The organism is Streptomyces sp. NPDC051636 (genome assembly GCF_044453765.1).
Classification (GTDB): Bacteria; Actinomycetota; Actinomycetes; order Streptomycetales; family Streptomycetaceae; genus Streptomyces.
In genome coordinates, this window is sequence record NZ_JBITDA010000039.1 from 11,867 (window position 1) to 54,801 (window position 42,935).

Consider the following 42,935-nt stretch of genomic DNA (forward strand, 5'->3'; position numbering starts at 1 on the left):
GTAAGGGTTTGGGGGTGGTCTTCGCCCAGGACTCGGATGCGGTCCTCGAGTAGTTGGGCGGTTGCTTCGGCGGCTCCTGCTGCGTCTCCGGCTTCCCCTCGCCAGCGGGCGAGGTTGCTGCGGGTGGTGAGGGTTTGGGGGTGGTCTTCGCCCAGGACTCGGATGCGGTCCTCGAGTAGTTGGGCGGTTGCTTCGGCGGCTCCTGCTGCGTCTCCGGCTTCCCCTTGCCAGCGGGCGAGGTTGCTGCGGGTGGTGAGGGTGTGCGGGTGGTCTTGGCCGAGTACTTGGACAAAGCGTTCCAGAAGGTCGGTGTAGGCGTCGGCGGCCTCAGGCGCGTTGCCTGCCTGTCCCAGCCAGTAGGCGTGGTTGCTGCGGGTGGTGAGGGTTTGGGGGTGGTCTTCGCCCAGGACTCGGATGCGGTCGTCGACTAGTTGGGCGGTTGCTTCGGCGGCTCCTGCTGCGTCTCCGGCTTCCCCTTGCCAGCGGGCGAGGTTGCTGCGGGTGGTGAGGGTGTGCGGGTGGTCTTGGCCGAGTACTTGGACAATGCGTTCCAGCAGGTCGGTGGTTGCTTTGGCAGCTCCTGCCGCATCGCCGGCCTCGCCTTGCCAGCGGGCAAGATTGCCTCGGGCAGTGAGGGTGTCGAGGTGGTCGGAGCCGAGGAGTGTGGCGCTGGTCTTGGCGACGTGCCGGAAGTGGTTTCGGGCGGCGCTGAGCTGGCCGGCCTCGCCGAGGCTACTTCCGGTTCGGTACAGCACCGCGTGCGCGTCCGGCTGGTACAGAGCGTCTCCCGCCAGGTTGGCGAGGGCGGTGGCGTTAACACGCAGCGCCTGGGCCAGAGCCACATCGCTCTCGACGTCGGGCCAGGCAGCGGTTAAAGCGTCCGCGGCGGCGCGTGCGGCGTCATCTCGCTGATCGGGGGTAAGAGCGTCACGCACCGAGCGCTGGACAAGCTGGTGGACCCGGACCGCGAGGTGCGGGACGTTGGGAGTGTGCTCGACAAGGCTGAGCCGGCGCAAGGCGCTCAGGGCTGTTCGCGCCTCCCGGTGTGTCACCTCTTCATAGTCCTCCAGCATGCCAACAGATGAGCCAGTCAATGGCTGGGAGTCGGGGGCCGAACGTTGGCGGGCCAGGAAGGCACGGGCTGGGGGGCTTGTCAGGACCGCTTCCGGAATGCCGTTCGGGTTAAGAAAGGCGGCTAGCTGCAGCATGGGGCGGGCTAGTCCGGTCGGCCGCAGAGTGTTGGCGTGTTCAATGGACAGAGACCAAGTAGCGGCTACGGCCAGCGGTTGTCCATCGGGCAGGGTGTCAGGTGTCGCATCACGCAGCCTGGTGGCGTGGTCGGCTAGCAGCTGACGGAAGCCAGCCACGCTGGTGCCAGTGTCGGTGAGATAGGCCGCGGCTTGCGACAGCGCCAGGGGCAGGTCCCCGAGATCCTCCGCCAGGTCGGCGAGATGCTCGGTCGTTTGCGGGTTGGTGACAAGGGCACCACTGAGGTAAGCGAGCGACTCCGCAGGGGTGAAGACGCCGATCGGGATGAGACGGCGGCCGGTGATGAGAGCTGCCTCCTGACGGCGGGTCGTGACGAGGGTTCGGCCTGTGGGGCCAACTGAGGGCCACAGCGTGTTCAGATCTACTGGGTCGGTCACGTCGTCCAGCACTACCAGCCAGCGGCAAGTGCGCTGTCCGGCCTTGGGTTCTAACCAGGCCAAGAACGTGGCGGCAGCCAGTTCAGGATCGTCGGATGCAGCGGCACCGAGTAGTTCGGCAGCTGCCTTTGCGTAGCCGTTGATGATGCCGGCGGCGGTGGTGGCGGTGATCCATACCAGCACGTCCAGCTCCCCCGCCTGCCAGGCCATGCGGGCGTAGTGAGCGGCAAGCTGGGTCTTGCCCACCCCGCCCAGGCCCACCACCACGCCTGCAGGTGCGCTCTGGGCAACGACCGCAGCTCCGCCGTCAGTGAGCGCCGCGGTGAGGAGATCCAGCTCTGGGCGACCCTGGAAGCAGCCGGCTTGCGGGGGGATAGTTCCGACCTGATGTGGCCACGAAGCGGGTCGGCGAGATGTCGCGTAGAAGTTGTTCTGAACGCCCTTGCCTTAGGCTGGGCCGTGAAAGTCCGCGCGCCGGAAGTCAACCCAGTCACCCTCCATGGTGTCCCCGTCCGTGCTGCCGACCCGAGGCTGCCGAAGCCCCACCGTCCGATCCGGCTACCGCCGAATCGGCACCCCGACCGTACCCACGCCGCAGCCGCTTAATTGGGACTTATGACTAACCCGTTACACCAATAGTCCTCGTCGACGGTCGACGTGACCCTAACGATTGCTCCTTCCCCTGGCTGTTGTCTTGGCCCATCCTTGCCGGGTGTATGCCATAGGACACCAGTCTCTTCAAAGCCGCGTGCTGGATGACTTCGTTCATTGCGCGCGTTGATCTGAGTCGGTCCCGTTCGACTCGTTGTCCACGGATAGCAGCTTGCCTCCCATGCGGCTTCAGCGTGGGAGGCGTCTCCAAGATTCCAGTTGTCCAGCTCGATGCCGTCGACCGTGACCTCCTGAGCATCAAATGGACAGCAAGGCGGCTGTCTCGACTGGGAAGCGAGACGTGCCCACGCGGCAGCGACAGACCTTCTAGCTCACTGATTCGAGCGCGGAACGGCGCTGCCGAGCGACCACTCCCCCATCCCAGCCGTAGCCCCCGTCGACGCGGAGGCCGCCTGTGAGCGGCGCATTCGGCGCCCGACGCGCTGGCTGTTCACCAGAGCAGTCACGAGCGCTGAAGGCTTGGTTCTCATACTGACGGCCTTGTCGCTCGGCTGAGTGGGACAAGGCCATCGGTGTTTAGGTGATGCAGGTGATTGCCTCGCAATCAGGCTGACCTTCGGCTGAACCCCAGAGCCTGTGTCACAAGGTAGTAGTCGTCGGTGGCGGACAGGGCGGTCTCCTGCTTGAGCTTCGACGGGTTCTCCGTCACCGGGTCGTAGAAGCGCAGCACCTTCTGAGCTGCGTAGGCCTCAGGGATTCGCGGGCTCCTGCGGACCGTGGGGAGAACGAGCTCCTCGTATGCTTCCTTGGCCTGCTGCTGGCTATCGTCGTAAACGGCACCCTGGTTGCGGGTGGTCGGGCAGTCGACGATGAGGATGTTTGCCAGCTCTGCGCGCGCCCCCATCGCGGAGAACGTCTCACTGATCTCTTCGATCTTCGCTTCCATGCGGGTCAGGGCGCGCAGTTCCTTCCATCCCGGCTTGACGCACGCCACCACGTCATCTGCTGCGACGATTGCGTTGACGACAATCAGACCGAGGTTGCCCGGGCAGTCGATCAAAATCAGGTCGTAGGTGTCGCGGATGCGGTCGAGTTGTGCTTTGAGCCAGAACTCTCGGCCGGTCTTCGGCGCAAGCAGTTGCTCTGCCTCTTCGAGCGAGCTGGAGCCGAGTACGACGAAGAGATTAGGGATGGGCTTCGTGCCGTCCTCACCGTAGGGGCCGGCCATTGCCTGCGCGACGGCTTCCTCGAGCTTGGCGGCTCCGGTGAGGACGTCGTAGAGATTGGCCTGGTTGGGGATGTCATCGGGGGTGTCGTAGCCGAGGGCAGCGGATGCGTCGCACTGTGCGTCGGCGTCGATCACGAGTGTGGTGAAGCCGAGGTCGGCTGCGCAGGCTCCGATGTTGACTGCGGATGTTGTCTTTCCGGCGCCGCCGCTCTGGTTTGTGAGGGCAAGGACGCGGGCGATTCGATTCGCTGTCTCAGCGGTGGTGCGGTTACGGGACGAAGTCATGAGTGAGCCTCCACGAATGATTGCGGCGCAATCACTTGGCCAGTGAAAGTTCGCGCGCGATATGTCACCGGGCCCGCAAACGCAGATGGGCTTGGCCCAACGCTGTGCGGTGGTCCAGCCTCTGACGTTGCTGCCCGAGGTAGTGGTCTCGATGGCGGGAGTTGATTGCGCCGCAATCAGGGGACCTTCCAAGGTCGACGCCATGCTTCGGCGGTAGACCCCGAAGACGATGCGATACCGGGGCGCAGGTTACAGGGCGAGGTACCGCAAAAACTAGTCGCCCCACCGTTCTAAGCCGGTGGGGCGACTAGGGGAGAGGTGTCAGGGCGCGAGCAGTGCCTTCAACTCCTCGATCTCTGACTCGTCCAGGAGGTCCATGATGCTGAGAGCCAGCTCCTCAATACTCCGCACGACGATCACCCCGCGCGGTTCCTCTGCAGTCGCTACAGAAGTATCTGCAGCCTCGGCCTGTGAGGCGGGCGCAGAACTCGTTGGCGTCTCCGCTGTGCGCTGAGGTGCTGGGCGCTTTGGTGAGGTCGGTCGGGAGTCGGGCTCCGCCGCCGCTGCTGTGTCCTGCACAGGCTCGCTGGCCCGCGGCTCTGGCAGGGCTGCAGGCGTCAGTTCCGTTGCGGTGATTGCGGCGCAATCATCAGCAGGCTCGTCCGTAGGGATGGCCTGTTGCCCGGTCGGAAGCTTGCTGACTGCCGCAGCCTGCGCCGTGCTCAGCTGTCCACGCACGAAGGCTTCCTGCAGGTCGGTTCGCAGACGAGCATAGACAGTTGCTGCCTCACGAACGGGCAGCATCAGACGTGCCCCTGCACTATCCGGGCTCTCTGCGGAGTCCAGGAGCTGCTGCTCCTTGAGCCAGTGGTCGACGACCGCTTGCTGCAGTTCAGGAATAAGGCGGAGCAGAGCGACGCGGTGAGAGACGTAGGTCTGGGAGCAGCCGACGCGCTTGGCGAGTTCGCGCTGAGAAAGCTGCTTTCCTGCCTCATCCTTCTCGTCAAGGGCTTCCTGGAACTCGACGGCCTCCTCGATGGGATTGAGACCCATGCGTTGGAGGTTCTCCTGGATAGCGGCGATGCGCAGGCTCGGTACGTCGCGGCGGACCAGGATCGGCACTTCCGTCAGTCCGGCCTTCAAGGCGGCGGCCAGTCGTCGATGGCCGTGATGGACGACGAAGAGGATCCCTTCCGCGACTCGTGCTTCAACCGCCTCCTTGTGCTGGGGATAGAGCTCAACGTAGACGTCTGGCGGGATGACGGTCATGGCGGTGTTCATGCCGTCTGTCCGTAGGGTGTCGGCCAGTTCGTCGATCTTCAGGAGCTTTTTACGCCCATTCTCGGGGCTGGGCATCAGCTGGTCGGGGCGCACCGTCGGTAGTCCCTGCGGCACGAGACGGGCCTGCTGGGTGGCGGCCTTACGTGCGGCTCTTTCGGCGGCGAGGTCGCGCTTGAGGCCGGGTTTGTGAGGCATGGGCTTCTCCGTATGGTGCTGTGACTGACGCGGGGGCGAGCTTATCGGGCTGACGAAGTGAGTCGATGCTGCTTGGGAGTGATTGCGTCGCAATCACTCCCAAGCAGGCGGCCCGAGGCGACCTAACTTGCGGGGAAGGTGAGGAAAGTTCCATCTGTACGCAGATGACCATATCGCCTATATGATCTTGCAGGTTTCATCCCGACAGCCAATGCCAGGGCAAGCCCATCTGATCACTTTTCGTCGACGATTTGCTGCCAGCACACCTCAAGCCGTCTCAAGGGGGCTCACGACATGCAAGTCTGAGACCTGCTCATACAAGTGACGCGGCATGGGAGTGGCAAGAGACGTGACTGCGGCGGGGAACGGCGCACGGCCCGTACTGACCCGAGCCCACCGGATCCTGATCGGCGTGGTCGTCACCGGTGCAGTGATCATCGCCGGTATCGGCTTCGCCGGTTCGTACGCGGCCGTCCGTGAGCTGGCCCTCAAGAAGGGCTTCGGGAACTTCTCATATGTGTTCCCGGTCGGCATCGACGCGGGCATCTGTGTCCTGCTGGCCCTGGATCTGCTCCTGACCTGGATCCGCATCCCCTTCCCGTTGCTGCGTCAGACGGCGTGGCTGCTGACGGCGGCCACGATCGCGTTCAACGGTGCCGCCGCCTGGCCGGACCCGCTGGGCGTGGGCATGCACGCGGTGATGCCGGTCCTGTTCGTGGTGGCGGTCGAGGCGGCCCGGCACGCGGTCGGCAGAATCGCCGACATCACCGCTGACAAGCACATGGAGGGCGTCCGTCTCACCCGCTGGCTGCTCTCCCCGGTCCCGACCTTCCTGCTGTGGCGCCGTATGAAGCTGTGGGAGCTGCGCTCCTACGAGCAGGTGATCAAACTGGAGCAGGAACGCCTCGTCTACCAGGCCAGCCTCCGCTCTCGCTTCGGCCGAGCCTGGCGACGGAAGGCCCCGGTGGAGTCACTGATGCCGCTTCGCCTGGCCCGATACGGGGTGCCTCTGGCGGAGACGGCCTCGGCCGGCCTTGCCGCAGCCGGCATCGACGAGCCGCCCATCAACCTCACCGTCGAGCGGACGTCGGTACCGGCACAGCGACAGAGCCCTGAACTCGAGACCGCCGCCGAGCGCGAGAAAGATCCTGCGAAGCTGAGCGATGATGAGCCCCAGCCGACGAACCAGGCGCCACCTGTCGATCCTGGCCGGTCGCATGACTTGGAGGTGGAAGGCGATGGCGATGACCGAGCCCTTGCCAACGCCTACCAGGCCTGGCTTACTGCCTTCGGATTCGAGCCCACGAGCGCACAGTTCGCACTTTGGCTCCAGGACCAGTACAGCATCGCCACCGCGTCAGGCGGGCCACTGCCTGACGAGCAACTGGTGCCACTGCTGAAGGTGCTTAAGCAGCGCAGCTCACAGCACTACTCCCCTTCAGCCAGCGTTCAGCATGGAATGGAGGGGGCCCAAACCGCTGACGATGAACTGACCTGGGGCGACTACTTCTACAACGCATGGCTTACATACGCCCACGAGCATGGCTCCTCACCGGATGCGGCCGCCCTCGCCCAATACGTCTACCAGCGCGACCGCATCACGGGCGCCACAGGTCAGCCAGTCACCGCGGCCGAGGTGCAGGAGTACGTCGCCGAATTCCAGGCGCGCGAGTACGGCATTGACAGCTCGAACTCTGCCGTGCCTGCTGAGGACGAAGCGAGCACTGATCCCAGCAAGCATCCGGAGGACGAGCCCCTGCCGGATCAGGAGACTGAGCAATGGGCCGCAGCCGTCGGCGCTCATGCTGCCGAGGGGCAGCGCAGCCCGAGGATCGACGCCAAGGTCGACGAGCAGCCTTCGCCGCAGGACGCTGTCGAAGGAGCCGACCTCACAGTCGTCGACCGCTACTACCTCGCGTGGATGGAATATCAGGCTCAGCACGGCGGCGAACCGGGAGCCGATGCGCTGTCGGCCTTCCTGGCGGAGAAGGGCATGTTCGGCCGCGGACGAAAGCCCGTCAGCCCGTCCACCCTGCGCCGCTACCCTCTCCAGTTCCGCACCTACAACGTATGGGCCGAGCACCGCGTGCGCACCGATGTACCCTCGGCCGACGCAGTTGCGCAGGAATGCGCAGCCCGCGGAATCACAGGCCAGTACAACAAGCCGATCGCACCAGCCCAGATCGCCGAGCAGGCGGAAGAGTTCGAGCGGCGCTGGAATGTGCTCACCCGGCATCACGCCGAGGCCCAGCAGTAGCTGTAGTGGGGCCGGTTGTGGACGGGATCCCCGACAGCCTCCCGCAGGATGCGCCATGTAAAACGCCTGATCAAGCACCCATTGCGCATCCGAAATGATCACTGCGCAGGGTTTGCGCACCCCGCAGGCGGCCTGTGGTACCACGCACCTGTGCAATGCGCACCCCGACCAGACCGATCAGGGGGACTCGTGCGAGCACTGCGCATCGACCCCGGCGCACCCTCACCGCAATCGCCTTACCGGAACTCGATGCTGCACTCCACGACCCTTGAGCATGTCGGAACGAGTGGCGCCGTCGACCGGGTCGTGTATCCCTCCGCTCCTCCACCTTCGCGGCGCGGATCGCGCCATCGAACTTGGTCAGGGCCTGGCCCTCTGGGTCCTGGCTAGTGCCTTGCCCAAATGGTGTTGTTAAGAGTCTCGGATAGGTAGAGGGCACGGGGTTCGGTCCTTACACGAAGGGCCTCTGCTGTGAGTGCTGTCCCGCCCAACATTTCTGAGCCGCTTCTGCACTGGATGTGAGCCAGGTGCTCCTATGTGGAGTGATTGCGGCGCAATCACTCCACATGATTGCGGACAGTGCCCTGGCCGACGTTTTCGCCTACACCACCGCCGAAGGCGCCTGCGTCGGCTCGGGAGCTGCCAGCGGCAGCCGAGTCACCACCCACTCGCGCGGGGAACACGCTCAGGGGCCGGCTCAGTGCCGGATCAGGCCGGGCTCACCCCCGCTGGCGCGGGGAACACGCAGTCCTCGCCCCGGGGCCGCTCACGAAGATCGGCTCACCCCCGCTCGCGCGGGGAACAGATCGAAATGACCACCGCCCTGCGGCAAAGTTTCGGCTCACCCCCGCTCGAGCGGGGGTGAGTCGGTTGTCTGCGTCGAGGTGCGAGCTACCGGCCCGGGACGTCACCCGCAATGGGTAGTGCACACTGCACGCCCGTCCTCTATAGAGCCGTGTGCACTGCCGCGCCCGAGTCGTTGAGGAGCTCGTTGATGAGTTGCGTGGTCTCCGTCTCCAGGGAGCAGTCGAGTGCCCGGTTGACCTGCTGGACGCGGGAGATGGCCGTGTGCAGCCCCTGCCGGTTTCCGGCCGCGTACTCGATGCGGAGCCAGCCCCGATACAGCAGCTCCGCGGTGTCGTCGACGTCGAGACCGGTCGCGACGGCCTGGCGGGCGGCGCTGAGGTCGTGGTGCGGTCCGGCAGGCGTGCGGTAGGTGGCTACTGTGTGCGCTACGTCGATGATGCGTGTGACCATTTCCTGCTGGTAGGGCTCTGCCCAGGGCAGGGCTTTGCCCCCGAACGGCCGGCCGCGTACGAGAGTGAGCGCTTTCTCCAGATCGGTCAGGCCTGAGGGACCCAACGGAAGAGCGCGTTCGACGAGCTGCAGGAAGCGGCTCCAGTCGCAGCGCACCCCGGGTGCGAGTTGGTACGGGTCGTCACCGGAACTGCGGCGCGGCACGTAGGGGTTGCCTGCGGGGTCGTTGCCCAGAGAGCGGCGCAGGCCCTGCAAGCGGGCGTTGAGGGTGCTTGAGGACCAGGGGCTGACGGGATCCATGTCAGAGCAGAGCACGTCCGCGCTCCGGCCGGGCCGGAAGAACAGCAGTGCGGCGAGCTGTGCCATCCGCGGGCCGTGGCCGGTGCTGTCCACGCCGGTCACCTCGAGCGGGCCCAGCACCCTGATTTCCGGCGCGTGCAGGTCATGCGCTTCGCAGTCCTCCGCCTCCGGCACCTTCCCCTCCTCGAGCGAGGCCTCGTGGTCGTCGGCCTCCGCGTCCTCGCCACTGGCGCTGGTCTCCGCGGCGGTTGGCGGTATTGGAGCCGGGGGCGGGGGCACTGCTTCAGTGCTTGTGGCGGGGTCGTCGCCAGCCGGAGATGCGGTCGTGGCGGTGGGCAGGAGTCGAAGTCCGGACGGGTCGGCGCTAGCGGCCAGCAGGGCCGGGAACATCTCGCTGCCCGCATCCGATGGAGCCGGCAGCGAGACGTTCGGGGCTGCGGTGGCCGCGGACGCGATGGGCTCCTTCGGAGCGGTCTGCTCACGCTGCTGCATCTGGTCGAGCTCGTCCGGGACGCCCTGCCAGGGTCCCTCAGCCGGGTGGGACGGCTGCCCGGACACCTTCAGTGCCGTGGTGATCTGCAGGTACGCGGCGTGTTCCAGGCGCTGCACCGTGATGTCGACGCCGGCGTAGTCGAGGTTCTGAGGATCCCTGAGGGAGGCGTTGAGGATCTCCGCCTCGGGGAAGTGCGCGGCTGCCGTACTCGCGGGGGCGATCAGGGTGACGGGGACCGTGCCCGACTTGTCGATGACATCGGCGAACTGCCAGGCCGTGTCCGCGTCCAGAGACGAAGCGCACAGCAGCAGGTACGGCTGATGCTCGGTTTCGGGGATCTGGTGCGCTTCCAGTAGCCGTTCGCTCAGATCGCGCAGGGCGTGCGCGGCTTGGCGCATGTGGGCGATCCGCGCGGTGGGCAGCAGCTGCGGCAGGTCATCGCCGAACCCCACGGTGACGACCTCGACTTCGCTTGCCCACGGGCTCATTCCGAGTTCCAGGGCGAGCGAGGTGCACACCTCGGTGATGTGGACGGGGTTGCCGTCCAGCAGCAGCGCGGGCAGCTGCGCGAGGTTGAGCAGCAGGAGGTCGCCCGTCTCGGTGCTGCCGATCGTGACCAGCCCCGGATACGGTGCCGGTACCTCGCGGGCGTGCTCTTCGTCCAGGAGGACGGCATCGGAGGGCAGGGCCCACCACCCGCCCTGCCCGGCCACGAAGGGCGCCGCAGGGTCCTGGGCGAGATCCTCGGGCAATACCTCCACCGTGCGGGTGCCGATCCGGGCAGCCCGCAGCGGCGGCAGGATGGCGTCCTCCTCCTGGGCCGCCTGGTGGGCGAGCGTTCGCAGTGCCACGTCCAGGCGGTCAGCGCCGCCCGGCTCGGCGGCCGCTGCCAACTGGGCCTCGGCCGTGGACGTCTCCGACGCGATGGCGATCTTCTCGCCGGGCTTGCGGCGGCGGCGCTGCAGCGTACGGCGCAGGGCGAGAGCACCGGTGATGGCGGCCGCCAGCAGCGCGCCGGCACCGAGAACGGTGCGCAGGTTCAGCGGGCTGCTGGCCGGAGCCGTCGCCGGGGTCTGGGACGCCGTGGCGGCGGGGGAGGAGGCAGCAGCGGGGCCGGACGCTTCAGCCGACGCCGGCGGGGAGGCGGCAGAGGGCGACTCGCTGACGCTGGGCTGCGGGGTCGCAGAGGCCGTTGCCGACGGCGATGCCTGATCCTGTCCGGGCTGCTCGGCAGGGCGGCTGGCCGGTGCGCTGGGGGCCGACGACTGGGGTGCGGGCGTGGTGGTCTGGCTCGGCGCGGGCGGCTGGTCGGTGCCCGCGCCCGGCTTCTGGCTGGTCGGGGGAGTGGTCTCCTGGCTGCCCGCATCATCACCCTGGTCACGGTCCTGGGACGGCTGGTCGGGCTGGGCGCCGGGCACGGTGACCTGCTGCCCCGCATAGATGACGTTCGGGTCGGTGATCGCGGGCAGACCGTGGGGCTGCTCCTGGCCCCGGCTGGCCTTGAACAGCTCGGGCCATTCGTCGCCGTCGCCGAGTTCTTTCTCCGCGATCTTCGAAAGGTAGTCACCCGAGTGGACCGTGACGACGTGCTCGCTCTTCTCGCCGGCAGCCGGCGCGGCCTCACCCAACTGGGTGCGGAGGCCTCCCACTCCAGTTGACGTGTCGGGCATCTCCAACTGCCAGCCGGGCTGCAGAAAGCTGTTCGCACGGAAGGTCGTGCCGTCGACCATGGTGTGGCCCTCGTTGAGGGCAGCGATCTCCCGCCACCTCTCACCATCGCCCAACTCCCGTTCAGCGATGCCCCACAGGCTCTCCGCGGGCCGCGTCTCACGCACCGTGTACGACGTGCTGGACGCCGCGGTGCTCGCCGAGGACCTGGAGGCCTGCTCGGTCTCGGCGGCCTGCCGGGCCTGGGGCTTGCCCGAGACGGGGGCCGCCGTGGTGGCTGGGGCGGCCTGGGCGTCGGAAGCCAGAGCCGAACTCGTCGGCAGCAGCACCAGGATGCTGCCGATCAGGAGAGCCGCGGCGCGCTGGGAGGCACCCATCCCTCGCGGGGCGTGCCAGGTCCGGCCCCGCACCTGCGCGATCAGCTCGCGCACGGCGCAGAAAGCGAACTGGGCCCACCCGATCCACCCCACCGCGACGAGCAGCAGCAGGAACGCCGCACCCGTGTCCTGCCGGTCCAGCAGGTGCGTGAAGTCGTCGTGGGTGGCAGCCCAGATGACCGGGGTGGCCCAGGCCAGCAGCAGCGGCAGCCCGGCGACAGCGGCGGTCAGGACCAGCAGACTCAGGACTGCTTTGAGGAGCCGGCCCAGGGTGCGCCAGGCCGCTGCGGCGGGGGAGGGAGTGGTGCTCATCAGTTTCCTTCGGGAGCGGTGACGCCATGCAGGAGGGTGGCCTTGCCATGGCCGGTCACCGACAGAGAGCCGATTCCAACCACCGACAAAAACTTCGTGTCGTACGTGCTGGTGACGACGACGGTGAGGGTCTTGCCGTCGCCGGACACGCTGACCGTGCCGGTGGCGCCGGCGGAGCGCAAGTAGGCCTGGGCTGCGGCCTGTGCGTCCTGCGGATCGACGACGATCGCCCTCCCGCTGATCGCGTCGGCGGGATCGATGGCCTGCCCGCCGGCCCGCGCGGCTTCGCCGGCGACGTAGTCGGCGCGTTCTGTGGCGCGCATTTTGCTGCCGCCGTCGACGGCGACGCCGATGATCCCGATCAGCGCGATGACGCACACGGCGACGAACACGGTGACGCCTCCCCGGTCCTCCCGTAGCGTTCGGCGCAGGCCCCTCTGGCGGAAGATCATCAGTCCCCCCGCTGCCGGTACTGATCCACTACCGAGGTGGCGGTCGACGTGAGTGTCTTGGCTCCCGGCACGCCAGGGAGCAGCAGGTCGGAGAGGTTGACCGTGCAGGTCACGGTCGCGGTGACCGTCCCTACCTGCCCCACCGGCACGCTGAGGCCGCCCGTGTTGATGTTGACGCTGGTGGACGAGCACTTGATGCCCTGGTCGTTCAGGGACTGCGCGGCCGCCGCCTGCGCGGCGCTCTGCGCGGACCCCGCGGTGCGGTGAATGGAGGCCTCCCGTGCCGCGTCCTCGGCTGCCGCGTCGATCTTCGCGCCGGAGGTGACGATGCGTCCGCCGGCGATGGCCATACAGATGAACATGATCAGTGCAGGGAGGACGATGGCAGCCTCAATCGCTGCGCTGCCCTCGTCGCTGCGGAGCCTGCGAGCCCACCGGGCCGTGTTTCGCACGTGGTTCACCCTCCCGGGACGGTCCATCTCTCCACCGGGCCGGACGCGGACTGGGTGACATGAAGGCCCGAAACGCCCGGGATCATCGACATGGCGGTGCCGGACACCTGGACCCGCACACGCTGCCCGGTGCTGCTGGCCGAGACGCTGTAGCCGCTCAGGCTGTCACCCGCGGTGCGGCCCAGCACGTTGCGTGCCTGGGCCGCACCGTCGGCGGGGCTCGACTGGTAGGCGCGGGCCGCGGTGAGGCCCTCGCGGGCAGCGGTCAGGGCGATCTGCCGTGCGTAGTACCACATGGAGGCCTGGATGACGGCAACCGTGGCGAGCAGTACGAACGGGAAGATGATCGCCATCTGGATGGCAGTGTCACCGCGGTCGTCGCGCCATCTTCGGCCCTGCCACCAGTCCTTGAGCCGCTCGGGACGCGACATCACAGTCCAGAGAGCTTGCCGTTGTACTTGCCGATCACGATGGCGATGGTCCCGGCGATCAGGACGGCGCCGGTGACGGCGGCGACCCAGATGATGACGGTGGTGGTGCTGATGTCGCCGCGGTCCGGTCGGCGGGTGGCCTCCTCCAGGGCTTCGTGCAGACGCGTGCTGAGCCGGATCGCTGCACGGTTGGCGCGCTCGATGACGCGGGATCTCCTGCCGCCGTGGGCGGGTCGGCGGGGAGCCTTGTTCGGGCCGGTGTGCGGGCGGCTGGTCAGCCGGATCACAGCACGGCGTGTGCGGGCTGCAGTGTGCTTCATGTTCCTTACCTCTCTGGAGCGTTGAACGAGTCGGAGTGGTCTCAGACGGTCAGCATGCGGATCACCGCGGGGAACGCCATCAAGAGCATGACCAAGACGGCGAGCAGGGCTCCGGGAGCGGTCATCTTCTCGCTGGCCGCGTTCGCCTCTGCGGACTGATCCGCCAGCAGTTCCGCGTTGAGGGCGGCGGTGCGGGCCCGCAGCGCCTTGTACACGGCGGCGCCGTCGGTAGCCGAGCCGCGCATGATGTCGGCGACGTCGTCCAGGACGGGCAGTTCGTACTGGGTAGACAGCTCCGCGAGTGCCTGATACGGCGGGATCTTCTCCAGCCGTGCCCGGCGCAGAGCGCCCTGCAGATAAAGGAACGGCCAGCCCTCGCCGACCTCGGCGGCCTTCTCCAGCGCCTCGGCGGGGCCGGCGTCGGCGGCCCGCTTGAGCGCGACCAGGTCGAGGAAGGCGGACAGCGCGTGCGCGAACTCCTCCCGGGCCCGCTTGGCCTGGTCCCGCACCGCAAGATCGGGCGTGATGAACAGCAGGGCCGCGACAAGAAGTCCGACGCCGGCGGGTACGTAGAACGGCAGGCCCACGCCCGCGATGATCCACGGAATCGTCGCAATCACCGGGCAGAGCAGACCCAGCGCGGCCAGCGCGACCTTCTTCAACATGAACTGGCCCGGCCCCTGGCCGAGCAGGGCCAGGTTCGTGGTGGGCACCCGCACGCCCGGAAGCCGCTCGAGGCGGGCCAGCAGCCACCGGCCCCACACCTCCTCGCGGTCCAGCTCCGGCTCGGGCATCGTGAACGTTCCCGGGGCACTGCGCTTGAGGGCAGGCCCCAGCGCGGGCTGCGGCTGCAGCAGTTCCCGGACCAGCAGCGCAACGCCGGCACCGACCATGCCGCCGGTCACAACAACGGGGAGCAGGTTCACGACGGAGCTCCTTTCGGCTCCCGGGCGACGACCGCCAGGTCCGGCTCCGGCTCAGGCGCCGGTAGGCGAACGGTGCTGGTCGGGTCGGTGACCAGGAAGCGGGGGATGCGGCGGAAGTTGCCCAACTGCCGCATCATGGCAAGCACTCCGACGAATCCGGCCGTCAGGAAGGCGAGCACGAGCTGCCCCAAGAGCGTGGAGTACGGCTTCGTGTAGCTGGGCACGAAGAACCCGGCCACCACGACTCCCACGGTGATGATGGTCATCCACCGCACGGTGGTGCGGGGCTTGGCCCGGTCCGCCTCGATGGCACGCTTGCGGGCGACCTCCTCGCGGACGGTGGCCGAAAGGTCCTCCAGCGCCTGAGCCAGGCCCGGGCCGCGGTCGTTGACCGACAGGATGAGCGCGGCGACCACCTTGTCCGAGGTGACATCGTCCAGTTCATCGGCGAACGAGCGCAGCGCCAACTCCGGCCGCCACCCCAGGCGCAGCCGGTCGGACAGATTGATGATCTGCGGGGCAAGTTCGTCCGGTGCCCCCTGACGGCTGGTGATCATCGCCTGCTCGAGCCCCATGCCCAGCCGCAGCAGACCGGCCAGCCGCTGCGTCCACTCACTTAAGCCCTCCAGCTGACCGATGCGCTCCTGCGCCATCTGCGCCGGGGTGATCAGCCAGGGCACACCGATGACGGCCGCGCCCAGCAGCGCACCGCCGACGAAGTTCCCCGAGACCAGCCACACGGCCACGAACACCACGACGGCCGCGGCCAGGAGGGTTCGCCGCCGCAGGCGGGTGTCCTCACTCTGGTTCTTCCCACCGCGCAGGGCCGCCTGCCAGCGCATGTGCAGGGGGGCCCGGCGCGGCGCCGTGGTGCCCACGAACCCCGCCACGACACCGACCAGCCCGCCGACCACGGCCATCCCACACAGCAGCCCGAACAAAAGCGTCATCGGCTCACCCCCACCTTCAGCGGCAGCGGCGCCTGCCAGGCCCCATACGACTGCTGCAGCAGCGACGAGTCGAAACCAACGCGGCGCAGGTCATCGACGCAGCCCGGGTCCATCCGCGGCACCGCCCGCAGCTCACCGAACTCGCGGCCGGGGGAGAAGATCTCATTGGTGGCAGGCCGGCCGTTCTCGCCGATCCCAGTCAGTTCCAGGACATGGGAGACGTACCGGTGGCGGCGGCCGCCGATCTGCGTCTCGTCCGTCATGTCGACGTAGACGATGAAGTCCAGACCGTTGGCGGTCTGCCGGTAGGCGAGCTGCTCGGACAGGTTCTCCTGGGCGAGCGCGTACAGCTCGGCGATCCGGTCGAAGATGATGTCCGGGCGACGCGCGTGAATGGTGCACAGGTTGCCACCGGAGCCGTTGGTCAGCGCCTGCATCATGGCGACGACCTCAGGGCCGCGAACCTCGCCGACCACGATCCGTTCCAGTGACATCCGCAGCGCCGGATGCATCAGATCCAGGAGCGTGACCTCGCCGGCGCTGCGCCCGGTGACGTCCTTCTCCCCGTTGGACTCACGGCCGACGAGGGAAACAACCTGCTTGTGGTAGCCGTTGGCGTGGGCGAACAGCTCGTCCTCGGTCTGAATGGTCGCGAACCGGCACTCCGGGTCGAACTCCTTGAGCATCGCCCGCAGCAGCGTGGTCTTCCCCGCCTTCTGCTTCCCCGCGATCATGATGTTCTTCTCGGCGCGCACGCACGCCCCGAGGAACTCGCGCAGGATCGGGTCGATGGTGCCCAGCCGGACGAGGTCGTCGAGGTTCGCGTGGGAGACCCGGTGCCGGCGGATGACCGCGTAGGTCATCGGTCCGAGCCCGGTGATGGCCTGCAGGCGGGAGCCGTCCTGCAGGGACAGAGCCAATGTAGGGTTCGCGGTGGAGATGGTGCGCTCGCTGTGCCCGGAACCACGGGCCAACTCACGCAGCAGCTCCAGCAGTTCTTCCTCGGAGTCGGCGATCGGGCCGACCCGGCGGCGTTCGCCGTCGCCGTAGTCGAGCCATACCTCGTGAGGGCCCTGGATGATGATGTCCTCGACCCGGTCATCGTCCAGGTACGGCTGGAGCCGGCCCGCCCGAAACAGCAGGTCGTACACGGCGCGGCGCAGCGCCTCGTCTTCCTGCGGCGTCATCGCCTGGGCGTCCGACCACAGCGCGACAGCCTCAGCGATCCAGTTCAGGCAGCGCTGCTCCTCGCTGGCCCGGTCCATGTCGGGCTTGGTCTTGAGCAGTTCCTCGCGCTGCTTGGCGACCTGGGACGCAATCTCCCGGGCCACCCGGTAGTCGACGGTGATCTGCGGAGCCGCCGTGCCGAGCGCCTGCGGACTCGAGGCGGCACCGGCAGGCAGCGGTGTGCCGTTGGTCTGCTGCGCCCACTGCTGGGGCAGCGGGGCCACCGTGGGGTCGGGGTGCAGGGGCCTAGCGTGCATGGGTCACCTCCCCGCCTGCTGCGCGCAGGCTGCGTGGATCGAGGCGGGCCCGGCGCATGGCGGCCCGCTGAACAAGCAGCGTGCTGCCCGTGCGGGCGGCCTTCATCAGCGGCGACCTGGTGAAGTGGCGGGGCTGTTCGGCGCCGTCGGACAGCACCCGGGCATCCTTCGGCGCGTACGGCAGGGTGGCGATCACCGGCACCTGCAGCACGCGCTGCACCTCACCAGCGGGATACGGGCCTTCGTTGACCATCAGCAGGCTCACACCGCCGACCCGCTCTTCCAGGGCGCGCACCCGGCCCTCCGCTGCCTGCAGGCAGCGCAGGGTGTTGCGGACCACCACGAACACGGCGTCAGCCTGTTCGGCCAGCACTCCGGAGGGCCCGTAGGCTCCTCGACGGCCCAGGTCGATGAGGACGTCGTGGCCGCTCTCGGCCTCGATGCCGCGGAACATCTGCGCGAGCATCTTCCACACCGAGCCCAGGCTCGCCGCCTGTGCGGGGTCGGTGAGGCCAGGCAGCAGCAGCCGGTCGCGCGGGGACTCGGTCTTACCCTCGTCGCTGCTGAGGTCGATCAGCTGCCGCCAAAAAGCGTCGCTGAACTCGCCCTTGCGGGCGGCGACCGAGAGGTTGCGCAGCCCATACCGGTCGCCGAGCGTGCCCTGCAACAACCCGTGCAGCACCGCCCCACCGTCCGGATCGCACTCGGCCAGGACCATCCGCCGGCCCGGCTCCAGCGGCCACGACAGCAGCAGGGCCAGCGCGCTCGTGGTCACACCGGGCGCGCCACTGCAGCCTGCCAGTGCGATGACAGCCATCAGTGACCGTCCGGGGCAGCGAGGACCAGACGCAGGGTGCCCGCCGACACCCATGCGGCGGCCGTGGGCCCGTCCTCTGCAGACGTGGCGACGTCCACGACCACAATTCCTGTGCCGGGGGCGGCTCCGGATGCCTTCACGACCCGCCCGTCGAGGGTCTGCGGCGAGGCGTCGGACGTCTTGCCCGTGTCCGCCTGCCCCTGGGCCGGGACGTGGACCAGTTCCACCTTCTGGCCCGGCACCAGCGCCGTTGCCGGAACCTGTTCGGGCTTGAGCCCGATCGGCACCAGCTGCTCGCCGGCCTTCACCAGGGAGTCCTTCGTCACCTGCGACGGTGCCAAGAGGGAACCGGGCTTGAGTTCCACGGCGGCCCGCTTACCCACCACCGAGTCCAGGTCGTCCGCGCGTACCGCTTTGACGGCCGGGTCCAGGGCGATGGAGGCCTTGCCCAGGTCGTTCTTGGAGAGGACCTGCCCGACCTGGACGTCGCGGACCACGGTCACCACCTGCGTCCGCTGGCTCACCTGCAGCAGCAGGACCGCAACGCCCGCGCCTCCGGCGGCGATCAGCGCCAGCGACAAGGCGATCATGCGTGGACGGCGCCTGCGCGCCGAGACCCGTGGGGGCGCAACGGGGCCGGCTGCCTGTCCCGGTGCGGGCATGCCGGTCGAAGCTGCTGGGCCCGTGCGCTCTGTCGTCTTACTCAACGCTCCATCCTTCCGGCGGCTTCACCTGACGACCTGCAGCTCGCCGATCGCTACCTGCTGTTGGGACTGCCTGGTCGCGGTGAGTTGGCCTGTCTCGCCGCCACCGTTCACGTGCCAGTCCACCGTCCATGTCGATGTGGCGGTCACGGTGAACTTCCCGCCCTTCTGGGCGGCCGAGGTGCTGCTGTACGTGTGGCCGCAGGTCGGAGACTCCTGCTTGCCGTAGGAAGCCTGGTACGCCGTGCCCGGGCCGTTGCACGTGACCGTCGAGCCGTCGCCCATCTTCCAGTCGATGCGGGAGACCTTGGCGACCGCGGTCACCGTCACGCCGCCGGCCGAGGCACTCGCGGTGTTCGGGCCATAGGTGGTGGCGCTCTCGTGGACCCACATCCACATGGGCATGCCAATGAGGTACTTGCCGGCTGCGGACGGGCTGGTGATGTCCGGCCCCAGGAGCGTCATCTTGTCCAGCGCTTGCTGTGCCAGCTGAGCTGGGTCGACGGTGGCAGCGGGAGGAGTTGCGGACCAGAACGTCTCCGGCGGGCCCATCATGCCGGTAGCGTTGCCGGCGGCAACGGCCAGCGGGCAGATCCGCGTGTAGATGGCGCCGTCCCCCGGCTTGTGCCCTTCCCAGACGGAACTCCCGGCAGGAGGCTGAGGGGCCATCTTGGTCACGATGCACGGACCCGGTACCTGCGGCTTCTCGCCGCCCTTTCCCGGCGCAGAAGGCTTGCCGCCCCTGGATCCCGAGGTGCCGCTAGTGCCGGCGCCCACACAGATCTCAAGGAGTGTGCATTCGCCGACACCGGTCGAGGGCTTGGGGTCGGGGTCCGCTGCGGCCGTCGTCGTCGCAGTGGCCGTCAGTAAGAGCGCCGCGCCGACGGCGCCCGCGATACGGGTCAGCATGCGCGGTCTTCCGGTTTGATGTCCAGAATCACCCACTGCTTCCCCCACTTCTCTGCGGTCACCTTGCTCACGTACTTGGTACGACGGTCCTTCGGCAGAGCAACTTCACTGCGCGTCTTGGCGTTCAGGACCTTCCAGGTAGAGACGTCAACACAGTCAGTGATCTTCGCCAGGGGAACCTTCTTCTTAAGGTCCAGGCTCGTGACCTGCGGGTCGATGCGCGGTTTGCCCTCTGTGACCTGCCCCATCGTCTTGAGGTTCTTCAGGTCGCTCTGCGCCAGGCCCAGAGCATCTCCCTTGGCATAGGTAGCCAGCTCAGTGCCCGCCATACTCGCCTTGGAGTACGCGTCGGCCTTCTCGTCCCAGTAGCGCCCGTAGGCGCTCAGAAGGTCCTGCTTGGCGGCATCCTCCGGATCCACAGACGCGGGTGTCGTCGTTGACGGAACAGCCGAGGCGGTCTGGTTCTCCTTGGGCTTGTCCTGCGACGAGCTGTCACCGCCGCCACATCCGGACAGCGCGGCCAGAACACTCAAGCCGAGCAGAGCGGTTGTGTACGTGCGGATGCGAACAGGGACGAGCCCGGTTCGGAGTCGTGATGCTCGTGTCACCTTGTCTCCCCGTATAACGCGGTTCGCAATGGTCGTGTGCAGGGTGCCAGGAGGTGGCAGCCCATGCTCCGTGGCTGGATCAAGCTGCTGTGATGCATCTGTGTAGTCGCCAGATTACGCATATGCCTGTCAACATCCCAGGAGGTTCTTTGAGTTGACCCACGCAACTCGGGGCGTAACCGGTCACTTTCGAAACCAGATGTCGATTTGTAGTTCTGTGTCTTCGCCCGTCGCACCCGCATACCGTCAGGCAGCGTTCGGATCGTCGAACGAACCTTGCCTGCCCGCTGAGTTGTAGAACGAAATCTCGACTCGCCGATTCTGCTGGCGGCCGACCTCGGTGGCATTGGAGGCCACAGGATGCCGCTCGCCGAACCCGTGCGTGTCGAAGGTGACCGCCGTGCCGCGCAGTTCCTGGGCCAGCGCCCTCTGGACGGCAACGGCCCGCTGCTGGGAGAGCGCGTCGCCGTGGGAAGAGGAACCGAGCTCGTCTGTGAAGCCGTACACCCGGACCTCCGTTCCTGGCTGCGGCTCGATCTCCCGGGCGACGGAGGCGATACGGGACCGTGCCGAACTGCCCAGCCGGGCACTGTCCTTGGTGAAGAGCACCTCGGCCTGCAGGCCGAACGTCACCTGCGTTCCTGTGTCCTCGCGGCGTTCGGCTCCTTCCTGGTCCTCGACAACCTCTCCAATGCCGGCAGGCTGCGAACCGAGGTCGAGAATCTTGGGGGGGCGAGCGTGGCGCCGGCGCGGAGCGCAAGGCCGGGGCTGCCCGAGTCGAGGGCGAGCAGTGCGTGCGCGCCCGAGGCGGCCGCGCTCGGGAGGGCAGCAGCGGCAGCCCTCCCGGTCGGCCCGCCTGCCAGGATGCTTGCCGCGAGGGTGAGGGCGAGGAGCGGAGCGGTGATCCGCGATCGGGTGGTGACCATGCAGGCGCTCACCTCACTCGGCGATCTTGATGTTCGCGGTGTCGAACAGCGGCAGCTGGAAGCCGACCGTGTTCGACGGGGGCGTGGGGAACTGCATGAAGACGTGGGCGCTTTCGCCGGCCTCCAGCGTGGACAGGCCGGTCGTGGTGAGGGGGCGCCCCTCCGTATCGCGCAGCACGTAGTAGCGCCTCTTGTGGGCGAAGTCGACGAGGGTCGCCCCGCCCAGCGACGGGCCTGTCCTGAGCTCCTTCAGCTCGTCGCCGCGCAGTTCCGCGGGTACCACGGTCACGGTGGACGCGTCGTTCTTCAGATCGCCGCGCACGGTGATGTAGCCGGCCGGGTCCCGCTTGGCCGACGTGATCGCGAGGGACAGGCCGCCCTGGCCCTGCAGTTCGGCGAGAGGCCTGACCGTCTGCAGCTGCCCGTGCGGGGCGGAGCCACGGTCTGCTTCCGACGCGGCCGCCGCCGGACGGTCCTGGTCCTGGCCTCCGCCCGAGCAGGCGGAGACGCCCAGGCCGAGCCCGACGGCGATCGCCAGTGCAGTGAGGGATCTGCCGAACGCTGTGGTGTCCCGACTGGTCATAGGGCTGCTTTCCTTTCGGCGAGGATCTGGAGGTGGTCGTCGCGGCGCAGGCGGCGCGCCGGCGACAGGAACGGGGGCAGGGGAGAGGAGACGCGCTTCACTGCTGCCGGACCGGCGGCCACACGGCGATCACGTCGCCGTCGAGGGTGACGTGCCGGCCGGGGAAGCGACCGCGCACCGCGCTCAGGTCGGCGAAGTCGAAGTCGCCGCTCCCGTGGACCACGCACGCGTCCCCGACGTACGAGACGTCCTGCGTCAGGTCGGGCCACTCGCCGTCCAAGGCCGGTTCTGTAGTGCGAATCTGACTAGGAGCGTGCGACATGCGGCGTCCCCTAACATCGGTGCACAGCAAGGCGGGTTCAAGGTGAAGCCTCGTTGTGCAGAAGTAAACTACGTGTTCGCGATAGCAAATTTCAAGCTGTTTGAGGGGTAATTGCAAGGCTGCGAGATTCGGCCACGGCGAACGTGGTGTCACAGCTCGGTCCACGGACCGGGCTTGCAGCCATCCAGCGGCACCCACACGTCAGAAGCGGGGCCGTACTCCTCCAGGTCCTCGAGCACGACCGCTCCCAGGGGCACCTCGCGGGCCAGGTCGGCGACGAGCGGATGGTGGGCGACCATGGCCTTGAGGTCGCTGATCCGGTTGTCCATTGTCTGGCGTGAGGCGCCGGTCAGCACGAACAGGACCCGCGGAAACACCGGATACCAGCGCAGCCAGCCGGGCCCGCGCGCCTGCCGGCGGCGGCCGACGGGCTGCGGCTCGTACGCCCACAATCTGGCGTACTCGATCAGCTTCGCCGCCAGGCGCTCGCTGCTCATGGTGGCGCGGTCGACCTCGACGAACGCCCGCAGCTTGCGCCGCTGTTCGCCATTGATGAGCGTGTAGTGCATGACCGCGTCGGCGACGACCCTCTCTCCGTCGCCGATCGAGTGGAACACCTCGGGGGTCCAGTCCAGGTGACCGTGCTCGTCGCCGCGGCGGCGGGCATCCGCGACGAAGGCCAAGTGGGTCCGCAGGACGGTCAGGGTGTGCGGGGTCTTGAGCGAGGCCGCCGTCGCCGAGGTGATCGGATACGGGGGACGTCCCCGCAGCGCGGGCCAGTCACGCGTCAGGCGGGCTCCCTTGGGTGTGAGGTACCAGACCCGGCTGCGATGGGACTGCGGCAGTACGACGAAGCCGACCAGGCGCTCGCTGAGCATGTCGTTCAGCTGCTCCGAGACCGACTGCCGGGACCGGTCGGGCCGCAGCAGGACATGCAGCTGGTGGGTGGAGGCCATGCGGTGCTGAAAGAGCGTGGCGAGCAGCTGATGCTTGAGGGGCTCGACGGGGCTGGGCGTGAAGCCCGCCGCTGTGCGGTCCTTGGGCGGGACGGGGGTCAATTCCATTCGTTCTCCTTCGACAGGCGGACAGCGCTGGCGCCAGCGGGGGCGTGCGCGGTGAGGAAGGCGGTCACGCGGCCAAGCTGCGCGGTGGCGCGGTCAGTGAGCTGGTTCAGCGGGAGCGCCCCAGCGTTGGCCTGAGCGGCCCGCTCCAGTTGGGCGACCTGCTGGGGGCGGGCTTGAGCGGCGAAGACGTCGTCGAGATGGGGCCCACGCAGCTGGATGGGTCCGACGCGGCGGCCGTGCACGTTCATGGACACGTAGTGCTCGAACCGCTCCATGGTGGCGACCCGGTCGGGGCTGGGGTCATCGCCCCATTCCGCGGTGATCGGCGCGATCGCGGACCTGGAACCGGCGGTGGTGGCCAGCGTGGACGCGTTCTGTACCAAGGACAGCCGCACCGCCGCCGGCAGGCGGGCCAGCAGCTGCGTCATGCCGTGGATGTGGCATTTGTACTTGCGTAGGTCCTCGAACATCGACGCGATCGTCTCCGGGGCGGCTCCGGTAAGGGTGATCAGCTCGTCGAAGTACGGGCGAAACGGCACCCGCTTGGCTTCCGGGGTGTCGCGCCGGGAGCGCGCGGCCCGCAGCAGATCCTGAGCGAGCAGTGCGGTAAGCAACCGGTCGGTGGGCCCGTTGCCGCCGGGGCACACCCACACGATCATCTTGGAATCCATCGCAGCGCGAATGTTGTAGACGCCGACCGGCTGGCCGAGAAAGGCACGGGTGACCGGGTTGGCAGCAAGCCGGGCGATCGGGTTGAGGACGACAGCGAACGCGTCGGGCGGCAGGGTCGGGAACACCGACTTCCACCACGCGCGGGTCTCCTCATTCAGATGGCCCGCCACCGCGGCGAGCGCTGTCCTGCGGAATCCGGCATCGGTGATCAAGGCCCATACATGGAAGATCGTTGCCTGGTCCTCGGGCCGGCCGGCCTGGCAGGCCGCCTCGTTCACCGCGACCAGGACCGCCAGCGCAGCGGTGAGGATGGTCAGCGCACGCGGGGCCGTCGCATCGTCCCAGGCCAGCGCGGAGGCGTAGGCGTCGGCGATCGCCTCGACGACCTCGTGCGCCGTCTGGCCCTGGTGCATGGCGAGCGGATTCCACGAACTCACCTGCGGGTTCGTGCCCAGAGCATTGAGATCGACCAGTGCGATCCGCTCCATCAGGTGGTCATGTGCCAGGAACGGCAGGGCGCGCGGCCACGAGTCGCGGTGCGGGTCGACAAAGACCAGCCCGCCACCGGCATGCGCCCAGCCGATTGCCTGCGCCAGTGCCCTTTCCGTTTTGCCGCCGCCCGCCTTGCCGACCCCGACCTCGAACAAGGTCTCCTCGGCGTAGGTGGCCACCAGCCGCTCCCGGCCGTCTGGGCCCCGGTAGATGCCTTGCAGCAGCAAGTCCGGCTCACCCAATTCGAAAGTCGGCAGGTCAGTGGCGAGCACCGGCAGACGGCAGTGCACGGTCGGCGGCTTGAGGAGCCCAGTCAGCTCCTCAAGCCGCACCCAGTTCGCGCGGGGCGGCTGGCAGTGCCCCAGATTCCAGCGGCGCTCGAAACCGGGCCGGGCAGGCCAGTGGTCGGCGCCGGTCCGCCACGGCCCCAACCGCCAGCCACGCATGGTCCACCGTGAGCGCTCACCGAACACATCAAGAGCGGCCTGGAGTTGGGCGAGCCGGGCCTGGGCGCGGCCTTCGGTGTTCGAGGCACACATCACCAGCAACTGCACCCTCACCAGGTGGTCGTCCTCGGCGAGTTTGCCCAGGGCCTCGGTCGGCTCCACCCGGCGGGGCACCGGCGGCATCATCAGCCGCCGGCCGCCACCGGATGCGGGCTTGTCCGTGAGCATCTGCTGCAGCTGCCAGCCCAGGGAGTCTGGGATGCCGCTGGCGTCCTGCCGCAGCCAGCGCGCGGCCCGCTGGGCTTCCCGGAGCTCTGTGCGGCGGGCGGCACCCATCAGTTGCATCCGCCGGGCCTGCAACGCCCACTTCGGGGCACGCTGGATGCCGAGGCGGATCTCGGCGAGGTCACCGAACTCGGCGCGCAGGTCGGCCACGGCATCGACGAGCGGCTGGAGAGGATCGGGGGTGAGCGGCACCTCCCTCAGCGGAGAGGTGAGCTTGCCGCGCAAGATGAACTCGGCTCGCACGGTATGCGCCCGTGGCTCGTCGACGATCGGCTGGGCCCGGCTGACCGCGACATCCGGACCGAACGGGGTGATGGACAACAGCCGCTCACCACCCGCTGGCCCCTCGATGCGGTAGCGCAGCGGCGCACTGCCGTCCGCGCGCAGCCGGATCTGCACGGCCTTCGCCCGGCGCGGCGCCCACCACGGCATGGAGGTGGAGGCCCGGGCGAGCTGAACGCCGCGCCGGAAGATCTCTTCCAGATTCGGGTCGAAGTGCCGGGTGGAGACCAACTCCAGGGCCATCCGCTCGGCAGAGGCCCTGGCCGCGAGCCAGCGCACCACCGATTCGCACACGCCCCAGCACACGGCGATGGCCAGCGCGAGCAGATACCAGTGGTCATGGAGCCAGTCGGCGGCGTCGGCCAGGCCGGTGATCAGGCCGAGTACCTGACCGGTGGCCGTGTCATCGGCCCGGTCCGTCAGGTACGGGGCTGCGGAGTCCACGTCGCTGCTCCCTTCTTCGGAATTGTTCGGGTGAAGTGCCAGTCGGTGATGCGGAGGTCGGTGAAGGTCCCGCCGCGGTCCATGCCGGCCCACACCAGATGGACCACCGCCTTGTTCGGGCTGCCGTCGCGGCGGGCGATCGCGGCCTGGATCCGCAAGCGAGTGGCGGCGAACGCCGGGGCCACCGCTTGGCCTGAGTCGCCGAAGACGTCTGGCCACTTCGCGCGGCCGACTCCGGTGGCGTCCGCGCGCAGCAGCGCGCGACCGGCGGTGAGCAACTCCCGCTCGTCGGCGGCGGGAAGGTCAGCGGGCCAGGCTGCCTCCAGGTTCCGCTGGATGGCCCGGTCGCCGGCCACTCCCTCGCCGTGCAGGGGAAGAGCGGACGCGGCGGCCGACGACGTCGACGCGGCGGGCGTCGGGGAGGCAGCCGTGCCTACGGTCGGCTCGCTGGCGGGGGGCGGAGCAACCGCCGATGGCGAAACCGTGGTCGCATGAGCGGTCGACGCCGTCGCCGGGGCCGACGGCTCCCGATAGTGCGGCACGCCCAGCAGAGCGACGCCAATGACAGCGAAAATGACGGTGCTCAGCACCAGCAGACGCGGTGAGCGCGGAATGGTAGTCACAGCAGTCGCGCTCCCCCCGCAAAGCCGGACATGGCGTTGACCGAGTCCAGTCGGACGACCGTGCCCGGGCGGGCAGCGTTGACCATCTGACCGCTGCCGATGTAGATGCCGACGTGATAGATCGTGGAGTCGCGGCCGGGGGCATAGGCGTAGAAGACGAGATCACCCGGCTTGAGGGCACCGGTCCCGAGACCAGCGGGGATCCGCCGACCGACCCCGGCTTGCGCGGCCGCGGTGCGCGGCAGGCGAATGCCGGCCTTGGCGAACGCATAGGCGGTCAGCCCCGAGCAGTCGAAGCCCTTGGTACGCGCGCCGCTCTTGCCGCTGGGGGAGCAGCAGAACCCGTACGACGGACCCTTGGCGTTGCCGCCGCCCCAGGAGTACGGCACCCCGCGCTGGGAGAGCGCCGCCTCGATGGCGGTGCGGACCTTGCCCGAGACGTTCTTGAGGTCCGGGTCCTTGGCGGCCGCCGTGTACTGGTCGATCCAGCCCAGCACGTCGGCGACGTACTCGCTCGAGTGGTTGTACTGCAGGATCGCGGCCTTGAGCTGGGCACGCTTGGTCAGGTCACGGCCGTTGCCGCATAGGTAGATCGCGGCGCTGAGCGCGGCGTCGTCGGCGTTGTGCGGGTCGGCGATCTTGTCGCCGCCTGCGTCCTTGCCGATCGACTCCCAGGTGGAGGGCATGAACTGGAAGGGGCCGACGGCGCGCTCACCGGTGGCGGTGCCGTCCCACTTGCCGTTGTCGGTGTCGGGAAAGACGGTGGTGTTGCCGCCGGCGCCGGAGCCGTTGAGGAGCACCCCGTAGATCTTCGGGCGGATGTCGCCGTTGTCGGTGATGTTGCGGCCCACCGCGTGGTTGGACTCGACCTTGGCGATGCCGGCGAGGATCGGCCAGCGCATGCCCTGGCACTTGGGCACGTACTTCCCGACCTGCTGGATGGCCTTCTTGTAGGCGGTCAGCATCCGCGGCGGGATGTACGCGGCACTGCCGCCCTCGGCGATCCCGCCGTCGTCCTGCTGACCCGTCTTCAGCGCGACGTAGGCGCTGATTGCGTTCCCGACCGGCGCGGCGCAGCACACGGCGGCGAACAGCAGCAGCGTCACCACACACCCCCACCGCGCCAGACGGCGCCCAGGCGGCCTCACTCGTCCTCACCGTCTTCCGGCTGCCGGGCCCGCTCCTGGCGCCGGCGCTCGGCGTCGGACGCGGTGCGCCGCATCAGGTCCTGGAACCGGCGATGCGCCTCGTCACGGGTGCTGTTGCGAGCGCCGCCTCCGCCGGGGAAGACCGGCCCGGACCGATCTGGGCCCTGGCGGGCCGGACGCCCGGGCCTGCCGAGATCGGACCGAGGCACTGGCGCAGGGCCGTTCCGGCAGGGGAGCGGTGCCGGAGGCGGAGTTGCTGCGGGCCCGCTCGCAGGCGTGGTCGGCGGTGGTGGGGCAGGGGTGGGACGGCTCGAAGGACGACCGGTGGGCGTGGGCCGCGGACGGGGTGCCGGGCGGGGGGTGGCGGTCGGTGTGGATGCGGTCGGCAGGCGGCGGCTGGTGAACGGACCGGTTCCGCCGCTGTCGTCAGTGTGGTCGCGGATGACGCGGGCGACGTGGCGCCCGGTGTCGCCCCAGGCCCGGCCGTCTTCGCGGACGGTGTTGCCCCACACCCGCACCTGTTGCCGGGCGTCCTGGGAGTAACGCGAGCCCCCCGACCGCGCGCGGCGCATATTGGCGGGCAGGCCGACCGTCGCCCCGTAGGCGGCGCGGCCGCCGCGGTGCAGGATGCGGTATCCGCGGAAGCGGACCAGCCGGTTGTGGGCGCGGGTCGACAGCAACGTGCGGTCGGTGTTCTGGTCGTGCACTTGGCCGGTGTTGCGGTCGATGACCTGGCCCTGCTCGTTGCGGTACCGGTCGGGCGGACCGGAGGGCCGACGCGGACCTGCGCCACCGCCTGAGCCACCGTCCCCACCGCCCGACGGCCCGCCCGCGCCCGGGTCGCCGTCGGCGGTGGGCTTGCGCCACTTGGCCAACTGCTCCTTGTCCGGGCGGCGGCCGATCAGCAGCCAGTGGGCGCCCTTGGCGCTGAGTCGTGCTCCGAGGCCGCCCACGGCCGTGGCCGCGGTGAGCGGGGCCAGGCCGCGCCCGGCTTCGGCGGTGGCATCGGCGAGGACACGGCCGGTGTCCACCGGCATGCCCGCACCGTCGAACAGGGAGGTGAGCGCGCCCATCAGCCGCTGCCGGGTGCCGAGCATCCCGAACCTGCCGCCGCCTCCGCCGGTGAAGGCGCGCAGCCCGCCGCCGTATCGGCCCATCGTAGCGGGGGAGTTCATGGCGAGCGCGGCGCCGAGCTCGGAGGTGTCGCCCGGCATGTGGGTGCCGCCGACCTTGGCGTAGCGCATGCGCATGGCCATGCGCCGGCCGAAGGAGGTGATGCCGGTCAGCAGTCTGCGGTGCCCCGCCGCGCCTGCGATGGCGAGGACGTCGATGAGCAGGATCCGCTCCACCATCAACTGGGGGCCGTTGGTGATGGTGGCGTCGACGGCGATCCCGAAGAACGGGATGAACGCGCAGATCCCGACCACGGCCAAGACCGCGATGCCCCACAGGGACAGCCACTTCCACACGCTCTGCCGCGGGGGTCCTGGCAGCATGGCGGCGATGAAGGTGACGCCGCCGGCGGCCGCGGCGGCCGCGCAGATGCCCTGGATGCCGAGCAGAACGATGGCGCTGGACAGGAGCATGCCGCAGATGAACAGTGCGGCGATCAGCAGCAGGAACGCGCCGCCGACCCGCCACCAGGTGGGCTTCTCGGCGTAGGCGGCGCACGACTTGCCGACCGGGCCGGCCTTCTTCATGTCCGCGAGGAACGCGGCGAACGCCTGGTCCTCCTCGCTGACGACCGGGTTGGCGGCATCCAGCAGCTCACCACCCGGAGTGAGTTCGGGCAGTGCCCCCGCGGTCCCCTTGTCGCCGTCGCCGCGCTGGCACCACTTCTTGGCGGGCCCTTTGACCAGGCGGCAGGGATCATCCTTGTCGTCTTTGGCCGGACCGGCCTCATAGCCGCCGGTGATCCACTTCAGGTGGACGGCGTAGGCCTTGCGATCGGCAGGCTTGGCCGGGTCGAGGACGCGCCCATACTGAAGGAGCATGTACGGCTTGACAATCAAGGCGTTGGTGATCGAGTCCTGGATGGGCCGGGCCACCTCGGTTGAGGAGACCGGTCCTTCGCCTTCACGTTCCAGGCACTTGAGTTCGGCGTTGCCGGCCATGCCGGCGCACGGGTCGTAGCTAGCGAGCTTGCCGCCCCAGTCGTAGGAGTTGACGCTTTGCTGGGCGACCTCGGCGGCGACCTGCTGGGACTGGCCCAAAGGGCCGTCCGTGCCGAGCAGTGTGTCGGGGCGGATGAGTGCCGAGGCGGCGATCGCCCCGATGAGCAGGGTGAGGAAGATTTCGCCCAGACCACGGCCGACCCGCCCGCGCACGATCATGAATCCGGCGAACACGAACGCCCACGCCAGCAGCAGACCTTTCAGCCCCAGGGTGTCGACCACCACGGTGTCGTAGGTGTCGGCGACCTTCTGCGCCGGGCGGGCGAGGATCTTCAGCAGCGGGAACCTGAAGGCGACCTCGATTGCCCAACCCGCCAGCCCGACCAGCAGCCGGATCAGGGTGAACAGGCCGCTGAGCGCGAAGGCGAGGGCCTGGGTCTTGAAGGCGACGATGGATCCGCCTGAAGCGTTCAGGTCGTACCCGTCGATCGGCACACCCTCGGAAGAGGTGATGTTCAGCGGGGCGAGCAGGTCGCCGGTCTCGCTGTTGCTGCCAGCCGCGTACACGACCTGGGTGTTCACGAAGAGGAACACACCGGTGAGCAGCACGACGAGGCCAGCGGAACGTAGGGTCGCGCGGTCTGGACGGAACACGTCAGCGCCGCCTTTGTCCGGCGGCGCCGCGCAGCCGCCACACCACGAGAGCACCCACACCTGCACCGGCGGGCACCAGCCTCCACGCCCCGCCGGCCAGGTCCTGATGACCGGCGGAGGCATGGGCCGCGGCGCCGCGCTCGCAGTACGCCTTGGCCGGGCCCACGATCAGGGCGCAGGGATCCCGGTGCGAGGCGTCGGCGGCGAAGGCCTGTCCGGTGTGCGGCCACCACGCGTCCGGCACGCCCACCCCAAGGACGAGCACGACCACGGCGACGACGACGGCGAGCACGGTGAGGACACTCATGGCGGCGGCGACGCGCTTCGAGCGGTCCCACGACAAAGTGGTCATCAGACGGTTTCCTTCGGACGGGTCTGTGAGGCCTCACCAGAGGGCGGCTCCGGCACCGTGGGGGAGACAGCGCTCGTGCGGCGTCCCGGCGTGGTGGTGATGGACGTGGTGATGCGCTCGATGCGGGGGATGGAGACCTTGATGCGGCCGGTGTTCTGCCGCGGGCAGGTCAGCAGGAACTCGCCCTCCCGGCCCTTCTGGCCGACCGGGGACAGGCCGGTGGTCACCAGCCGCAGCAGCTCGCCGTCGTTCGGGTCGAGCCCAACGAACTCCAGACCGCGACGGGCGCGTTCACGGTCAGCGGTGCGGGCGAGTGCCCGGTAGGCCATCAGACCGCGGTCGGGGCCAAGTTCCTCGGCATCGTGCGAGCCCGCCAAAAGCCCGGCGCCGTGCTTGCGGCCGTCGTGGAGGATCTCGTGGACCAGGGCGGTGCCTTCGGCGGACGAGGTGAGCCAGTACAGCTCGTCCAGGACGACGGCGGTGAACCGCTCGGGGTCCTCGAACGCGGTCTGCCGGGCGATCGCGGCGATCAGGTAGAGCACCGCCCGGCCGATCAGAGCCTCCAGCGGCTGCTGGTGCAGGATCTCGGGGTTGGCGAACGCGGCCTTGGGAGGCAGCTTCAGACCCGTGGTGGTGATCACGATCATGTCGGAGGCGCTGGAGGCGTCCAGCCGCACCGGCGGCAGCGTCGGGTCGAAGACCATCCGGGCCAGGGAGTTGGTGGCGACGACCCGGATGAGCCCGGCGAGGGTGGCGGCCGCGTCCTGCCGCTTGCCCGCCTCGCGCGTGGCCATCTCCTCGAGGACCTCAAGGACACGGTGCATGGACGGCTCGGGACTGGCGGCGGCCTGTTCGACGGCGTGGTGGAGGACCTCGCCGTTGGTGCTCATCGGGCCGATGCCGAGCTGCAGGGTGAGGTAGGACAGGGCGTAGTGCCGGCCCTCCGGCCCGTCGAACATCCGCAACGGATCGATGGACACCTCGGCCTGCGCGGCGTCGATGATCTGAACGCGGCCCTTGGCCGCGGTACGGGCAAAGGTCGCCCACTCGCGTACGGGGGTGCGGTCCATGCAGATCGCGCAGCCGCCGCGCGCCCACACGGCCTCGGCGATCAGCTTCTGCAGCACGCTCTTGCCCGCACCGAGATCCCCGACGATCCCCATCGACGCCGACGCATCCACCTTGGGCGCATCCGCCACGTTGATCATCACGGGGCGGGTGGTACCGCAGTCCAAGTCGATGCCGACGAACATGCCGTTCGGGTCGCCGACCTCCGCAGCGGTAAAGGCCCCACCCAGCGCCCAGTCTTCGGAGACCTGGTGCTGGGTGAACTCCCGCACGACACCCGGCCGTGCGGTGCCGGGCAGGCCGAGAGTGAAGAGGGCTTCCTGCAGACCGGCCGGGCGCACCGCCCGGTAGTCGGCGCCACCGAGCAGCGCCGCCAGGGCGCGGGCCCGGGCATCGCACACGGCCGCGGTCGGACCCCACACCGTCAGCACCGTCACCGACTGCACCTCGACCTCCACGCTGGTGCGGGAGAGGCGTGCGTCGAGCTCGCCCAGGTCGCGGGCGGCCTCGGTCAGGGACGCGGGCATGCCGGTGGGGCGGGCGTCGTACTGGTCGGCCTGGTCGATGAGTTCGTTCTTCTTGCGCCGCACCTGGTCGCGTGCCTTCTCCGCGGGCACGAGCGTGAGGTCGACGGTGTAGTCGACGGGGAAGTCGAGCATTTCCAGCTGGGCGAACAGGTCGGCGGCGTCCTGGCTGATGGCGGGTGGGCACTCGGCCAGCGCCAACTGCGCCTGGTAGCCCACCCCGTTGTCGGACTCGACCTGCAGCCAGCGCCGCCCGAGCGGCGAGCCGGTGTTCACTCGCCACCAGGCCTTCCGCCCGGATCGGGTGATGCGGCCCGCGCTCTTGAGCTCGTCGATGTCGTCAAGTTCGGGGTCGATGCCGCCTTCCTGCAGGCGCACCTGGCCGAGGTCGGCATAGCTGGGGGAGCGCAGCACCCCGTCACGGAGCTGCCCGCCGTACATCTCACTGGTCTCGGCCTCCGCCAGCAGCGGCTCGGCCATGCCGCGGTGGAGGGCGTGCTGGATCATCCACACGATCTCCGCCGGGCGGGCCGGGCGGAAAGCGATGCCGCCGGCGAGCGCCGCCTCCACCCGCGAGGCCTGCTCCCGGTAGGCGCTCACTTCGCGCCGGGCCACCGGCGCCGGACGCATGCCCAGCATCGGTGCAACCTCGGCCCACGCCGCACCGAGCGACACCGACACCTGCAGACTGCCTCTTTCGGTCTGCAGGGGCACGGCCAGCCACAGGGTGCGGCGGTGCATCTCCTGGTCGTCCAGCAGATCCAGGGTGGCCTCGACGTTCTCCACCCACGGGTGCCGGCCCGCACCGGGTGCCTGCTCGGCCGGCTCGATGCCCTCGATCATCCTCAGGGCGATCTCGCCCGGGTCGACCTGGGCGCACATGCCGAACAGGCGCGGGGCCCCGGACAGGGAGCGCACCAAGTGGGTGATCTTGGCGAGCTGTTCGTCGCGGACGGGGGCCGGCACGTAGGTGCCCTGGACGGTCTCCTCGCGGCGTCCCTGCGCGTCCGGGCCGGGGTGCAGGCGGTAGACGGCCCACACGCTGCCCTGCGTCGACCACACCAGGTGCCCGGCGATGTGACGGATCGGAACCCTCACCGCGCACCCCCGCTGTGCTGGGCGAGTGCGAGCAGCTGCTGAACACCCGACACCGGCCCCGCTGCGACCGGGGCAGGAACGGGCTGTGTGCGGCGGGGTGCGGACGAGCGGTCTGTGGCCGGGCTCGGGTGCGGCGCCCGGGCTGGACGCCGCTGAACCGCAGGGGATGGCGCCGCCTGCGCAGCGGGGACGGACGCGGGCGTGTACTCGATGGTGAAACCGCAGAACAGCGGGTGCGCAGCGCGGTCGCGGGCGGCTCGCCCGCCGATCCGCCCACCGCGGGGCTGCCAGCCGAGCAGCACCCAGCCCAAAGCGGCCTGCATCGGGGCACGGCCCCGGACCTTCGGCCGCCGCACCATCCAGATGACCAGGCCCCACCCGACGATGGGGACCGGCCCCATCCACGACCACCAGCTGATCGTCTTGACCAGAAGGAAGCCGCCGCCGACTGCGACCGCGATCTGCGCGGGCGTGTACGGGCCGAGCGGGATCTTCCAGTCCGCGACCTTGCCCAGTACCCAGGGGTGGCGGCGGGCGGCGGTGTAGAAGCGGCCCACCCGTGCCGCGGTGGCCGCGCTCACAGCCAGCCCCCGACGCCCGGCGAGTGGTCACGAGAGGCCGGGAGTTCGGACCGGACGACCCCAGGAACGGCGGGCGCGCCCTTGGAGGGGTTCTTCACCTCGTCGGTGAACATGTTCGCCAGGTCGTTGCGCGAGTTGTACAGACCCAGCGCGATCACCATCAGGAGCAGAGCGCCGATCCCCGCCTTCAGTGAGAACTTCTGGATCATGATGACGACGACCAGGCAGATCAGACCGGCCTGAAGACCCTTCGTCGCCCACTCCTTGAACATGTTGATCCAGCTATTGCCGAGGTCGTCCAGCTGCCCGGCGAGCATCAGGCTGTGCACGGTGTTCATCGGGCACCCCCGTCCTGAGCCGTGCCGGATTCCAGCGCGGCGACTTCCCACCGGCCCGAGCGGGCCTTGAGCGTGAGCTCGTAACCCAGCGGCCACCGGCCGGTCGCGTCCCGGGCTTCCACCGAGGCGAGGACCCGCACCTTTGTGCCGTCCGCCGGTACCTGCTCGGCTGCCGCGGCTTCCTCGACGGCGGACACCTCCTGGACGGCGACCGCGGTGTACGGGGCGGGGGAGACAGCGGGGAGGTTCACGCCGGGCGCCAGGTAGCGGTCGACCTCCCCGGCCCCCGTCAGGTAGGCGCCGAGGAACTGCCCGATAGCGGAGGACAGATCACCCTCCGGGACGGTCACGGCGTACGACGACTTCGGCACCTCGGCCCGGGCCGGGCCGGCCACCACGCCGGGCGCACCGGTCACCGTGAACGAGGAGCCCGTGCTGTCGGCGGCCACCGGCACGGCGTAGTACCGCACCGATCCGCCTGTGTACTGCGCAGCCACCGTCACCGACCACGCACCGCCGGCGCGCTGCGCACTGCGCACCGCCGTCACGGAGCCCGGCGCCGACTGCGCATCGGCGGCCGGGTCGGGCAGCTCCACGTCCGGCGCCATCGACTGCGCAAGCCGCGCCTGCGCACTCGTCTCGTCGTTCGCGCTGCTGCGCAGCCACGCGCCGACGAACACCTGCGCATAGCCGCCCGGGTCGGTGGCGGCCGTCGCGGTGCGCACGGCGGTGGGCTTGGTCGCGGGGGCTGCCGCGACCGTGGTCGGGGTGGAGGCGACGGCGACGCACAGGGCGATGGGGCCGGCCGCGATGACGGTCCAGACCGCCACGCGTGAGAGGCGTACGCGGCGGCGCATCGCCTCCAGCCGGGCGCCGGCCGCCATCGGAGCAGCGGCCTCGCTCTGTGAGACCTGCTTGCCAGGAGACATGGTCAAACTCCCAGGTCAGAACGGATGTTGCTGACCTTGAGAAAACCCGCCGACCCCGACCCGACCACCGACCACGAACCCCCGACCATGGTCACGATAGGGACACGAAGTCCATGGTCGGGGTCATGGTCGGCCCGACCATGACCCCGACCATGGGTCAGCCGCGAGCCGACGGCAGCCCACTGCGTCCGGCGTGCGTTGCCCGGACTGGCGACCGCTGTGCGACCACGTGCCGCATGGCCATCGGGCCCGGATACCGATGCGCAGACGGAAGCCGACCGGGCCGCGACAGACGCTGCGCAGTACGTGAGACGGACCTGCGCAAGAGGCGACCAGGAAGCTCGGGCAGACTGCGCAGCCTCCCCGGCACAACTCGACTGCGCAGGATCCCCAGGCCGGTTGCGCAGCCCGATTGCGCAACGCCCGTCCGGGGCTGCGCAGTCGGCTGCGCAATCACTGAGCGCCCGGGCTGAAGGCGCCGTGGTCGGCCCGACCATGAGCCCGACCACGGCAGCTAGACGGCTCTGTTGCCCGATCGTGACCGACGGTCGGGGCCCGTGGCCGTCAGCCTGGTCGGGGTCGGCGGGTGAGCTGACGCCATGGAACACACGCACGCCTCCACGCCCAGGACCCCCGGCCGCCCCACCGCGGCCGGCCCGGTGTGCCGCCGTGGCCACTGCGCGCGGCATGCGTCCGGGACACGGCGGTGAGCCGCTTCGGGGCGGGGGTCCGCCGGGGCGTAATGGCGGCCGATCAGTTCACCCAGATCGCCAACGCACTGTTCCGTGACGCCGGGCTGTCGTTCAAAGCGAAGGGACTCTTCGGGTACGTCAGTACGCACAGGAACGGCTGGCAGGTGACGGTCACCGACCTCGTCCGCCTGGGCCCGGACGGACGCGAAGCGGTACGCACCGGCCTGCGGGAGCTCGAGGCACACGGCTACCTGATCCGTGAACGCCTGCGCCGCCCGGACGGCACCCTCGGCGAGAGCGCCTACTGCATTACGGACCGACCGGCCACCTTGGACATCGCGCTGATCGAAGCCGACTTGATGGTCACGGCCCCCAAGGCCGAGCACGCCGCCGGCATACCCGCGGGGATCCGGCGGGGCGTGATGGCGGCCGATTCCTTCACCCAGATCGCCAACGGGCTCTTCCGCGACACCCAGTTGTCTTTCAAGGCCAAGGGCCTGTTCGGACTGCTCTCCACACATCGGGACGGCTGGCGGATGACCGTCTCCGACATCGCCCGCCGTGGCCGCGACGGTGACTCAGCCGTCAAGAGCGGGCTGAAGGAGCTGGAGAAGCATGGCTTCCTGGTCCGGGAACGCGAGCGCGGCGCAGACGGCACGCTCGGCGCGGCCGCGTACTTCCTCACCGACCTGCCCGCTCTGCAAAGCAGCAGGTCGCAACCAGAGTCGGGTTTTCCACCAGTGGATGACCCTACGTTGGCTGATCGGTCCACTAAGAACACCAACAGAAAGAAGACCACTCAGCAGAACACCAGCCCCCTCCGTCCGTGCCGCGGCGACGCGTCGCGAACACCGGGACGGACGGACCGGCCGGACACACCGACGTCCCCGCCGGCAGCGCCCGCGGCGGATGAGATGCACCCGGGGATCCTGCTGCTGCTCGAACTCGGGGCGGCTCGCCCCGAGCTGCTGCTGACCGGTCAGGCGCTGACCGACCAAGGCCGCGTCGTGACCGTGATGCTGGAATCCGGCTGGAGCCGCGAGCAGCTGCGGCACGTCATCGCCGACCGGCCCCTGCCGAATCCGGTACGGACCACGGTCGGCGCGATCATCGCTGCCCGCCTGCGCGCCGCCCAGGCCTACCCGCCGCCCACCCTCGCGGCCGACCACCACGACGCACCCGTCTGGGACGACCCGCCGCCGCAGCCGATGACCGGCTCCACCGCCGCACGCACGGTGGCCGAGGCTCTGACCTATCGGGCCCTTACCGAATGCGCCGGCTGCGGCGTTCCCGGAACCGCCCCCGGCGAGGACCTCTGCCCGGCCTGCCTCGGCTGGCCGCTCTGCCGCACTGCCCCGGCCCCACACCCCGGCGCGCCCACCCCGACGGCGACGGCCGCTGCACCACGTGCGCCTCCGCCTTGACCGCCCAACCGGAAGGAATCAGCCCATAACAGCCACGCTCACCCCCGGTGCGACGCGTACGCAGCGCCTTGCCCTGCGCGCTGCGGCCGTCGCCCTCAGCCTCCTCGCTGGCCTGTTCGCCACCGGCCACGGAGTCACCCATCGACGTCGCCCTGCCGGTGATGCTCCTCGCGCCACTGGTCGCCGAGCACCTGCCCGATCGGCTGGACGCCCGGGCCCGCGAACACTTCCGCAGCGTCGAAGGCGATGATGCCTGCCATTACATGCAGCGCCTCGCCGCCATGCACACCTCGCTCGTCCAGGCCGCTGCTGGCAGTGGCCGCTACGAGCTTCGTCGCTCGGCCGAGATCGGCCACGACCTGCTGTGGGACGCCGCCGGTCTGCTCCAGGTCCAGGACACCCGCGCGGACTCAGAAGGCCTCTTTGCTCCGGCTCAACGCCGGGTCACCGTCACAACTTCAGCCAGACCAGCGCCAGGGCTACGGCGGCCAGGACGATGCCCATGACCGGGACCGACGCGGGATGGGCCACGGCGATCAATCCGACAACCACCGCCGCAATCACAACGATCGCGAATACGGTGCGCTTGTCGTTGTTCACTGGTCCTCCAAGATTTCGAAAAGAGTCCAGCCGTCCTGGCGGGCGGGTCACGACGGTGGAGGGGCTGAGGGGTTAGCCCAGCAAGTACCCCCGGACAACCACTCGTCGGGGTTCGCGGCTGGTCGAAGGGGGCCGGCCACGCGAACGTCCTTCGCCGGATCAGTCCGGTGGAGGGCGTGCAGAAGACGACCGTGAGTGGTCATTCAAGAGCCAGAGCATCGCGGTGACCCGTGCCTACCGTTCGCGCAGCAGGCTCGAGGGGCCGGCTGTCGCCGCCGCGGAGGGTGCTGACGTCACTTTCGAGGAATTGCCGCAGTTCCTTGAGTGCGGCAGGTGTGGCGCTCACTTCCTGGCGAGTCTGCTCTGGGGAAGCAGCAATGGGTGCCGTCAGTCCCGTCACCACTCTCGTACGGAAGGCACTTCCCCGGCTGGGGCGAGGGTGATCTCTGATCCCGAGGCGATCGCCAGCTCACCTGTCCGAGCGACCGCCACCGAGGGGACGGCCTTGTGTTGCGGCAGCATGTGCGCAGGCCCGCCCGTGTCTGGGTCGTGCAGGTCCCACATGTGCACTGTGCCGGCCCAGCCACCGGTCACCACGACGGGTCGGCTGTCCCGTACGACGCAGGCCACAGTCGAGATCCGGCTTCCCGCGTGGAACGTCCGCTGCAAGGCGCCGTCGTGTGCCAGTTCCCGCACATTGATCTCCCCGTTGCCCCCCGGTAACGACCACAGGCCCGCCGTTCCATACTGTGCACGCCACCGAGCCACGCCCGCACTGTCGAGAAGCAGGCCAACCGGTCTGGCGTCCTCCAGATCCCACAGGCGGACCTCACTGTTGTCGCAGCCGATCACTGCGACCGGCCAGCCTCCAGGACCGTGCACGCCATCGCTCTTACCCCGCCGTAGTGGCCGGCGAGAGTGCACAGTTGGGAGCGGGAAGGGGGATCCAGACGCGTACCAGGGACGGTTTCCGGGGGTACACGAAACGCCGAACCTTTGCGACATCTCTTGCGCCTTCTCTTGCGGCTACTCCTGCGACATCTCTTGTGACATCTCTTGCGCGAGCCTCTCCGGGAGAGTCGACGCATCCGCTGGTCAACCAAGGTTTCCGCGCGTGGTCGGGGGTCTGACATCCCCCTTTCTGATAGGTCTGGAAGGGAATGACGAGAGGGCTGCAGATGGGTTGGTAGGCACCCCTGGGAGTCGGCCGTGCCGCCACTCTTGTCGTCAGAGCCGACAGGTGGTGCTTAGGGGGCGGATGGTGAGCTCCTGTACTTCGCCATGGACTTCAGCCTGCGTCACCCCGAGCACGCGAGGTCTCCCCGTCGGCGGGTCTGAGGTCGTGCACGGAGCCCAGGTCGTGTCGGCGCGCCTGTTTCAGCTTGTGTACCTCTTTCGCATGCGTCGGTCGTATGCAGCGGCAGTGTCCAGGCCCATCGCGGCGCGGCGTTCATCGAGGCCCTCGGGATCGTGAACGGGCTGGGGTTGAAGGCTGCCGCCTTCGTCGGTGTACTGCGTGCCATAGAGCTGGGGCTTCCCTACGCTGACTAGGACGCGGTCGGTGAGGTAGGCAAGGTGCCGTGCTGGCGCATCGCCAGCTTCGACAGCAGATTTCAGCAGTTCTAGAGCCTGGCGCTGGAACTCGCAGTCACGGTCGGCGTGCTGGACGAGGAGCCATGCGTCGTCGGCGCCCTGGCTGCCCACCAGCGTGATACCGGGCCAGCCATGCTCGGCAATGACAGTCTTGATCCAGGCTGTGTTATCAGCGTCAACCTGTGAGAGGTCCCCGGGCTCGCCAGTCTGAATACACCGATTGCGGGCTCGCTCGTCGGTCTCGGCACGGCGGCGGAGTTCGTTGGCCAGGTCTGCGTAAATCATGGTGTGGTCCCGCGATAGTCAGAGGAAGAGGGTCGTGATGGCTAGGGCTGCCCGGAGACGGTGCCCCGACATCGGCATGAATACCCATTGCGTAAGCAGCAGCTCTCTCGTGCGCACGAGGTGTGTCGGCGTCCAGTGGGGATCACCCCCCTTCCTTACCGCAAGAACGGCTGGCAGCTGGCCGAGTTCGCCGGGCACCGCTCGCCCGACGGTCTCCAGCGGCTCTTGAACGGGCGACCTGGGACGCCGACTACGTGCAGTTGTACGTCGCCAAACGCCTTGGCGAGCATGGCGGGGTGCTCGTCATCGACGACACCGGCTTCATCAAGAAAGCATCACCTCGGCCGGGGTGCAGCGCCAGTACTCCGAAACCGCCGGCCGCACCGAGGACTGCCAGATTCCTCACCGGCGACGCCTAAGCGGGCGCCCTTACCGGAGACAGAACAGCCGATTGCGGCGGTTCGGACGGCACCTTGCCCACCTTGGCTAAAGTGCAGTATCTTTTAGATGGGAGGCTGCCCTGGCATGACTTCGCCCCCCTGACCTGGCCACTCCGCCTGCCACCGCGCGACGCCATACCGGGCCCGCTTCCCGAAAGGAGAGCGTGAATGATCCGCGCCGGACGGCAACATCTCGTACGAACGAGTGAGCTCCTCGCTCAGGACATGGGCATGGCCCTGGGCACCTTCCGCAACAGGAAGCCCTACACCGCCGCTGGCTTCCCCGCACCGATCAGCTCTGCGGGCGCTCGGGTACTGCTGTGGGACAGCGAGCAGACCGACGCATACTTCGCCGGCGAGCCGGTGCCCGAGCTACCGCAGGCGGACTCCGACCAAGACATGCTCGACCGGCAGGAAGCCGCTGCCGAACTCCACGTTACGCCAAGAACCTGGGACGGATACAAGAAGGACCCGCGGATCGCCCCATACCTGGTGACGGTGTGCGGCGTGGAGCACTGTCCTCGGGCGGCCGTCCGGGACTTCAAAGCTTTCCGGCCAGGCAAGCAGGCGGCGACCGGCCGTCCGAAGGGCAGCAAGAACGCAATCTCGAGCACCCAGTTGCCCGGCCAAATCGCCGTGCTCCTCGACGTAGTCCCAGACATCACCATCCACGAGGTCTGTGACCAGTTGGGCGTCGCGTACGGAACGGCCCAGCGGGGCCTGGCCAAGCTGCGCAGCGACCGTATCGCCGACCTTATGAAGGCTGTGCCGGAGCTATCGTTCGAGCAGGCCGCAGACCGGCTCGGCTACCCAGCCATGGTGCGCAGGGCTGCTCGCGACGTCACCCGCAGGGGGTAGGAGAAAATCATGCGCGCAGTCGTCCGCTTCACCCTGACTCTCTGATCAATTCAGCGGGTTACGATCAGACGGACGTCCGGTCAGGCTGGTGTGCCTCGTGGGACCGAACGTCAGTGATGGCCGGCTGTGGGCCGCTAACCCCTCCGCATCGTGGAACCGGCCATCACACCCCAAGAGAAGCAGCAGGAGCGGAGCCTGGCCCTTCGGGAGCCCACTGTCAGGTACCCATCTGACCTGTCTGCGCGTCGTAACAAGGGGGGCGACGCGAGCACAGGCAAGCGCGGCTCCGTGCAGGTATTTGTCCCCGCAGCGTGGCAGGGCGGGGCGGGGCGCGCCCGTGCCGCTGGGGTAGCTCCGCTGCGCTGCGCTACCCCAGGCCGCGTGCCGGCCCTCCGCTGCGCTCCGGCCCGGTCCGAGCGCTCCGCGCTCTCACGCGCTGCGGGATACGGCAGCCGGTCAGCGGGCGCTCCGCGCCCGCTGACCTCGCTCCGCGCTGCCGTATCCCTTGCCCCTCGGCGCTCCGCGCCAAGGGGTCCCGGCACGTGCGCACCCCGCCCCGCCCTGCCACGCTGCGCGCGTTCCTGCCCGCCGTCACTGGCTGTGACGACGGGCAGGGTCTCTCACGCCCCGGAGAACCCCGGTCCTTCGGTGAGTAGGTCAGCGAGTGCGCGGGAGATACCTAGCCCGCACAACTTCTCTACGAATCCGAATTGTCCGTTGGGGTTGCACTCCAGGAAGTGCCACGAACCATCCTCGGCCACCGCGAAGTCAAATGCTCCGAAGTGCAGACCGAAGTGCTTCATGTACCTGTGAACCGCGTTGACGATCTCTCGTGGTGCGCTGGCAGGCTCGTAGTTTGCGTTTTCGTCCTGCCGCCAGTCCTCCAGCACGGAAGTAATCCGGCAGGGGAACAGCCGCTTTCCCACTACTGTCAGGCGGATGTCAGACCGCTTGCGGATGCGCTGTTGGTAGATCATCCCCTGCCCCAGAGGCACGAAAGTTTCCCCCTGGTGCAGAGGCTTGATGACGTGATCCGGATAGTTCTGTGTGAACGCGTGAATCTCATCCACGTCATTGCCGATCATGGTGCAAGGCACGTTAAATCCGCATTCACGGGCGGCCACGAGTTGCGACGGCTTGTGACGTGCCTTTTCGTTGTGGTCAGGGTGGTTAACCCACACCAGACCAGGAAGCGCCCGCAGCATGCCAACCAGTGCCTTGGCCTGCTCACTATCTACGGGTCCGGGACGACGCCAGTAGATGCCCTGGGGGCTGATCGTGGTTCGGTGGGCATCCTTGACGATGATTCGCTTCCCTGGAATTCCGCTGATCGTCAGTTCGTCATCGAGTGCAACTCGATGCACTTCCCTGCCTGTCTCGGTGCACTGCCGTACCACCAAGTCAGCGGTCACGTCATCCTGACTGGTGAGGATCAAAACCGTCATGCTCCGGTACTACCTCTCCTGTTTACTCGTCGTCCTTGACGGGGGGGTGGTTGTCCCCGGACCGGTGGGTCAGGGTCGGACCGAGCATGGCGACGGTGTCGATCACCGCCGTGCCGTTCGGAAGGTAGTTGAGCTGGGTTGCCGGGTCGTACTCGTACTCCATGGTTTCCTCCTGCGGTGTCTTCCGTGGATGTCGGAGGCCGCTAACCCCCGACATGGATAAGATACCGCACTTGAGCCATCGGAAAACCTTGAAGGGGAACCGAACGCTATTTTTTTCTGACGTCAAGTCAGATTCCTGCAAGGGGTCGATGAGCGCACAGCGTTTGGCAGCGCTCCGGAATTCATCCGAGGAGTGATGACCCTATTTTCCAGATCCTATCTTGGCAAAAAAATGATGCACTGGTGGCGTTCGACATAGGCCAGCCACGGGCTCGGCCGAGTCGGCGCACCCCGCTGCGCCACGGCGGGCGGCCCGACCACGCCACGCGCATGCCTGACCCACGCCGAGCCCGCCTGCCTTGTAGCCGCACGGGCCGTAGGCCCGTTTGCCGCGCGCAGCGCGGTGGAGGCTGGAGCGCAGCGGAAGCCTCCGGCCGGACGGAGCCCGGCACCGGATTGCAACGCAGTCCCACTCACTCCCGGAGCGCAGCGGAGGGAGTGTCAGTTCACCTGCGAAGCAAGCGAAC

34 protein-coding genes and 3 pseudogenes are annotated in these 42,935 nt (G+C 68.7%); 4 read left to right on the forward strand and 33 right to left on the reverse strand.

The features are described 5' to 3' along the window. The 3 genes from ACIBBH_RS38345 to ACIBBH_RS38355 form a co-directional block, all read right to left on the reverse strand. Positions 1-1,913, reverse strand: a 1,913-nt coding sequence (locus ACIBBH_RS38345) for a tetratricopeptide repeat protein (protein ID WP_399412936.1), incomplete at its 3' end; no start/stop codon positions are given. Between the two features lie 949 nt (positions 1,914-2,862). Continuing rightward, positions 2,863-3,771: a ParA family protein gene (locus ACIBBH_RS38350; RefSeq protein ID WP_399412938.1), complete on the reverse strand. Its 909-nt coding sequence runs from the start codon at positions 3,769-3,771 to the stop codon at positions 2,863-2,865. A gap of 321 nt (positions 3,772-4,092) precedes the next feature. Then, complete coding sequence (locus ACIBBH_RS38355; RefSeq protein WP_399412940.1) at positions 4,093-5,247, reverse strand: ParB/RepB/Spo0J family partition protein; 1,155 nt, start codon at positions 5,245-5,247, stop codon at positions 4,093-4,095. A 331-nt stretch (positions 5,248-5,578) separates the two neighbouring features. Between ACIBBH_RS38355 and ACIBBH_RS38360 the strand changes: the two are divergent. Then, positions 5,579-6,301: pseudogene (locus ACIBBH_RS38360) on the forward strand (DUF2637 domain-containing protein); the annotation flags it as partial. A 2,148-nt stretch (positions 6,302-8,449) separates the two neighbouring features. On the opposite strand, the gene ACIBBH_RS38365 reads toward ACIBBH_RS38360, so the two are convergent. The 25 genes from ACIBBH_RS38365 to ACIBBH_RS38485 form a co-directional block, all read right to left on the reverse strand. Beyond that, positions 8,450-11,911, reverse strand: coding sequence for a hypothetical protein (locus ACIBBH_RS38365; protein ID WP_399412942.1), 3,462 nt, complete (start codon positions 11,909-11,911; stop codon positions 8,450-8,452). Next, a complete protein-coding gene (locus ACIBBH_RS38370; protein WP_399412944.1) occupies positions 11,911-12,363 on the reverse strand; it encodes a TadE/TadG family type IV pilus assembly protein in 453 nt (150 codons plus the stop codon). Before ACIBBH_RS38370 ends, ACIBBH_RS38365 begins: the two co-directional genes overlap by 1 nt. After that, complete coding sequence (locus tag ACIBBH_RS38375) at positions 12,363-12,842, reverse strand: TadE/TadG family type IV pilus assembly protein (protein ID WP_399412946.1); 480 nt, start codon at positions 12,840-12,842, stop codon at positions 12,363-12,365. The genes ACIBBH_RS38370 and ACIBBH_RS38375 overlap by 1 nt, the downstream gene beginning before the upstream one ends. Next, positions 12,821-13,246: a TadE/TadG family type IV pilus assembly protein gene (locus ACIBBH_RS38380; RefSeq protein WP_399412948.1), complete on the reverse strand. Its 426-nt coding sequence runs from the start codon at positions 13,244-13,246 to the stop codon at positions 12,821-12,823. Before ACIBBH_RS38380 ends, ACIBBH_RS38375 begins: the two co-directional genes overlap by 22 nt. Next, positions 13,246-13,566, reverse strand: coding sequence for a hypothetical protein (locus tag ACIBBH_RS38385; RefSeq protein WP_399412950.1), 321 nt, complete (start codon positions 13,564-13,566; stop codon positions 13,246-13,248). The genes ACIBBH_RS38380 and ACIBBH_RS38385 overlap by 1 nt, the downstream gene beginning before the upstream one ends. 41 nt (positions 13,567-13,607) lie before the next feature. Continuing rightward, entirely contained in the window at positions 13,608-14,492 is an 885-nt protein-coding gene (locus tag ACIBBH_RS38390; RefSeq protein ID WP_399412952.1) for a type II secretion system F family protein, read from the reverse strand. Further along, positions 14,489-15,442 (reverse strand): type II secretion system F family protein, encoded by a 954-nt coding sequence (locus ACIBBH_RS38395; protein ID WP_399412954.1) that lies wholly within the window; start codon positions 15,440-15,442, stop codon positions 14,489-14,491. Before ACIBBH_RS38395 ends, ACIBBH_RS38390 begins: the two co-directional genes overlap by 4 nt. Next, positions 15,439-16,926 carry a CpaF family protein gene (locus tag ACIBBH_RS38400; protein WP_399412956.1) on the reverse strand — a complete coding sequence of 496 codons (1,488 nt, stop codon included), beginning with the start codon at positions 16,924-16,926 and terminating at the stop codon, positions 15,439-15,441. The genes ACIBBH_RS38395 and ACIBBH_RS38400 overlap by 4 nt, the downstream gene beginning before the upstream one ends. After that, positions 16,916-17,743, reverse strand: coding sequence for a hypothetical protein (locus ACIBBH_RS38405; protein ID WP_399412958.1), 828 nt, complete (start codon positions 17,741-17,743; stop codon positions 16,916-16,918). Before ACIBBH_RS38405 ends, ACIBBH_RS38400 begins: the two co-directional genes overlap by 11 nt. Beyond that, positions 17,743-18,333, reverse strand: coding sequence for an SAF domain-containing protein (locus tag ACIBBH_RS38410; protein ID WP_399412960.1), 591 nt, complete (start codon positions 18,331-18,333; stop codon positions 17,743-17,745). The genes ACIBBH_RS38405 and ACIBBH_RS38410 overlap by 1 nt, the downstream gene beginning before the upstream one ends. A gap of 138 nt (positions 18,334-18,471) precedes the next feature. After that, entirely contained in the window at positions 18,472-19,116 is a 645-nt protein-coding gene (locus ACIBBH_RS38415) for an ATP/GTP-binding protein (protein WP_399412962.1), read from the reverse strand. A 233-nt stretch (positions 19,117-19,349) separates the two neighbouring features. After that, positions 19,350-19,889, reverse strand: coding sequence for a hypothetical protein (locus ACIBBH_RS38420; protein ID WP_399412964.1), 540 nt, complete (start codon positions 19,887-19,889; stop codon positions 19,350-19,352). Between the two features lie 321 nt (positions 19,890-20,210). Beyond that, positions 20,211-20,597, reverse strand: coding sequence for an OmpA family protein (locus ACIBBH_RS38425; protein WP_399412965.1), 387 nt, complete (start codon positions 20,595-20,597; stop codon positions 20,211-20,213). A gap of 306 nt (positions 20,598-20,903) precedes the next feature. Beyond that, the gene (locus ACIBBH_RS38430; protein ID WP_399412967.1) at positions 20,904-21,473 is read right to left on the reverse strand and encodes a hypothetical protein; all 570 of its coding nucleotides are present in this window, start codon (positions 21,471-21,473) and stop codon (positions 20,904-20,906) included. 97 nt (positions 21,474-21,570) lie between these two features. After that, entirely contained in the window at positions 21,571-21,753 is a 183-nt protein-coding gene (locus ACIBBH_RS38435; RefSeq protein WP_399412969.1) for a hypothetical protein, read from the reverse strand. 191 nt (positions 21,754-21,944) lie between these two features. After that, positions 21,945-22,859 carry a replication-relaxation family protein gene (locus ACIBBH_RS38440; protein WP_399412971.1) on the reverse strand — a complete coding sequence of 305 codons (915 nt, stop codon included), beginning with the start codon at positions 22,857-22,859 and terminating at the stop codon, positions 21,945-21,947. Then, positions 22,850-25,480: an ATP/GTP-binding protein gene (locus ACIBBH_RS38445; RefSeq protein WP_399413001.1), complete on the reverse strand. Its 2,631-nt coding sequence runs from the start codon at positions 25,478-25,480 to the stop codon at positions 22,850-22,852. Before ACIBBH_RS38445 ends, ACIBBH_RS38440 begins: the two co-directional genes overlap by 10 nt. Further along, complete coding sequence (locus tag ACIBBH_RS38450) at positions 25,456-26,103, reverse strand: hypothetical protein (protein ID WP_399412973.1); 648 nt, start codon at positions 26,101-26,103, stop codon at positions 25,456-25,458. Before ACIBBH_RS38450 ends, ACIBBH_RS38445 begins: the two co-directional genes overlap by 25 nt. Continuing rightward, the gene (locus tag ACIBBH_RS38455; RefSeq protein WP_399412975.1) at positions 26,100-27,209 is read right to left on the reverse strand and encodes a C40 family peptidase; all 1,110 of its coding nucleotides are present in this window, start codon (positions 27,207-27,209) and stop codon (positions 26,100-26,102) included. The genes ACIBBH_RS38450 and ACIBBH_RS38455 overlap by 4 nt, the downstream gene beginning before the upstream one ends. 38 nt (positions 27,210-27,247) lie before the next feature. Further along, entirely contained in the window at positions 27,248-30,019 is a 2,772-nt protein-coding gene (locus ACIBBH_RS38460) for a hypothetical protein (protein WP_399412976.1), read from the reverse strand. Position 30,020: 1 nt separating this feature from the next. Continuing rightward, the gene (locus ACIBBH_RS38465; RefSeq protein WP_399412978.1) at positions 30,021-30,371 is read right to left on the reverse strand and encodes a hypothetical protein; all 351 of its coding nucleotides are present in this window, start codon (positions 30,369-30,371) and stop codon (positions 30,021-30,023) included. After that, positions 30,371-33,061, reverse strand: coding sequence for an ATP-binding protein (locus ACIBBH_RS38470; RefSeq protein WP_399412980.1), 2,691 nt, complete (start codon positions 33,059-33,061; stop codon positions 30,371-30,373). The genes ACIBBH_RS38465 and ACIBBH_RS38470 overlap by 1 nt, the downstream gene beginning before the upstream one ends. Next, on the reverse strand, positions 33,058-33,642 hold the full coding sequence (locus tag ACIBBH_RS38475) for a hypothetical protein (protein ID WP_399412982.1): 585 nt from the start codon (positions 33,640-33,642) through the stop codon (positions 33,058-33,060). The genes ACIBBH_RS38470 and ACIBBH_RS38475 overlap by 4 nt, the downstream gene beginning before the upstream one ends. Continuing rightward, entirely contained in the window at positions 33,639-33,980 is a 342-nt protein-coding gene (locus ACIBBH_RS38480) for a hypothetical protein (RefSeq protein ID WP_399412984.1), read from the reverse strand. The genes ACIBBH_RS38475 and ACIBBH_RS38480 overlap by 4 nt, the downstream gene beginning before the upstream one ends. Next, positions 33,977-34,909, reverse strand: a complete 933-nt coding sequence (locus tag ACIBBH_RS38485; RefSeq protein ID WP_399412986.1) for a conjugal transfer protein — start codon at positions 34,907-34,909, stop codon at positions 33,977-33,979. The genes ACIBBH_RS38480 and ACIBBH_RS38485 overlap by 4 nt, the downstream gene beginning before the upstream one ends. Positions 34,910-35,615: 706 nt before the next feature. Between ACIBBH_RS38485 and ACIBBH_RS38490 the strand changes: the two are divergent. Continuing rightward, a pseudogene (locus tag ACIBBH_RS38490) lies at positions 35,616-37,054 on the forward strand (hypothetical protein). A gap of 105 nt (positions 37,055-37,159) precedes the next feature. Here ACIBBH_RS38490 and ACIBBH_RS38495 read toward each other — a convergent pair. The 3 genes from ACIBBH_RS38495 to ACIBBH_RS38505 form a co-directional block, all read right to left on the reverse strand. Further along, positions 37,160-37,381, reverse strand: a complete 222-nt coding sequence (locus tag ACIBBH_RS38495; RefSeq protein ID WP_399412988.1) for a hypothetical protein — start codon at positions 37,379-37,381, stop codon at positions 37,160-37,162. A 94-nt stretch (positions 37,382-37,475) separates the two neighbouring features. Then, complete coding sequence (locus tag ACIBBH_RS38500) at positions 37,476-37,625, reverse strand: hypothetical protein (RefSeq protein ID WP_399412990.1); 150 nt, start codon at positions 37,623-37,625, stop codon at positions 37,476-37,478. Positions 37,626-39,002: 1,377 nt separating this feature from the next. Beyond that, a complete protein-coding gene (locus tag ACIBBH_RS38505) occupies positions 39,003-39,503 on the reverse strand; it encodes a DUF6624 domain-containing protein (protein ID WP_399412992.1) in 501 nt (166 codons plus the stop codon). Between the two features lie 159 nt (positions 39,504-39,662). Here ACIBBH_RS38505 and ACIBBH_RS38510 point away from each other — a divergent pair. Both ACIBBH_RS38510 and ACIBBH_RS38515 read left to right on the forward strand, forming a co-directional pair. Continuing rightward, a pseudogene (locus ACIBBH_RS38510) lies at positions 39,663-39,903 on the forward strand (transposase); the annotation flags it as partial. A gap of 208 nt (positions 39,904-40,111) precedes the next feature. Beyond that, positions 40,112-40,801, forward strand: coding sequence for a hypothetical protein (locus tag ACIBBH_RS38515; protein WP_399412994.1), 690 nt, complete (start codon positions 40,112-40,114; stop codon positions 40,799-40,801). A gap of 620 nt (positions 40,802-41,421) precedes the next feature. On the opposite strand, the gene ACIBBH_RS38520 is transcribed toward ACIBBH_RS38515, so the two are convergent. Together ACIBBH_RS38520 and ACIBBH_RS38525 are read right to left on the reverse strand one after the other, a co-directional pair. Further along, positions 41,422-42,246, reverse strand: coding sequence for a hypothetical protein (locus ACIBBH_RS38520; RefSeq protein WP_399412996.1), 825 nt, complete (start codon positions 42,244-42,246; stop codon positions 41,422-41,424). A gap of 22 nt (positions 42,247-42,268) precedes the next feature. Next, entirely contained in the window at positions 42,269-42,409 is a 141-nt protein-coding gene (locus ACIBBH_RS38525) for a hypothetical protein (RefSeq protein ID WP_399412998.1), read from the reverse strand. Between the last annotated feature and the right edge of the window lie 526 nt (positions 42,410-42,935).

Excerpts from the sequence above, each read along its gene's own strand:
- ACIBBH_RS38350 (WP_399412938.1), bottom strand. The coding sequence starts at position 3,771 with ATGACTTCGTCCCGTAACCGCACCACCGCTGAGACAGCGAATCGAATC.
- ACIBBH_RS38355 (WP_399412940.1), bottom strand. The coding sequence starts at position 5,247 with ATGCCTCACAAACCCGGCCTCAAGCGCGACCTCGCCGCCGAAAGAGCC.
- ACIBBH_RS38365 (WP_399412942.1), bottom strand. The coding sequence starts at position 11,911 with ATGAGCACCACTCCCTCCCCCGCCGCAGCGGCCTGGCGCACCCTGGGC.
- ACIBBH_RS38370 (WP_399412944.1), bottom strand. The coding sequence starts at position 12,363 with ATGATCTTCCGCCAGAGGGGCCTGCGCCGAACGCTACGGGAGGACCGG.
- ACIBBH_RS38375 (WP_399412946.1), bottom strand. The coding sequence starts at position 12,842 with ATGGACCGTCCCGGGAGGGTGAACCACGTGCGAAACACGGCCCGGTGG.
- ACIBBH_RS38380 (WP_399412948.1), bottom strand. The coding sequence starts at position 13,246 with ATGTCGCGTCCCGAGCGGCTCAAGGACTGGTGGCAGGGCCGAAGATGG.
- ACIBBH_RS38385 (WP_399412950.1), bottom strand. The coding sequence starts at position 13,566 with ATGAAGCACACTGCAGCCCGCACACGCCGTGCTGTGATCCGGCTGACC.
- ACIBBH_RS38395 (WP_399412954.1), bottom strand. The coding sequence starts at position 15,442 with ATGACGCTTTTGTTCGGGCTGCTGTGTGGGATGGCCGTGGTCGGCGGG.
- ACIBBH_RS38400 (WP_399412956.1), bottom strand. The coding sequence starts at position 16,926 with ATGCACGCTAGGCCCCTGCACCCCGACCCCACGGTGGCCCCGCTGCCC.
- ACIBBH_RS38405 (WP_399412958.1), bottom strand. The coding sequence starts at position 17,743 with ATGGCTGTCATCGCACTGGCAGGCTGCAGTGGCGCGCCCGGTGTGACC.
- ACIBBH_RS38410 (WP_399412960.1), bottom strand. The coding sequence starts at position 18,333 with ATGATCGCCTTGTCGCTGGCGCTGATCGCCGCCGGAGGCGCGGGCGTT.
- ACIBBH_RS38415 (WP_399412962.1), bottom strand. The coding sequence starts at position 19,116 with ATGGCCCCTCAGCCTCCTGCCGGGAGTTCCGTCTGGGAAGGGCACAAG.
- ACIBBH_RS38430 (WP_399412967.1), bottom strand. The coding sequence starts at position 21,473 with ATGACCAGTCGGGACACCACAGCGTTCGGCAGATCCCTCACTGCACTG.
- ACIBBH_RS38440 (WP_399412971.1), bottom strand. The coding sequence starts at position 22,859 with ATGGAATTGACCCCCGTCCCGCCCAAGGACCGCACAGCGGCGGGCTTC.
- ACIBBH_RS38465 (WP_399412978.1), bottom strand. The coding sequence starts at position 30,371 with ATGACCACTTTGTCGTGGGACCGCTCGAAGCGCGTCGCCGCCGCCATG.
- ACIBBH_RS38480 (WP_399412984.1), bottom strand. The coding sequence starts at position 33,980 with ATGAACACCGTGCACAGCCTGATGCTCGCCGGGCAGCTGGACGACCTC.
- ACIBBH_RS38485 (WP_399412986.1), bottom strand. The coding sequence starts at position 34,909 with ATGTCTCCTGGCAAGCAGGTCTCACAGAGCGAGGCCGCTGCTCCGATG.
- ACIBBH_RS38505 (WP_399412992.1), bottom strand. The coding sequence starts at position 39,503 with ATGATTTACGCAGACCTGGCCAACGAACTCCGCCGCCGTGCCGAGACC.
- ACIBBH_RS38515 (WP_399412994.1), top strand. The coding sequence starts at position 40,112 with ATGATCCGCGCCGGACGGCAACATCTCGTACGAACGAGTGAGCTCCTC.
- ACIBBH_RS38520 (WP_399412996.1), bottom strand. The coding sequence starts at position 42,246 with ATGACGGTTTTGATCCTCACCAGTCAGGATGACGTGACCGCTGACTTG.
- ACIBBH_RS38525 (WP_399412998.1), bottom strand. The coding sequence starts at position 42,409 with ATGGAGTACGAGTACGACCCGGCAACCCAGCTCAACTACCTTCCGAAC.